Source organism: Halostella litorea (assembly GCF_004785955.1).
Lineage (GTDB): Archaea > Halobacteriota > Halobacteria > Halobacteriales > Natronoarchaeaceae > Halostella > Halostella litorea.
In genome coordinates this window covers 927,409-979,876 of sequence record NZ_ML214300.1, presented here as the reverse complement: position 1 = coordinate 979,876, position 52,468 = coordinate 927,409, and the positions used below count along the sequence as shown (strand labels likewise).

The window sequence follows — 52,468 nt, the reverse complement described above, 5'->3', positions numbered from 1 at the left end:
GTCTCGCCGCGGGCGTTGGTCACGCCGTTGACGAACGACGACTTCCCGACGTTGGGGTAGCCCGCGACGACGATGGTCGGCTCGTCGGGGTCGATATCCGGGAGTTTCCGGAGCTGCTCGCGGGCGTCGCCGAGGCGGGCGAGGTCGTCCTCGACCTCCTCGACCACGTCCGCCATGCGGGCGAACGCCTGCTTTCGGACCTTGCGGGCGGTGTCCGTGTCGCCCCGCAGCCGGCCTTGGTACTCCCCGCGGATCTCGGCGACCTTGCGGCTCGCCCAGGTCACCTCCGAGAGGCTCTGTCTGACCTCGTCCACGTCGACCAGCGCGTGGGCGAGTTCGTAGTAGAACGGGTCGACCTCGTCGAAGTCGGGCCACGCCGTCGTGACGTTCTGCAGGTTGTCCGAGAGGATGTTCGACGCCGTCTGGAGCATCGACTGCTGGGCCTCGAAGCCGCTCTTGGCCCGGCCCGCCCGCGCCGCCCGCGAGAACGCCTTGTCGATGAGCTCCTCCGACGTGGGCGTCGTCGGGAGGTCCTCGAAAATCATGTCCGTCCATAGACCGCCACCGGGTAAAAGCGCGCGGATCCGGCCCTCTCGCCTGCGGCTGTGGCGAGCCCGACGCTCGGCGGCCCCGAAGCTCCGGCGGCGACCCGACGGACCGCAGGAAGGCACTTACCCGTCGGCGGCCTACCTCCGGGCATGAACTGGCGCGCCGTCGGCATCGGCTTCGCGGTGGAACTCGTCCTGGGACTGTTCGCGTTCGCGCTCCCGGGCGTCGGCCACGCGGCCGCCGGGCTGGTCGGCGGGTTCGTCGCGGGCTACATCGCCGGCGGCGGCCTCCTGCGCGGCGCGTGGCACGGGCTGGTCGCCGGGGGCCTGGGCGGGATCCTGATCGCCGTCGCGCTCGGCGTCGGCGCGGGGACCGTCGGCACCGTCGCCCTCGGTCCGCTCGGGCCGCTGGTCGGCGGGACCGTCTTCCTCGTCGCGCTGTTCGTGGCGCTGCTGATGGCGATAGACAGCGCGATAGCGGGCGCGGTCGGCGGCCTGCTCGGCTAGGACGCTGTTCGAGCGGGGTGATCGCCGGACGAGGCCGTCAGCATCGGTGGACGCATCCGACGCAGTGACCGAGGCGATCACCCGACTCGTTGGATTGGAAACCCGGCCCGGAGAACCCGCCAACCCGAACGCCGGGGCGAGCCGATTCAGTCCTCGTAGGTGATCGAGTTGTCGCTTACCTTCACCCACTGGGAGTTCTCCGGGTCGGCCCGGTAGAGCCCCTCCGGCATGCCGTCGACATCCCCGTCGGCATAGATGACCTTGCCCGGCGTATCCGGGTTCCGGCTATCCGCGCCGTGAACCCGGGCGCTCGGGAAGATCACGCACTCCTCACCGAAACGGGGCTCCTGATCGAACCGCCCGAAATCGTGAACCCCGGCCCGGCTCCTGCGGCCGTCGTCCCAGACCATCAACGCGGGAAGGCTCTTGTACCGGTCGGCGTACTCGACGAGCGTGTCGACGGCGTCCTGCCCGCGGGGGTTGATCAGCAGGGGCGGCGTCCCGACCGAGTCCCGCACCCGGTACCCGATATCGGCGACGTCCTCGCTGCCACCGTCCTCGATCTTCGGGCCGACGAACGTCGTCCCGTTGAACTTCCCGCCGAAGTCGTACAGTACGACCTCGTCGGCCACGTCGTAACTCGCGGCGAACGCGTCGGTGTTCTGGACGACGCTCCAGGAGAAGTTCGCGCCGTCACGCCATCGGAACGCCGTCCGTTTTGCGTTCAGCACCTTGAGGTTCCGAATGTAGTTCCCCTCGAAGCTGTTGGTACCCGACCCGCCCGTTGCCGCGGCCGGCACGAAGTCCATCCCGATGTCGACGCCGGCGAAGTGGCCGGTGAAGACGTTCGATTCGCAGAACATCCCCCGGTTCTCGACTCGAACCCCCGTCGCGGTCTTGTCGCTGTTGGTGAAGTCGATCACCAGTTCGGGCTCGATTTCGGCGAAGTTGGTGTCGACCATCCGCAGCCATCCCGCGGGGTCGTCCCCGGTCGCCCGCCAGTGGCCGCCGCGCAGTTCGAAGAAGTCCCCGCGGTTGAGCTGTCCGTACTCGGCGGGTTCGTAGACGGTTTCGATGGCCCAGCCGTTGCCGGTGTACTCGACCATCGTCATCCCCCGGAACCGGAGGGTGACCCCACCTGCGCCGTTGAGGTTGACCGTCACCGTGTCGTGCCACTGCCAGGGGTTACCGTCCGTCCGCGGGGTTACGACGACTGTCCCGCCGGCCGGGATGGCGTCGATGGCGTTGCGGACCTTCGCCGAGAGGTCATCTCCCGGCATCGCGGCGGCGTAGACGGTTCCGTGGACGTCGCGGGGGGCCAGGGTCGCGCCCCCTGCCCCGTCGCCCGAATGATCGTGGGGACGGAGCGGTTGCTCGTCGGCTGTCTGGGAGTCCGTGGTCTCCGCGGCCTCGGTGTCGGTGAGTGCGTCCCGCGGGGTTTCGCTGGTCGTCCGGGTCGGTGTGCCGTCCGTCTCGTTACACCCTGCGAGGCCGGTGAGCGTCGCTACGACCCCGCCGAGGTAGGATCGCCGCTTGAGGCGGTCCCAATCCATGACTCCTGTTTGTGACGGTATGTATTAATAATTACCTGTCGTAATTATGTTTGGACCAAAGATCGGGATTGCTAACCGCTCAGGGGTGAATACTCTATTTTTCACACCTGATAAACGGAATTCTGAAACAAGTTTCAATGCATTCCCCCCCTACTGACCTGTATGGGAATTATCGATTTCATACTGGGAAACCACCCGGATTACAGCTATCCGTCGATCGAAGGGTCAATCAGGCCGTTTGTCATCGAAAACTGGACGACGCTCGAACGTGACGGCGATAAGATACACTCGCTGGAAGTGAACGGAGAGAAGAGCAAATTGATCTCGGTAGATTCGTCGTTTCCGGATGGACAACGGCCAGTTGAACTGTTTCCGGAAGCCGACGGAAACAAATTGAAGGTTGTGTTCAACTGCCCCGCCGAAGAGATCGAAATCCGAGGCGGAGTCTCAGAGGAATCTGTCATCGCGGCGGACAATGGGAACATCTCCGACAGGATGGTTGAATTCGGTGATGAGCAGGAACGAGCGGAAGTCGTGGTGCAGCAGGACTGTATCCTACGGGTGAACTCCGTCAGATTTCACCTGAAGTTTTGAGCGATCCTTTTTTCACACGTGTCTATCGCCCATCAAGTCCCACCGTCGGAGAACGACTGGTTGCCGACTGATCGACGCGCTACCGCCGCTCTTCCAGCGCCGCCCGCAGATCCGCCACGTCCATGTCCTTCATCGACAGCAACACGAGCAGGTGGTAGACGATGTCGGCGCTCTCGTGGGCGATCTCATCGTGGTCGTCGTCCTTGGCCGCGAGGACGAGTTCGGTGCTTTCCTCGCCCAGTTTCTCCAGCACCTCGTTTTCCCCCTTCTCGCTGGTAAACAGCGAGGCGGTGTAGGAGTCCTCGGGCAGGCGCTCCTTGCGGTCCTCGATGACGGCGAACAGTTCGTCTATCACGTCGTCCGCGTCGTCGGTGTCGGGTCGCGCGTCGCCGCTCATGCGAGTTCCGCCACCTCCCGGATGTCGTCGAGGTCGTCGAACTCCTCGCGGGGCTGGCGGCCGCTCTCGAACACCGACTCGTCGACGCTGACCGGCGCGTTCGTCCGGGCGGCGAGCGCCAGCGAGTCGCTGGGTCGCGCGTCGACGGTCGCCTCGCCGCGGGGCGTCTCGATCGCGAGGTCGGCGATGTAGGTGCCGTCCTCGACCGCGCTGACGGTGACCCGGTCGACGCGGCCGCCAAGCTCCTCGACCACGTCGAGCAGCAGGTCGTGGGTCAGCGGCCGGCCGATGTCCTCGGCGTCGAGGCCGCGCGCGATGCTCGCCGCCTCGTCGAACCCGATGAAGATCGGGAGCACGTCGGGCTCGTCCTCGACGGCGAGCACGGCGACGGGTACCGGCCCGTCGGGCGTCCCGGCGACGCGGACGGCGTCGATTGTCGCGTCCATATTCGACCCTCGGCCCGCAGGGAGAAAAGTTCCCTTACTGCGTCGCCGGCGTCTCCGCGAAGAAGGCGAGTTCGTGGATCCGGTCGTCCTCGGTCAGTTCCGGGTGGAAGGACGTGCCGACGACCGGGCCGTCACGTACCGCCACCGGGCGGCCGTCCCACTCGGCCAGCACCTCGGCCTCGCCGACGTCGGCGATGACCGGCGCGCGGATGAACACCGCGGGGAACGGCTCGTCGAGGCCGTCCACGGCAAGCGGGGCCTCAAAGCTGTCCTTCTGCCGGCCGAAGGCGTTGCGCTGGACGGTCACGTCGACGAGGTCCAGCGTCTCCACCCGGTCGTCGCCGGCGTCCGTCGCGGCGACGATCAGCCCCGCGCAGGTCGCCAGCACGGGCTTGCCGGCGGCGACGTGGTCGCGTATCTCGGCGGCGATCCCCTCGTCGTGGAGCAGGCGGGAGATGGTGGTCGACTCCCCGCCCGGCATGAGGAGCACGTCGCAGTCGGGGACGACCCCGGCGTCCCGGATCTCCACTACGTCGGCCTCGCGGCCGCGGCGCTCGGCGGCGCGGCAAACGGCGTCGGCGTGTTCGCTCACGTCGCCCTGGACGGCGACGACTCCGGCGGTAAGCGTCATCGACCCCCGCTACGTGCCCCGAGTAAAAAACCCGCTCGGCCGGCGGCCGTCACCCGATGATCGACAGCACCTGGACCACGACCCCGAAGAGGACGCCGAAGGCGACGACGGTCTTCGGGTCGATGGTGATGGCGTTCCGGTCTTCCGCGTCGAAGTAGCGGACGAGCCCCGCACTGGACATCAGCCCGCCGCTGTTCTCTCCGCTGCTCATACCCGGCTATCCGCATCGCCAGTGGGTAAACCTTTCGCACCGCTCCGGCCGTGTCGGCCCGGTACACGAGTGGGAAACCCTTATGCGCGACGCGGGGCTACTCACGGCGAGCGCAGCATGACTGTAACACTCAAGGACTTCTACGCCGACTGGTGTGGCCCCTGCAAGACGCAGGACCCCATCCTCGAGGAGCTAGAGGAGGACTGGGAGGGCCGGTTCGAGGTCGAGAAGATAAACGTCGACGAGAAACAGGACGTGGCAAACGAGTACCAGGTCCGCTCGCTCCCGACGCTCATCGTCGAGAACGACGACGGCATCGTCGAGCGGTTCGTCGGCGTCACCCAGCGCGACGACATCGAGTCCGCGCTGGAGAACGCCGGGGCCTGAGGCGGCCAACTCCGCGACGCCCCGACCGCCGCCCCGGGTGCGGGACGGCCCGTCCCCTCGGGTCGTCAGTTCGGCGACCGTTCTCGGTTATCAATAATTGTTGCGTATTTTATGTAGTCGGACGGCCAACGGTCGACTATGGCCGACACGACCTTCGAGACGGTCGATACGATGCTGGAGAGCGTCCAGTCGGACGTGGACGACCCCGAGCTTTGCTTCAAGCTCCGGACCGCTCGCCAGCTGCTCGTCTTCCTCGAGGAGCGCTACGCCGTCGGTCGGGAGGCCCTGGAGGACGCCGACTTCGACGACGAGACGCTCGACTCGCTCCGCCAACTGGGCTATCTGGAGTGACGGGTCGGCAGGCTCCCACACGTTTAACTCCGTCCGGGGCCGACCCGCGGCCATGGTCTCCCGTCATTGGCTCTACTTCGGCGGGTTCGTCGTCTCCGGGATCCTGCTGGTCGGCGTCGGGCTGCTGGGGGCGATAGACGCGCTGTCGGTGCTCTCCGGGGGCGCATACTACGGCGAGGAGTTCGTGCTGTTGGCGATGCTCGCGGCGGCGGCCGAGTGGGTCGCGGCCGGGGTCGTCCTCGGCCTGTTCGCCGCCGTGTTTCTCGCTGCCACCGTCGTCTCCGTCCTCCGGAACGCGTCGGTCCCCCGGAGCGACCGGCTGGTCGCCGTCGTCGAGTGGCTCGAACGCGAGTACCCCGTCCTCCGGCGGATCGACGCCTCCGACCGGGTCGCACCCACCGCCGAGGACCGCCGCCAGCGCCTCCGGGAACGGTACGTCGAGGGCGAACTGAGCGAACGCGAGTTCGAACGCGAACTGGAGCGGGTGCTTGACGAGGGGTCGGACGGCGGGTCGCGGTCGGGGAGCGACACGACCGTCGAGTTTGAGCGCCGCTCGAAGTGAGTGCCGGCCCGTGCGGGTCGCCCCGCTCCGGTCACTTGAATTCGACGCCCACGTCGTGCATCCCGTCGTTGTGCCGGGCGATGTTGATGAGCAGCGGCGTCACGCTCTCGACTTCGGCGGCGTTGGCGACGGGGCCGGCGTCCAGCGCCCGAATGCCCTCGATCCCCTCCGCGAGCATCGTGACCGTCTCCTTCGCGCCGTCGTCGTCGCCGACGACCAGCGTGTCGACGTCGAGTTCGACGTCCAGGTTGGCGAGGCGGTCCGCCGCGAGGTTGTGGAACGCGCCGACGACCCGGACGTCGTCGGGGGCGGCCTCGGCGGCGACGGCCGTCACGCTGCCCGCGCCCGGCCGGTGGTAGTGCATCCCGTCCCCGTCGCCTTTCATGCCGACGGCGGGCGAGACGAGGACCGCGTCGTCGTCCAGCCGGTCGGCGACGGCCTCGACGGTGTCGGAGACGTGGTACGGCGGGACGGCGGCGACGACCACGTCCGCGCGGTCGGCGGCCATCCCGTTCTCGAACCCCTTGATCTCGCAGTCGACGCCGCGGCTGTCGAGTTCGGTCTCGTACTCCTCGGCCTTGGTCCGGGCCTTCTCCGGGTCGCGCGAGCCGATCAGTACCTCGTGGGCGGTGTCGTACGCCCAGCGGAGCGCGAGTCCCTGCCCGATGTCGCCGGTGCCGCCGAGTAGTGCGATTCGCATACGCGCACGTCGGACGCTCGGGGATTAAGCGTTGGGAGTCCGGCCGGCGTCGCCGCCCCCGCCATCCTCCCGTTCGCTCTCCGCCCCCGCCGAGCGGGCCGCCAGCGCGACGCCGACCGCCTGCGCGAACAGGAACCCCGCGGCCACCGCGACCCGGGAGAGCGTCAGGCCGAGCGTGGCCGCGGCCACGAAGCCGACCAGGACGGCGGCGAGCCAGCCGCCGACCAGCCGCTCGAAGACGCGGCCGTCGAGCCCGAGGCGGTCGAGTCCGCCGTAGAACGCCAGCCACGCCGCGACCGGCGTCAGCGCCCAGACCGTCGCCGGGAGGACGAGGTCGGCGGGGAGGTCGAGCAGCCGGTCCAGCGCCGCCAGCGTCGGGAGGGATCCGTACGGGAGATACAGCACCAGTAGCCAGAAGAAGCCGGTCGCGCCGTCGCGGTCCGCGCCGAGGCGGTCGTACCCCCCGTCGTCGAGCCACGACGCGAGGGCCCAGACGGCGAGCGCGCCGCCCGTCGCGACGGCCGCCGTCGGGAGGCCGGCCTCCGCGGGGACGCCGACCAGCGCACCCGTCACGGCCAGCAGGTAGCACCCGCTGGCGAACGTCGCCAGCCAGGTCCAGTCGGGCATCAGACCGCCCGCCGGATGCGGTCGTAGCCGCCGTAGTACGCTAGCCACGTGGCGAAGAGGAACACGACGGCGAAGGCGACGCTGCGGGCGGTGAACGCGACCCCGTCGGGGGCCGCCCGTTCGACCATCCACAGGAGGGGCGTGCTGAGCAGTATCGTCCCCCAGAACAGCGTCAGGTCCCCCGGGCGGTCGCCGTCCTGGCCGATCGACCGCCCCAGGATCCGGGAGACGATCGGGTAGGCGACGACGAAGGCGATGGCGGCCACGAGGAGGAACGCCGCGGCGTTGCCGGCGACTGACACGCCGACGACGCTCGCGACCAGCAGCGAGAGGGCGACGGTCCAGGCGCGCCGTTCGAGCGTAGCGCGGTCCATACCCCGGGCTTGGGGGCCGGGGCCGGATAAAGCATCAGGGAGCGTCCTCGTCGTCGGGGTTCGTCGCGGCCCCCTCGACGCCGCCCCCGTCGTAGGCGTCCCGTTCGCCGACCGCCCGGAGCCGCTGCTCGACGTCGGTTTCGAGGGCGTCGAGGCGGTCCGCGTCGGCGTCGCCGCGCTCGCGCAGGCGGGCGATCCCCTCGCGGGCTTCCGTGAGCAGGCGGCGCGCCTCGGCCTCGTCGGCCTCGGCGGCGCGGGCGAGTTTCGACTCCACGCTGTCGACGTCGGTCACGGTCGCCGTCCCACGCGGAGCGCCAAAAGCGTCCGGGCGAGCGCATTTCCCGTCGGCCGTGGTGGGCCGGGTATGGGACGACTCGCATCCGGCTTCGCGGCGGGCGTCGTGGCGACCGTGTGGAAGACGACGGCGGCGATCGCCGGGCGGCGGCAGGGGCTGACCGCGCTGCCCGCGCCGTTCCCGCTGGCGCTGGTCCGGCGGCTGCTTGGCGGGCGCGCGCCGCGGACCGTCGAGTACCCGGCCGCCGCCGTCGCCCACCTCGGCTACGGCGGGACGATGGGCGCGCTCTTCGCCGCGCTGTCGCCGCGCGGCGACGGCGGAACGGCGCGCGCGACCGCCCGCGGCGCGGCGTGGGGCGCGCTCCTGTGGCTGGTCCAGCAACTGGTGTTCTTCCCGGTCGTCGGGTGGGGGCGATTCGGCCGCGACCTGTCGCGGGCGGCGGCCGCCGAGACGCTGTTCCACCACCTCGTGTACGGCGCGGTCCTCGGCGCGGTCACTCCAGCAGGTCGGGGAGGTCGTTGACGGAGTCGACCACCGCGGCCGCCCCGGCCGCCTCGTACTTCTCGCGGCCGGACGCGCCGGTAAGCCCGCCGGTCAGGACGCCGACGCCGCGGTACTGGCGGTCGGGGTCCGCCTCCGCGGCGTTGACCGCCGTCCGCACGTCGTCCAGCGTATCGCCGACGAAGACGACCCGCCCGGCGTCGAACCGCTCGGCCAGCGTCACGAGCGCCGCCGGGTCCGGCTTGCCGGCCGCCCAGTCGTCCATCGTGAACCGGGCTTCGGCGGGCACGTCGAGGCCGACCCGCTCCAGCGCGATGCTCGCCTCGGCGGCCGGGCGGCCGGTGAGCACGCCCACGTCGAAGCGCTCCGTGAGGGCGTCGAGGGTCGACCCGTCGGCGATGGTCGGCTCGTCGTGGATGAACCCCTCCGTCTCCAGTTCGGGCTCGCCGCCCTCGATGGCGCGGTACAGCTCCGCGCCGAGGTACAGCTGCTGGAACACGTCGCGGAGCCGCTCCGGGTCCCAGCGTTCGCGGACGCGCTCGGCGGCGTTCGCGCCCAGCGCGTCGACCACGACGGCCTCCGCGGCGTCGACGCCGCCGCCCTCCGCGGCGATGGCGTCGGTGTAGTCGGCGATGCTGTCGCCGTACCCCTCGCCCGCCGCGAGCACGTACAGCGCGGCGGCGTCGGTGAGTTCCCAGTCGTTGTTGAACCCGCCCGCGTCCTTGAACTGCTGGATCGCCTCCTTCGGGATCGTCCGGCCGTGGACGCGCTCTATCGACTCGACTATCGCCCGGCGGTAGGAGTCCGCCACGTCGACGAGCACCCCGTCGACGTCCAGCACGACTGCGTCGGCGTTCATGTCCGACGGCAGGCAGGGCGGGGATAAGGGCGTGTCGCTCGCGGCGGCCCCACGGACGCGCCGCGGCTACCGCCGACCGTGCGGCCCGTCGACGGCGCGGTACAGCGTTTCGCCGGGGAGCGTCTCGCGCTCGACGGGGACCGCGGGCCCGTCCCCGCCGAGCGTCGTGAAGAGGAGGTCGGCGTTGGCCCGCTCGGCGGCGTCCCGCAGGGGACGATGGAGTTCGGGCGGCGCGTTCAGCGCGTAGACGGCCCCGGCGTCGGCGTACACCGCCGGGTCCGGGTCGGTCACGTCGTCACGGACGAACCGGACGCCCTCGGGCACCGGCCGCTCGCGGACGTCGGTCGCGACGACGGCGACGCCGCGGGCCGAAAGCGCGGCAGCCACGTCGGTCCGGCGGCCGACCCCGACCTCGACGACGCGGTCGTAGCGGGCGAGGCGGTCGGCGAGGGCGTCGGTGGACGAACGGGTCACGGGCGGGATGTTTATTGGCGGCGCGAACTAATGGCTGTCCATGCTCGTTGACATCGTGCCGGTGGGGGACGTGCCTGCCAACATCAAGCGGCAGGCCTCCGACGGGCTCCGGAGCGTCTACGACTGCGAGGTGAACGTCCACGAGCCCCAGTCCATCCCCAACGGCGCGTACGACAGCAACCGCAACCAGTACGGCGCCGAGGAGTTCATCAAACTCGCCTCCCGCGTCGGCGACGGCGAGAAGAACATCGCCGTCACGACGAAGGACCTGTTCTACCGGCGGCGCAACTACGTGTTCGGGCTGGCCTACCTCGACGGCAACGGCAGCGTCGTCTCCACCTACCGGCTCCAGACCTCCAGCGACGGCGGCTTCTCGAACAAGGACGCCGGCGAGATATTCGGCGACCGCGTCCGCAAGGAGATCGTCCACGAGATCGGCCACACGCTCGGCCTGGAGCACTGCGACAACAACCGCTGCGTGATGAACTTCTCACCCACCGTCCGCGAGGTCGACGTCAAGGAACAGAGCCTCTGTGGCTCCTGCCAGCGGCAGGTGCTGTGAGGCCCGTCCCCTCCCCCTACGGCGCGTAGTAGTACTCGCCGTCGCGTTTCTGCTGGCGGTCGAGTTGGCTGCCCGGCTTGTTGATCCGCGGGCGGCCGACCCGCTCGTCGCGCCGGAACGTGATCTCCAGGTTCGCGAGGAAGTCGTTCATCCCCGAGCGCATGTCCTGGGGCGTGCCGGCGTGGCCGCGCTCGGCCGGTTCGCCGTCGAACACCATCAGCCGGTCCGACAGCAGGTCGATCATGTAGATGTCGTGGTCGATGACAAGCACCGTCGCGTCCTGGCTCTCGGCGTAGCGCCGGATCGCGCGGGTCGCCTGCACCCGCTGTTCCACGTCGAGGTGGGCGCTCGGCTCGTCAAGCAGGTAGACGTCGGCGTCCTCGGAGAGGCAGGCCGCGATGGCGACGCGCTGGCGCTCCCCGCCCGACAGGTCGGTCAGGTTCTGCTCCATGATCCGCTCCAGCTGGAGCGGTTGGGCGATCTCCGTGTTCCAGTACGAGGAGCCGAACTGGTCGGTGATCGAGGAGAGGAACGCGTCGACCCGCATCGGCTGGTCGATCTCGACGTACTGGGGCTTGTAGGAGATGTCCAGGGCGAAGTCGACCTCGCCCGTGTCCGGTTCCAGGTCGCCGGTGAGCAGCCTGGCGAACGTCGACTTCCCGATGCCGTTCGGCCCGACGATGCCAAGCACCTCGTTTTCGCGGATCTCGCCGCCCTCGACCGAGAGCGAGAACTCGCCCTCGCCGTAGGACTGCGAGAGGTCGGGGTACTCGACGAGCGTGTCGGCGGTCGAGGCCGTCCGGGGGGCGTGTTCCTCGAACTCGATGGCCTCCGGCCGGATGCGCATGTTCTCGTTGTCGAGGTAGCCCGCGAGGTACTCGTTGATGCCGTTGCGGACGGACTTGGGGGACGTGATGACGCCGTACGCCCCCGGTTCGCCGTACGCTACGTGGAGGTTGTCCGCGAGCAGGTCCAGTACGGCGAGGTCGTGCTCGACGACGAGCATCGACTTGTCGCCCTCCTGGGCCAGTTCCTGGATGAGGCGGGCGACGGTGACGCGCTGGCCGATGTCGAGGTACGGCGTGATCTCGTCGAGGAAGTAGAAGTCCGCTTCGCGGGCGAGGCAGGCCGCGATGGCGACGCGCTGGAGCTCGCCGCCCGAGAGGTCGTCGATGGCCTGGTCCATCACGGGGCCGATCGAGAGGCGCTCGACGAGGTAGTCCAGGTCGTCGCGCTCGTCGGTCCGTTCGAGCAGCTGGCGGGTGTTGCCGTCGAACTGCGAGGGGATCTGGTCGACGTACTGGGGCTTGCGCGCCACCGTCACGTCGCCCGACTTCACGTCGGCGATGTAGTCCTGCAGTTCGGTGCCGCGGTAGGCGTCGAGCGCGTCGTCCCAGTCGGGGTCGGCCGCGTGGTCCCCGAGGTTCGGGACGAGTTCGCCGGCGAGGATCCGGACGGCGGTCGTCTTCCCGATGCCGTTCGGGCCGAGGATGCCCGTGACCTGCCCCTCCTGTGGGACCGGCAGGCCGTACAGCGAGAAGGCGTTCTCGCCGTAGCGGTGGGCCGGGTCGTCCTGGAGCTCCTGGGGCAGGTTGATGATCTCGATGGCGTCGAACGGACACTTCTCGACGCAGATGCCACAGGACTCGCCGAGGCAGATCTCCTCGCTGATGCGGACCTGGTCGGGTTCGCCCTCCTCGGTCTCCGGGCCGCGGAGCGTGATGCACTCCTTCCCGGTTCGGTTGGGCGGGCAGTAGTTCTTGCACTCGTAGTTGCAGCGGTCGGGCTGACACCTGTCGAGGTCGACGACTGCGATGCTGTCCTGGGCCATCTTAGACGGTGATGCCGAAGCCCGTTTCGAGCATGATGCCCCACACCACGAACCACAGCGAGAAGGTCATGAAGGCGATGAAGAGGTAGTCCTTCGCGCCGGCGCCGTCCTCGCCGTACACGCCCAGGGCCCGGTAGATCGGGATCTGTACCAGCACGACCGCGAGGACGATGATCTGGGCGGGCTGGTAGGTGGCCGCCTCGGACGGCGACATGCCCGACGTCATCGCGGAGGAGATAAGCGCCGCCACTATCCCGCCGATGGACGCGAGCGACGTGACCGTGATCGATCGGAGATGGGAATCCATCCCCTCGGCCTGTTCGGTCGACATACGGGGTCCTCGGAGAGCCGCGGTGAAAAGCAGTTCGCTTGGCGATGCAGCGGCCCGTACGCCGCCGTCGGAGGGGGGCGACGCGGCGTTTGCAGCCCCGTCTCGACAATCTTTATGCTTCTGGGGACTTTCGAATCGTAACGATGGCAGCTACTGATGAGGAGCTCGAAGACCTTCCGCCGAGCGCTAAGCTCGTTTTCAAAGTACTCGAGTACGACGGGCCGCTGACGCAGAAACAGATCGTACAGGAATCGATGCTGTCGGCGCGGACGGTGCGCTACGCGCTCGAACGGCTCCAGGAGATTGGGATGGTCGACGAGGACGTCTACTTCGCCGACGCCCGACAGAGCCTCTATCAGCTCACCGAGGACGAGCCGACCGTCGAGGCCGACGGCGGCGAGGACGCCGAGCCGTGCTGCTGCGCCGAGTAATCGCTAGTTCGAACTGACGCTTATCGCCCGCCGCTCGTCTATCGCCCGCTCTAACTCCTCCGCTATCGCGCTGCCCCGAGTGACCTGTACGTCGCCGCCGCGGCCGACCGTCGCGGTGAAGAGGTACTCGCCGTCGGCCTGCACCTCGACCGTCTCGCCGGCGTGCCCGTCGACCGGGATGACGATGTGGCGCGATGTGACCTCGGGTTCGACTATCTCGCCGGGGCTGCCGCCGGCGGAGCCGCCGCCACCGCCTCCGCCCGTGCTCCGGCCGCCCGGCTTCTCGTCGTGGGTGCGCACGTCGATGTCGATGCCCAGCCGGTTCTCCACGTCGGTGATGCGGCCGCCGCCCTTGCCGATGACCGTGGAGATGTCGTCCTCCTCGACGTAGACGACCGCGGTGTCCTGGCTCTTCAGTTCCACGTCGACGTGGCCGCGGGCGATCGAGCGGATCTCGCGTTCGATCTCCTGGCGGGCGATACGGTCGACGCCGCTCTCGGAGCCCTCCTCCTCGCCCAGCGGGACGGTGACGACCTGCCGGTTGAACGTGTAGATCTCGTACTCGGGCTGGCCCGTCTCGAAGTCGCGGATCATGATCACCGGGCGGGTCAGGTCCTCCTCGGTGAGCCCCTCGGGTACCTTAACCTCCGTCGACACGTCGTACACCTTGGCGACCTCGCCGGCCTCGATGTAGACGACGGTGTCGACGATCTGGGGGATCATGCCCAGTTCGACCCGGCCGACGAGGCGCTGGAGCGCGTCGATGGCGCGGGTGGCGTGGACGACGCCGATCATCCCGACGCCGGCAAGCCGCATGTCGGCGAACACCTCGAAGTCGTCGGTCTTGCGCACCTCGTCGTAGATGGTGTAGTCCGGCCGCACCATCAGCAGCGAGTCGGCGGTGTTTGCCATCTCGCCGCCGAGTTCGGTGTACTGGGTGATCTCCGGGCCGACCTGCAGGTCGCGGGGCTTCTCCATCGTCTTGACCGCGAAGTCGTGGTCGGCGATGTACTCGGCGACGGCCTGCGCGAACGTCGACTTCCCCGCCCCCGGCGAGCCGGAGATGAGGACGCCGCGTTTCGACTCCAGCAGGCGCTCCTTCAGTTCGTCGGCGAACTCGTAGTCCTCGATGTCGGTCTTGACGATCGGCCGGACGGCGGTGATCTCGTAGCCGTCGGCGAACGGCGGCTCCGCGACGGCGATGCGGTAGTCCCGGAACTGGACGATCGTCATCCCGTCGTCCGAGAGTTCGACGAACCCCTCGTTGGCCTGCTTGGCGCTCTCGATGACCTCCTGGGCGTACTCCTTCATCTCCTCCTCGGAGGTGGGCTCGTCGCCGACCGGCTCGAACTGCATCTCGCCGATCTCGCCGCGTTTCGCCATCGGCACCGCGCCCGAGCGCAGGTGGAGGCTCATGGTCCGCTCGTCGACCATCCCCTCGATGGAGAGTTCGCCCACGTCGCGGGTCCGGGGCGTGATGTACTCCACCGACAGCCCCTTCGCCTCCGCCACCTCGCTCTGGACCACGTCGCTGGTGACGAACGTGGCGTCCAGGTCGGCGGCTATCTCGCGGATCAGCGCGTCGACCTCGCCCTCGCTGGCGTGGCCGCGCTCGACCGCGTCGGGGCGCTCGCCGACGTACTCCAGTTCTATCGTCCCCTCGTCGGCCAGCTCCGCGAGGCGCTGGAGTTCGGAGAGGCCGTCCCACCCGCTCTCGATCCCGTCGTTGGCCTGCGCTTCCAGCTCCGCGACGACGGCCTCGGGCACCTGCACCGTCGCGCCCTCGAACTCGCCGCTCTCGACCCGCTCGGACACGCGGCCGTCGATGACCACGCTCGTGTCCGGAACTACGTTCATGGGGACACGTACGCCCGCGACGGTTCATAAGGGCACGGACCCGTGCGGGGGCCGCCGACCCCCCAATTGAGTTCCCACAACATGAGAACGAACCCGAACACTTTCGTTGCGAACATGACTCCATTCAAACATGGACTCGTCGCAGGGATCCGACATGGACCCGTCACAGGAGTTCGGGATAGGTGGCCTGAACAGGTTCGTCGACGCCGACAAGCTCACGGACCAGATCGGCTTGGACGCCGAGGAGATCGCCTGGCGGAAGGAGTTCATCGGCTTCGACGAGGAGGACAAACGCCGGCTGGCGAGCCTCGAACCGCTCCTCCGCGAGAACCAACAGGAGATAGCGGACGCGTTCTACGACAACCTGACCCAGTACGAGCAGACGGTCGACGTCATCGGCCGGTCGCCGAAGAACGTCGAGCAGCTAAAGCGCACGCAGAAGGCGTATCTGGTGTCGCTGTCGACCGGCGACTACGACGACGAGTACTTCACCAACCGGGCGCTCATCGGCAAGCTCCACGAGATACTCGACATGCCGCTCAAACACTACGTGGGGCAGTACGGGCTGTACTACGACCTCATCCTCACCCGGGTCGACGAGCGCGTCCAGCAGCAGGTCGTGACGGCCATCGAGGAGTGGGTCGCCGAGCGGGAGGACGACGAGGCCGGCCTCGACCGCGTCGTCAGCGCGCTGCGGGGCCTCGGCGGTGAGGACGGCGACGACGAGGACGGCCTCGACGACTCGCTGGAGAGGACGGTCCGTGACGCCATCCACGACGGCATGCAGGACGTGCTCGCGCTGTTGCGGGTCCTCAACCTCGACCTGCAGGTGGCGAGCGACACGTACGTCGACTCCTACAGCCAGCGGCTCGAACGCGCCATCGCGAAACAGCGCGAGATCGCAAACGAGGTCGAGAACGACCTCCAGCCGCCGGTCGTCCAGCTGAAGCAGTCGTCGGCGTCGGTCGCCGAGAGCGCGTCGACGATCCACGACCACGCCGAGCGGCAGGCGTCCGGCGTGAACAGCGCCGCCGCGGACATCCAGGAGCTCTCCGCCAGCGCCCAGGAGGTCGCGTCCGTCGCGGACGACGTCCGGGAGACCAGCGAGCGCGCCGTCGGCGTCGCCGAGGACGGGGCCGACGCGGGCGAGCGGGCGCTCGAAGCGCTGGCGGCCGTCGAGGAGACCACGGAGGAACTGCTCGACGCCGCCGAGACGGTCGAGGACCGCGCCGACGACATCGCGGACGTCGTCGACCGGGTCGGCGACGTGGTCGACCGCACGTCGGTGCTGGCGACGAACGCGAAGGTCGAGGCCAACCGGGGGTCCCGGGACGGGCCGGCCGCGACCATCGCCGACGAACTGGAGTCGTTCGTCGACCGGACGCGTTCGGACCTGGAGGAGGTCCAGGACGCCGCCGACGCCGTCGCGGCGGAGGCGACCGACACCCGGGCGGCCGTCGAGGCGGCGAGCGAGCAGGTCCAGTCGGGCCGGGAGGAGGTCGCCGCCGCCGTCGACTCGCTGTCCGACCTGGAGGGGACCGTCGAGAACTCGGCGGCGGGCATGCAGGAGGTGGCCGCGGCGGCCGACCAGCAGGCCCGCAGCGTCACCGCGCTCTCCGAGACGGTCGAGGAACTGGCGGAGGCCGCCGACGCCGTCGCGACGGAGGCCCAGACCGTCGCCAGTGCCAGCGAGCAGCAGGCCGCGAGCGCGCGCCACGTCGCCGAGGCGGTCGAGAAGCTCTCGGTCGACCCGGTCGAGGAGGAAGAGCGGGTGTACGAGAAGGTCTGAGCCGCGCGGAGCCGCCGTTCGCGGCCGACCGCGGCGTCGGGGCCGCGGCCACAGCCTCTTTGTGACGCGGGCCGCAGGCCCGTCCATGACCGAAGTCGCGGACCTGACGCGCGACCTCGTCTCGGTCCCGAGCCACGGGGACGAGACGGCCGCGGGCGACCGCATCGAGGACTGGCTCCGGGCCGAGACCGACGCCACCGTGCGGCGCGACGACGCCGGCAACGTGTTCGCGCGGCGGGGGACGGGCGACCGGACGCTCGCGCTGGTCGGGCACCACGACGTGGTGCCGCCCGACGGGTCGCAGGTCGACGGCGACGGCGGCTACGCCGTGGACGCCCGCGACGGCCGGCTGTACGGCCGCGGGACGGCGGACATGAAGGGCGCGGTCGCGGCCGCGATGTGTGCGTTCCGCGACGCCGACCCCGCCTGCGAACTCGCCTTCGCCAGTTTCGTCGGCGAGGAGGCCGGCGGCGAGGGCGCGCGCCACGCCATCGACCGGGGGTTCGCCCCGGACTGGGCGGTGGTCGGCGAGGGCTCGACCGGCTACTCCGCGCCGGGCGTGACCGACGTGGCCGTCGCCCACAAGGGCCGCCGGGGGTCCACGCTCACGGCCCGCGGCGAGGCGGCCCACGCCAGCGAGGCCGAGGCGGGCGAGAACGCCGTCTACCGCGCCTGCGACGCCGTCGACGTGCTCCGGGAGATGGACGCGCCGACCGTCGAGGTGGCGGGCGAGACGGTGACCGGGAGCGTCGTCGTCACCGGGATCGACGGCGGGTCGGCGTGGAACGTCGTCCCGGAGCGCTGCGAGGTCACGGTCGACGAGCGGACCGTGCCCGGCGAGCGCGCGCCGCTCGCCCGCGCCGAGGCGGTCGACGGCGTCGAGTGGACCGTCGACCAGGACCTCCCGCCGATGCGCTGTGACGACGACGCCTTCGCCGACGCCGTCCTCGCGACCGCGGACGACGCACAGTCGGCGTCGTCCGAGCGCGTCGTCAAACCTCACGCCACCGACGCCGGGTGGCTCTCGGAGGCGGGCACGGACTGTGTCGTCTGTGGCCCCGCCGAACCGGGCGAGGCCCACACGGCCGACGAGAGCGTCTCGCTCGACGTACTGGAGCGGTGCTACCGGATATATCGCGACGTGGCGTCCCGCGTCTGATCCGGCTCAGACTTGGTGGATGTACGCGCTCTCCCCCTGATATCGCTCGGGGCTGTCGCCGATACCCCATCCCGATCCGGTGGTTTCGATGTAGTAGTATCGCCGTCCCTCGTACGTGTAGTACGACCCGGCGAGGTCATCGTCCCCGTATATCCCGGCGGCCATGTGCTCCGGTGGCTGAATGAGCACCATGTCGTAGTTGAACGGATCGGCCTGCAACACCGCCGCGAGCATGATCGCCGTGTCCTCGCAGTCCCCGCCCGCCTCGACGACGGTTTCGGAGATGAACTTAGTGTAATCGTCGTATCCGGTGCTCACGTCGTCGGGAACGTACGGCAGGTTCTGGACGAAGTCTATCACGAACTCGACTTGCATCCGTTTCTCGGTGAACCCGTTTTTCTCGGCGTCGGACGCCAGGATCTGCGCGAGTTCGTCGGCAAACCCCTCCTGTTGGGCGTGGGAAACGTACTCCGGACGTGACCGCCCTCGAGGTGCGGTCGCCCGTTCGACGTACGTCGATTTGTAAATATAGAAGCCACTCGACCACGCGTTCCCCTGCGTTTCCCCTTCGAACGAGAGCCGATAGGCACCCTCGATCGACGTCCGCTCGTACCCTTCCCCCGAGACGTCGCCGGCCGCTTTCGGGTGTGAATCACGACGGATCGTGACATCGTCCGACGCCACGACGAACGGGTCGGACTCGTGAAAGAACGCGAGGTCCGAGGCCGAGGCATCGTCGACGGAGACCCCGCCCGGCAGCAGGAAGGCGAGGTAGTGAACGCGCTCACCCGTCGGCGGATCGGCCGCTGGAAGGTCGACGTCGACCGAAACCTCCCGTGTCCCGGTCAATCGGAACGCGTCGCTGACTCCGTAGGTAACGGCGTCCTCCCGCGGGAACTGATACGCGGTCACCAGCAGTTTCACGCTCGACCCCTCCCGCAGGTCGATGCTCGGTCCGTCGGACACGACGCGTGCCGTGACGTCCTCGGCGCTGTACTCGACGATCCCGGACTCGGATTCGCGCATCCCTCGCGTGACCGTTATCGTGTTCGCGGCGGGCCGGGTCGTCGTCCGGCTGGGTGATGAAGTCGTTCGGGTGGGCGATGTCGTCGTCCGGCGGGGCGGCGCCGTCGTTTCCCGGGCCGTCGACGGTGACGTGGTGGTCGTCGCGGCCGCTTCGGTCGCCGCCTCGACGACGTCGCTTTTCGCTTGGACGTCGGGGTCGTTTGGCGCGTAGTCCTGGCTGTCGATGACGCCGTCGCCGTCGCTGTCCCGGACGCCGTCCGTTTGCGTGCCGTCCGGGGAGTCGTCGTTCAGACACCCCGCTGCGCCGGCCATCGTCGCTGCAGCCGCGAGGAACCGGCGTCTGTTGGAGGAAGGGTTGCTCATCGGCGTAGCTATCAAATCCGAATCACATAATGGTGCCGACCGTTCGAGCCCGCCCTTTCGTTTCGAAATCCTCGGATTGATAGTGAACGATGCGCTACCCTGTATCGATGGCAACGGAAGCCGCCGCTGACGACGTTTCGGACACGTACGAGCAGTTCCTCGCGAAGGTCAAACGGATCAACAACGTGGGCAACGCCAGCAGCGTCCTCCAGTGGGACCAGGAGGTGATGATGCCCGAGGGCGGCACGCCCGCCCGGTCCCAGCAGCTGTCGACCCTGTCGGCGCTGCACCACGAACTCCTCACCGACGACGAGATGGCGGAGTACCTCGACGAACTGGCCGACGCGGACCTTACGGACGAGCAGGCCGCCGTCGTCCGCGAGGTGCGCCGCGAGTACGAGCGCGCGGCCCGCGTGCCGACGGACCTGGTCGAGGAGATATCCGAGACCACCTCCGAGGCGCTGCCCAAGTGGGAGCAGGCCAAGGAGGAGGACGACTTCTCCGTGTTCGCGCCCGTCCTCGAGGACCTGATCGAGCTCAAACGGGAGTACGCCGAGCACATCGACCCCGACGCCGACCCGTACGCCGTGCTGTTCGCGGACTACGAGCCGTACCTCGACCTGGAGACGGCCGAGGAGACGCTGAAACGGCTGCGCGAGGAGCTCGTGCCGCTCATCGACGACATCCGGGAGTCCGACGCGGACCTCGCGTTCGACGCCTTCGACGGCGAGTTCGACGTTGACACGCAGGAGGAACTGGCCCGCGACGTGCTCGACACGCTGGGCTACGACTGGGACCGCGGCCGCCTCGACACCGCGCCCCACCCGTTCTCGACGGGCACGCAGTTCGACGCCCGCGTCACGACGCGGTTCGACGCCGAGGACCCCCTCGGCGCGCTCACCTCGACGGTCCACGAGTTCGGCCACGCGTCGTACACGCTCGGCCTGCCCGACGAGCACTACGGCACGCCGCTGGGCGAGTCCCGGGACCTCTCGGTCCACGAGTCCCAGTCGCGGCTCTGGGAGAACCACGTCGGCCGCTCGGCGGCGTTCTGGGAGCGGTTCCTCCCGACGATGAAAGAGCGATTCCCTCAGATAGACGACGTGACGCCCGCGGAGGCCTACGAGGCCGCAAACGAGGTGTACGAGGACAACCTCATCCGCGTCGAGGCGGACGAGCTCACCTACCACATGCACATCGTCGTCCGGTTCGAGATAGAGCGCGAACTCATCGAGGGCGACCTCGACGTCGAGGACGTGCCCGAGGCCTGGAACGACAAGTACGAGGAGTACCTCGGGGTCCGGCCCGACACCGACGCCGAGGGCTGCCTGCAGGACATCCACTGGAGCCACGGCAGCTTCGGCTACTTCCCCACCTACTCGCTGGGGAGCGTCCTCGCCGCCCAGCTGTACGCCCACGCCGAGGACGACATCGACGACCTGGCGGGGAAGGTCCGCGAGGGCGAGTTCGAGCCGCTCCACGACTGGCTCACCGAGAACGTCCACCGGCACGGCGCGCGGTACACGACTCCGGACCTCGTCGAGGAGGCGACCGGCGAGGCCTTTACCGCCGACTACTTCCTCGACTACGCCACCGAGAAGTACGGCGACCTGTACGACCTCGACTGACGGCTCCGTCGTGGCGTCCGGGCCGCCGGCGCGTCGCCCCGTCCGATTTTTCGCCGTGTCCCCCTCGGATCGCAGTACTGCGGAGCCCCCGCAGCGGACGGAGTTCGCCGCACACGCCCCGGAAAACGGCGCATAACAAAACCCGAACGAACTGTCGGCGGGGGTATGGGAGCGAACGAAGTCCGCACGGCCGTCAGAACGTGGTCCCGACGAGCGCGGCTGGTCCTGACGCTCGCGGCGTCGACCCTCGGCGTGTTGGTGGTCGGGATCGGGTTGATAAGCGCGGGTCGGAAGGCCCGGGCCGCCGGGAGCCCCGGCGAACTGATTCCCGGTCTCGGCGTGGAGTACGTGCTCCTGCCCGAGGCCGGCCTGGCGTTCGTCGGGACGGCGCTGGTCTACCTCGCGTGGGTCGAGTCGCCGCTTAGCTGGTAGGCCGCCCGTCCGCGGCCCGCCGGCTCGCGGAGGCGCAGGTTTACGGCGGTTCGGCCCGAACGACGGCGCATGAACGTCGTCACCCTCCTCCCGTCGGCCACGGAGGTCGTCTACGCCCTCGGCGTCGAGCCGGTGGGCGTCTCCCACGAGTGCGACTACCCGCCGGAGGCGGCCGCCAAGCCGTCGATGAACCGGTCGCGGGTGAACCCCGAGGCCAGCAGCGCCGAGATAAACGAGCAGGTCGTTGAGGCCGAGCGGACCGGCGGCGTCTACGAGATCGACGTCGCGGCGCTCGACGCCGCCGACCCGGACCTGGTCGTGACGCAGGGGATCTGCGACGTCTGTGCCGTCGACGAGATACTCGTCGAACGGGCGGTCGACGGGATAGACGCGAACCCGGAGATACTGGCGAGCGACCCGCACTGCCTGGCCGACCTGTACGACGACGTGCGGCGGATCGGCGCGGCGACGGGCCGCGAGGCCCGCGCCGCGGAACTGGTCGAGAGCCTGCAGTCGCGGGTCGCCGCCGTCGAGGAGCGGGCGGCGCTGGCGTCCGAGCGCCCCCGCGTCGCCGTGCTCGACTGGATGGAGCCGCCGATGGTGGCCGGCCACTGGGTGCCGGAACTGGTCGACATCGCCGGCGGCGAGTACGGCCTCGCGGACCCGGGCGAGCGCTCGCGGCCCCGCGAGTTCGCCGAGGTGGCCGAGTACGACCCCGAGGTGCTCGTCGCGGCCCCCTGCGGGTTCGACCTCGACCGCACGACCCGCAACGCCGGGGAACTGACCGACCGCGAGGCGTGGGGCGATATCGCGGCGGTCCGCGACGGGCGGGTCCACGCGATGGACGGCAACCACTACATGAACCGGCCGGGGCCGCGGCTGGTCGACACGCTGGAGCACCTCGCCGGCCTGCTCCACCCGGACCTGTTCGACCGGCCGCCCGCGGACGTGGCGTCGCCGCTTTCCGCCCCGGCGGCCCGGCGATGAGCGACGGGGACCGGCGGACGGACGGGACGGAGCCGGCGACCCGCCCGACGGTCGCGTTCTCGCGGGCGGCGTACGACCGGGTCGTCGAGCACGCCCGGACGGGCGCGCCGGCGGAGGTCTGTGGCGTCCTCGGCGGTCCCGCGGAGTCGGGCGGTGACGGCCCCCGCGCGGACGGGCGGCGGGTCGAGACGGCGCTGCCGGTCGCGAACGTCGCCGACGCCCCCCGGACGCGGTACGAACTGGCCCCCGAGGAACAGCTCCGGCGGATCGAGGCGATAGAGGGCGACGGCGGCGCTGTCGTCGGGTTCTACCACTCGCACCCGCGGGGACCGGCCGGGCCGAGCGAGACGGACCGCTCGCTGGCCACCTGGCCCGACGCCTCCTACGTCATCGTCTCGCTGGCCGGCGACGAGCCGGCGGTCGGGTCGTGGCGCTGGACGGGCGAGCGGTTCCGCCGGGAGACGGTCGCGGTCGACGGCGCGTGACGGCCGCCGACCGTCAGTCCGCGGAGATGGCGCAGGTCTCGGCGTACTCCACGTCGTGGACCGACTCGATCGCCGGGTCGTCGCCACACACCGGACAGTTCGGGTTCTTCCGGAGGGGGACCTCCTCGAACGACATGTCCATCGCGTCGTACATCAGCACGCGCTCGTCCAGCGTCTCGCCCGCGCCGAGGACCAGTTTGACCGTCTCGGTGGCCTGGATGCAGCCGACCGTGCCGGGGAGGACGCCGAGCACGCCGGTCGTGGCGCAGTCCGGGACCGTCCCCGCCGGCGGCGCTTCGGGGAACAGGCAGCGGTAGCACGGCGACTCCTCCCCGCCGGGGAACGTCGTAACCTGCCCCTCGAACCGGTAGATAGCGCCGTGGGAGAAGGGGACGCCCGCGAGCGTGCAGTGGTCGTTGACGAGGTAGCGCGTGGCGAAGTTGTCGCTGGCGTCGACGACGACGTCGTAGCCGTCGACCAGGTCCGCGACGTTGTCGGCCGAGACGCGGGTCTCGTGGGGCACCGCCTCGACGTCGGGGTTCAGGCGCTCGACGAAGTCGACGGCGCTGTCGACCTTCGGTCGGCCCACGTCGGCGTCGCCGTGGACGACCTGCCGCTGGAGGTTGCTCCGCTCGACGGCGTCGTCGTCGGCGATCCCGAGGCGGCCGACGCCCGCCGCCGCGAGGTACTGGATGACCGGCGAGCCAAGCCCCCCCGCGCCGACGACCAGCACGGACGCGTCCAGGAGCCGCTTTTGCCCTTCCGGCCCGACCTCGTCCATGATGACGTGCCGGGAGTAGCGGTCGAGCTGCGTCGCGTCCAGGTTCAGGTCGGTCATGTCCGGACGTTGCGGGGCGGCGGGCATAAACCGCCCGGCGCGCCGGGCGCGGCCACGGGGGTACGCCGGACGAAGACGTTTAGCCCGAGGGCCGCCAACCGTCGGGCAATGGTCGAGGAGATCACCCCGGCGGAACTGCAGGAGAAACTGGCCGCGGGCGAGGACGTGGAGGTCGTGGATATCCGCCAGAAGCGGGCGTACGAGCGGGGCCACATCCCGGGCGCGGAGAACGTGCCGTTCGCGGAGTTCACGACGGCCGTCGCCGAGCGCGAGTGGGGCGACGAGGTCGTCGTCGCCTGCCCGGTCGGGCAGAGTTCGGTGCAGGCCGGCCGGCTGCTGGAGTCACACGAGAGCGTCGACGAGGGAACCACCGTCGCGTCGCTTGCCGGCGGCTACCAGGAGTGGGACGGCGAACTGGAGGACGCCTGACGCGGCTCCCCCGCCGCTCGCCGTCGGCATCAAACCCGTTGTGAGTTGCCCGTTCCGGCGAGATCTGTCCGACCCTTACGATTTATATGCCTGGTGTGCCATACCATACCGTGTATGGCATCAGCACCCGACGACTCCGGCGACGACGTGTTCGACCAGTTCCTCTCGCAGCGGGGCCACGAGACCGAGCGAGTGGACTGGGAGACATCGTACAACAAGAAGCAGTGTCCGGAGTGCGGCGGAGTGCACGACGAGGCCGCGACCGAGTGCTCGGTCTGCGGGTGGGGCCCGGAGCCGTAATCCGGGGCAACCCCGACCCGCGACGTCTCGGACGGCGATACAATTATAACGAATTATTTCTTCAGGTAGCGATGGAGATAGAAATGCCGGAATGTCAGAACTGCGGGGCGTTCGTCACGGAAGCGTACGCACGAGTGTTCACGCCGCGCGGCGTCGACGACCCCCGCGTCTGCCCGGACTGCAAGGACAAGATACGCGACGGAAGCGAGGTACGCGAGGCCCGGTCCCCGCGCAACACCTGACGGCCTCTGAACGCCCCGCCGGGACGGCGCGAAACCCACGGGGCTTATATTCGTCGGGGGCATGAACTGTGACAATGACTCGGAGCGACACGGCCGTGACCCGACTGTTCGGCGGTCCGGGAAGCGGGAAAACGACCGCCCTCCTCGACCGTGTCGAGGGCATTCTCGAGGACGAGGACGTCGAGATGCGTGACGTGCTCGTCGTCTCCTACACGCGCGCCGCCGCCGCGGAGGTCCGCGAGCGGCTGGCCGAACGGCTCGACGCCAACCCCCGGTCGCTGAAGGGGAACGTCTGTACGATGCACGCGAAGGCGTACGAGCTGCTCGACCTCTCCCGGAGCGACGTCGTCGGCGAGGACGACAAACAGGAGTTCTGCGAGGAGTACGGCGTCGAGTTCGAGGACGAGTACGGCGGCGCCGGCCGCCGCACCGCCCGCTCGACGACGATCGGCAACAAGATCATCGCCACCAGCCAGTGGCTCCAGCGGACGAACCGCGACGTCGCCGACTGGTACGACGTCCCCTTCCAGTGGGACGACGAGACGGTTCGCCTGCCGCCAGATGTCGACGACCGCGCACAGGAGGGCAACAAGTACACGCCCACCTGGCCCAGCGACGACGACCGGATCGACGTCCCCGAGACGATCCGCGCCTGGCGCAACTACAAGGGCGAACACGACCTCACCGGCTTCGCCGACATGCTCGAACGCGTCCAGCAGCGGTCGCTCCAGCCCAGCGTCGACTACCTCGTCATCGACGAGTTCCAGGACATCACGCAGCTCCAGTACGAGGTGTACGAGGAGTGGAAGCCCCACCTGGAGCGGGTCCTCATCGCGGGCGACGACGACCAGGTCGTGTACGCCTGGCAGGGCGCGGACCCTCAGCTTCTGCTGGAGGAGGGCGGCGAGGACGTGATCCTCGACACCTCCTACCGGCTGCCCTCGAAGATCCTCCACACCGTCCAGCAGGAGGTCGGCCACATCGAGACGCGCCAGGAGAAGAACCTCTCGCCCCGGACCGAGGGCGGCACCGTCGAGGCCGTCGAGAGCCCGTCGATGCTCGACCTCGTGCGGAACGTCCGGCGGACGATAAACACGGACGACGGCTCGCTGATGCTCCTGTTTCGGGCGCGCTACCAGATGTTCCGGTTCATCGACGAGTTCATCACCGAGGGCGTCCCGTTCCAGTGTCTCACCGACCAGCGGATGTGGACCGACCGCCTCGACCAGTACGTCACCGCCGTCGAGCGGGTCGACGAGGGGAAGGACGTCACCGGGCTGCAGGCCCGCCGGCTCGCCGACATGCTCCAGGAGTCGGCCTTCGGCACGAACGACCGCGACGACCTGTTCGACCACATCGACGACCGCGAGGAGGCCGCCGACACGGACGACCTCGCGGAGATCACCATCGACTCCGAGGTCATCGGCGACCACGTGCCGTTCATGCCTGCCCCGACCGCCGCCTCGGACATGGTCCGGAAGGTCACCAGCTTCCAGAAAAAGAGCATGAAGGCGTACTTCGCCTCCGGCGAGTACGCGGACATGGACCGGGACCGCGTTCGCGTCGGCACGATCCACAGCGCGAAGGGCCGCGAGGCCGACCACGTGTTCGTCGGGACCGACCTCACCGAGAAGGTCGTCGAGCAGATGGCCGCGACCGTCGAGGACCCGACCGCGGTCCCCGGCTGCGAGGAGTTTACCAAGACGACCAGCCCCGTCCCGACGCTGACCGACAACGAGCGACGCGTGTTCTACGTCGGGATGAGCCGCGCCCGCGAGCGGCTCGTCCTGCTGGAGAACCTCGTCGACGGCGCGCCGACCCTGCCCGTCGACGTGTTGCTCCACAACGAGCCCACCGAGACGGACATCGAGCAGCTCATCGACGAGGCGAAGGAGCCCCTCGAGGCCCAGTAACGGGATGGCGGCGCTGGACACCGCCGCCGTCGAGGCGGAACTCGCCGAGCGCGACGCCGCCGCGTTCCTCCACGCCGGCCACGCCGCCGAGCCGACGCTCCGGTACTGCGTCGGCCCGCTCCCGGCCGGCGAGGCCGCGTACGCCTACGCCGACGGCGAGGTGACGGTGGTCGTCCCGCCCGCACTGGCCGACGCGGCGGCGCTCGACGGCGTCGACGCGACAGTCGACGTCGCCGACGGCCCGGTCGGCGAGCGAGCGGTCGCCACGCTCCGCGAGCGGGGCGTCTCGGGGACGGTGCTGACGCCCCGCCACGTGCCCCACGACGCGGCGCTGTACGCCGAGCGGGCGGGCTACGAGGTGGCGTCGACGGACGCGGTCGAGCGCGCCCGGGTCGTCAAGTCGCCGGCCGAGCGCGAGCGGGTCGCCGCCGCGGGGGTCGCCGCCGAGGCCGGTGTCGAGCGCGCCCGGGACCTGCTCGCCGCGGCGTCGGTCGGCGACGGCGACCTCCGCCACGAGGGCGAGCCGCTGACTCCGACCCGCCTGCGCGAGGCCGTCGACGACGCCGTCGTCGGGGCCGGCGCGTCGCCCGCGAGCGCCACCCGAATATCGGTCGGCGGCGGCCGCTCGCCCGCCGACCCAGTCCGCCCCGGCGAGACCGTCGTCGTCCGCGTCGCGCCGCGGGAGCCGGGCGGCTACCGCGCCGCGCTCGCCCGCACGTTCGTCGTCGACGGCGAGGGCGGCTGGGAGCGCCGCGCCCAACTGGCCGTCGAGCGGGCGCTCGACTCCGTGTACCGCGAACTTGAAGCCGGCATGCGGGCCTCGACGGTCCGCGACGAGGTGATGATCGAATGTGGCGCGTACGGCTTCGCCGACGACGCGCTCCCCGCGAGCGCGGGCCACGGCGTCGGCCTCGCGGCGCGGGAGTTGCCGGACCTGACGGCGGACGCGGCGCTGGCGGCGGGGACCGTGCTGGCGATAACGCCGTCGGTGTCGGACCCGGACGGCGGCGCGGTGGCGATGACGGACCTCGTCGCCGTCACCGAGGACGGGTACGAGCCGCTGGCGACGGCGGGGCGGACGGTGCAGTTATAGCGGGCAACGCGGGGTCAGAACGGGTACTCCCGCGGCTCGCGCTGGACCGACACCCACTTCTTCTCGGTGAGTTCGTCCATGATATCCGTGCTGTTGTAGCTGCCCACCCCGGACGCCTTCGTCCCGCTGAACGGGACGTGGGCCTCGTCGTTGACCGGCTGGTCGCCGACGTGGACCATCCCGGTGTCCAGCCGCTCGGCGATCCGCAGTCCCGTCCCGACGTCGCCCGCGTGGACAGAGCCGGAGAGGCCGTACTGCGTGTCGTCGTGGATCGCGACCGCCTCGTCGACGTCCGAGAAGGGGATCACCGGCGCGATGGGGCCGAAGTGCTCGTTGCAGGCGGCGGCCATGTCGTTTTCCACGCCCGAGAGCACCGTCGGCGCGACGAGCAGCGAGTCGTCCACCCCGTCCATGGCAATCGTCTCGCCGCCGGTCTCCAGCGTCGCGCCGGCGTCGACCGTCTCCTCGACGTAGCCCAGCATCTCGTCGCGCTGTGACTCGTCGATCACGGGCGCGACGACGGTGTCGGGGTCGTGGGCGCTCCCGACCGGGAGCGACTCGGCGCGCTCGGTCAGGCGCTCGACGTACTCGTCGTACACGTCCTCGTGGACGATGTGGCGGTTGATCGAGATGCACACCTGCCCCTGGTGGACGAACGAGCCGAAGACGGCGGCGTCGACGGCCGCCTCCACGTCGGCGTCCGCGGTGACGACGTGCCCGTTGTTCCCCCCGAGTTCCATCGACGCGACCGAGAGGTTCTCGCCCGCGGCCGCGGCGACGCCCCGGCCGACCGGCGTCGACCCCGTGAACGTCACCACGTCGCTCTCGGGGTGTTCGACGACCCGGTCGCCGACCTCCGAGCCGTGACCGGTGACGACGTTGAGCAGGCCCTCCGGCAGCCCCGCCTCCTCGTACAGCCGGGCCATGAGCAGCCCGCCCGCGACCGGCGTGTTCGACGCGGGCTTGAGCACGACGGCGTTCCCGGTGGCGATCGCTGGCGCGACCGCCCGGCCCGAGAGGTTGAGGGGGAAGTTCCACGGCGAGATCACAGTGACGACCCCCTCCGGCTCGCGCCGGACGAAGTTCTCCTTGCCAGGGACGTTCGAGGCGGCCTGCTCGCCTTTCATCCGGCGCGGGAGCGTCGCCGCCTCGGCGGCCTGGTCCGAGGCCAGCCGCACCGACGTCTCGCCCATGATCCGGGTGCCGCCGGCCTCGTGGGCCAGCAGGTCGACGATCGCGTCCTCGTACTCGCCGAGGACCCGCGCGAACTCCCGTGCGACCCGCTCGCGCTCGCTCGGCGGGGCGCGTTCCCACTCGTCCTGTGCGGTCGCGGCGGCCTCGTACGCGGCGTCGACGTCCGCCTCGACGCCGGCGGGCACCCGCGCGACCGTCTCGCGCGTCGAGGGGTCCGTCACGGCTATCTCGCCGTCGCCAGCCGAGTCGACCCACTCCCCGTCGATGTACAGGCTGTTCCAGTCGGCGTCGATAGCGATGTCGGGAGCCATCGCACGGCGTACGGCGCGGCGGGGCAAAAGCCGCGGGACCGGTCGGATCCGGTACCAGCGGCGGCTGACAGGTCGGGGACGCGGAACGCCGCCTCGCGTCCGCCGCGCAGGCGACGCGGCCTACTCGTCCTCGTCTTTCGCCACCGCGCCGACCGCGCGCTCGGCCGCCTCGCCGGAGATGTCGCCGGGCGTGGTCAGGTACTCCTCGGCGGCGACCATGAGGACGGCGACGGCGAGAAACGCCGCGCCGAGCGCCGTTCGGCCCGACAGCAGGAAGTCCGCGCCGAGGTAGACGACCGGGAGCGCGAAGACGAGCGTCGCGCCGAGCTGGAGCGTGCCGATGATGCCGCGACTCATTGGCCCCCCGTAGCCCGCGAACGCTCAAAAGTCCGTCCCTGCCGCCGTCCGCCGCCCGAGTCGGGAGTGTTTTGGCCCGGCGGCCCCGACCGTCGGGCATGTTCACGGGCATCGTCGAGGGGACCGGCGAGGTGCTTGCGGCGGAATCGACTGAGGACGGCCTGCGACTCCGTATCGGGACCGGCTTCGACGACCTGGAGCACGGCCAGAGCGTCAGCGTCAGCGGGACCTGCCTCACCGTCGAGGAGCACGGCGACGGCGCCGAGGGCGCGTGGTTCGAGACGTTCCTCGCCGCCGAGACGCGGGCGAAGACGTACCTCGGCGAACTGGCGCCGGGCGACCGCGTCAACCTGGAGCGCGCGCTCCGGGCCGACGACCGGCTCGACGGCCACTTCGTGCAGGGCCACGTCGACGCGACGACGGAGGTCGTCGACGTGCGCGAGGTCGGTGAGGACTGGGAGTTCGAGTTCGCGCTGCCGGCGGATCACGCCCGCTACGTCGTCGACAAGGGGTCGGTGTCGCTGGACGGGATCAGCCTGACGGTGGCCGAGCGTGGCGAGGGGACGTTCACCGTCGCGGTCGTCCCGACGACGTACGACCTGACGACGCTGTCGGACAAGGAGCCGGGCGACCCCGTCAACGTCGAGGTGGACGTGATCGCCAAGTACGCCGAGCAGCTAGTCGACGGGTACTAGTTCCGTCCCCGTCAGTCCCGGATCGACCCGTCGAACTCCGCCCGCTCCGGCGACGCGTCGGCGGCCTGCTCCTCGTCGGCGCCGAGCGCCTCGTAGGCGTCCCGGTAGCGGTCTATCTTCCGGTAGAGGTAGTAACCGGCCGCGCCGACGTAGAGGGCGACGTAGGCCACGAAGGAGAGGCCCATCGAGAGGTCGGTCGCGTCGGCGATCGCACCCGGCGCGACCCCGACCGTGACGTTGTACGTGGCGTGGACGAACGCCGCGATCAGCAGCCCCTTCACGACGATGGGGCCGGCGCTCTCGCGGTTGAACTTCGCGAGGCCGAGGTAGTAGCCGGCGATGCCGGAGTAGACGACGTGGCCCGGCCCGGCCAGCGCCCGGACGAACGTGATGCTGAACACGCCGCCGTCCTCCGCGAACCGGGCGATGTACAGCGCGTTCTCGATGGTGGCGAAGCCGAGGCCGGCGGCGGCCCCGTACACCGCGCCGTCGACGACGGAGTCGAAGCGGTCGCTGCGGTACGCGTGGAGCCGAACCGCCAGCAGCTTCACCGTCTCCTCGACCGGGCCGACGACGAGGTAGAAAAACAGCGCGGTGCCGAGGCCGAGCGACCCGAACTCGAACGCCTGCAGTGCGCTCCCGAAGTCGTTCAGGACCCCGGCGAAGCCGGCGAACAGCACGCCGAGGATGAACGTGGAGCCGAGCAGGCGGAGCGGTTCGTCGCTGGTCACGTCGATCCGCCTGACGTACGCCGCGAGCAGCAGCGCCGGCACGGCCGACAGCGCCACGAAGCCCCACACGGCCGGGTCGCGGACGTCGCCGAGCGCCCCGAGCGCGACCAGCGCGACCAGCAGGGCCACGCCGAGCAGTATCAGCACCCACCGGAGGAGGGGGCGGAGGCTGCCGTGGATCGCCACGGCGAGCCTGTCGACGGCCGTCCGTGGCTCCCAGCGCGTCACGTCGTAGAGGTCCCGCGAGCCGTCCGAGGCGCGCTCGACGGGGTCTCGTCCGGGTGGCATACCCGTCCGTACGACTGGGGCGCGTGTAACGCTTTGGCCCTTATACATATTCCATGCCATAAAATACCATTACGTGTTTTAGGGGGGTGCTTAACACCGAAGCACCCCGAGAGCCAACTCCATGTTCAGCAATAGCAGGGGGATCCACTACTCGTCGCCGCCGACACCGGACCGAGAGGACGAGGAAGAGACAGCGAACGAGGCCGAGACGGAGACGGAAACGGAGGACGAACAGGTGACCGTGGACCCGGAGCCCACGGCCGCCGCCGCGAACTGGACCGGCGACGTGCCGGCCGACGACTGATTCGGAGCCGAGACGCCGTTCCGGACTGTTCAAATCCCCGGCCCGCGAAGCGTACGGCATGCACTTCGACCAGCGCACGCAGCGGGCGCTCCGCGAGGCCGGCCTCGACGACGACGCCCTCGCGGCCGCCTCGGAGGCCGTCGTCGAGTCGACCCGCGAGGCCGCCGCCGACCTGGAGGCGTTTTTCGACGGACGCGAGACGGTGTACTCCGACATGGAGATGGCCCACTCCGCGAGCGACTACCCCGAGCACGCCGTCGACTACCTCGACCTGACGACCCACGCCGACGAGTTGCGGGGCTGGCTCCGGTTCGACTCCTGGGGCGTCTACGTCGAGGACGGCCGCGTGCTCGACGACGGGCTCGTCGAACTGACGCTCGGGCCGACGGTCCACGACCGGGTCCGGTTCGCGGACTCGCGCGAGCGCCTGGAATGACGAGCGTTCGCGTCCGCGGCATCTACGCCACCGCCCTCACCGAGCGCCTCCGCGACGGCTTCGACGTGGTCCAGGCGTCGCCGCCGATCCGCCGCCGGTTCGACGCGGCGTTCGCGGCCGCCCCGGCGGACGCCCGGGTCGACACGACAGACGACAGGCAGGGCGTGTCGGTCTCGGGCGCGCCCGACGCGGCCGCGGCCGTCGCCGACGACCTCGGTGCGGTCGGCCGCGACGCGTTCGTCTGGCCGGACGCGGCCGCGCTCGGGGCCACCTTCGACGGCCGCGTCACCGAGACGCTCGGCAGCGGCGCGGTCGTCTCGCTCGACGGCGACCGCGAGGGATTCCTCCCCTTCCGGAAAGTCGACGGCTACGTCGACGACGGCGATGAACTCCGCGTGCAGGTCCGCGAACCCGCCCCGCCGTGGAGCGACGACCGGCCGCTGCTGGGCACCGACGTGGAACTGCCGGGCGGCCTCGTCACGCTCTCGCGGGCGCGGGACGGCGTCTCGGCCGCCGCGTCCGGCGAGCGTGCGACCGAACTCGTCCGCACGACGGAACTGCTGCCGGCCGACCCGCCGGACGGCTGGGGCGTCCGCTGGGAGCGGGCGGCCGCGGACGCCGACATGGACGCGCTGGGCGAGGCGCTCGACGCGGCCGCCGACCGCGCCGCCGCGCTCGGAGAGGAGATAGCGGACGCGCCCGACGGCGACGCGCCGTCGGCCGTCGCCGCGCCGTACGCGACGCGGTGGGTGTGGTTCGGCCGCGAGTGCCGGTTCGAACTGGACGCGGCGCGCCGCGCCGTCGAGACGACGATGCCGGGCCACCACCGGACGAAGGCGGCCCACCGCGCCGCGAGTTCGGCCGTCGACTTCGTGGAGAGCGTCGTCGACGCCGCGGCGCTGGCGGACCGCGAGTTCCCGTTCGGCGCCGTCGCCGAGCAGTACGGGCCGGGGGAGGGCGACGACCTGGCCATCGTCCACGGGAAGCCCGACGGCCGCTGCTACACGCTGGGTGAGGGCGAGGTGACCGACTTCGACCCGGACGGGAAGCTGACGGTCAGACGGACGATCCGCGGCAGCGGCACGTACGACGCGCTCGGCACGGAGCGGGAGCGCGGCGACGCCGCCATCACGAAGATAACTGAGGGGCGCTGGTGGTACCCCACGGTCTACCGCGGCGAGGACGGCGAGCGGAAGGGGACCTACGTCAACGTCTGCACGCCGGTCGAGGTGTTCCCCGACGGGATCCGGTACGTCGACCTCCACGTCGACGTGATCAAGCGGCCGGACGGCGAGGTGTCGGTCGTCGACGAGGACGAACTCGCGGCGGCCGTCGAGGCCGGGCACGTCTCCGAGGCGCTGGCCGAGAAGGCGAGAAGCGTGGCGTCGGCGGTCGAGCGCGCGCTCTGACGGCGGGGGTGTGGCCGCCGTCCGGCCCTACAGGTGGTCCTTGCCGGGGTTCGACGACCCCCAGTCGCCCCGTCCCCCTTCGGTGCGGTCGATCCCCATGACGCTCTCGGCCTGGTCGACGCCGAAGCTCTCGCCGGACTCGGGGACCCGCACCGTCACCTCCTCGACCTCGGGCCACTTGAGCAGGTCCGCCTCGATGTTGCCCGAGGTGACCTCGCTGACGGAACAGCCCGCACAGCCGCCGCCGAGTTCGACGACGACCTCGCCCGTCTCCGGGTCGGCCTTCCGGACGGAACTCGTCCCGCCGTGCATCTTGATGATCGGCATCTGCTGGACGAGCCACGTCTCGATCCGCTCCGCGAGGGGTTCCTCGGAGTCGGGGTCTTCAGGTGAGCCGATGGTCATCGCTCGCCGGTACGCGCTCCAGGTACGGGAAGGTTTGGATCTCCGCGGCCGGTTCGCAGGAACGATCGTGACGTTCAGCGGATGACGCGGCCGGTCTGCGGGTCGCCGGGCTCAGTCCCGGCGGAGGCGACGCAGGCCGAGGCCGAGGCCGGCCAGCGCCGCGCCGACGCCGAAGCCGGGCATCCCACCGCCGTCGCTGTCCTCCTCCGTGTCGTCGCTGCCGCCGCTCCCGCTGTTCCCGTCGTCCGCCGTGGTCCCGCCGTCAGCGGTCGTGGTCGACCCGTCCATGCCCGTCGTGGTCGTCGTCCCGTCCATCGAAGTCGTGGTGGTCGTCGGCTCGGACCCGGAGCCGTCCTCGACGAGCGACGGCGCGTTCGCCTGCTCGCCGGCCTCGTCGGGGAACGTAAACACCGCCGCGGCGTCGGTGTTCTCCAGCCCCGTGCCGAGGCTGGTCGCCGCGAAGAACTCGCCCTCGACGGCCGCCTGGGCCGTCCAGAAGCTCGTCTCGTCGGGCTGGCGCCACCACGCCAGTTGCTCGGGGCTTGCCGGATCGCTCACGTCGAACAGCTTGACGCCGCCGTTGTACCACGACGTGTACAGCCGGTCGCCGACCCAGTCGAAGTTGTGGGAGGTCGTCCACGTCCCGCCCTGGTAGGCGTTGCTGTCGGACTCCTCGGGCTCGATCGTCGCCAGCCGCTCGGGCGAGTCGGGGTCGGAGATGTCCCAGAAGTCGATGCCGCTGGGGCCGCCCGAACCGTTGCCGTTGATGTCCCACGACTCCCCGCCGACGGCGACGACGGTGCCGTCGGCGTTGGGCTGGACGTAGTGGTCGTTGCCCTCCGGCTCGTAGCCGGCGAGCTGGGACCCCGACCCCTGGAGCTCCGACAGCTCGTAGTCGCTGAAGTGAGTGACGTATTCGGGGCTCGTCGGGTCGCTCACGTCGAGCACCCACGTCCCCGTGTCCCAGTACGCGAGGTACGCGCGGTCGTCCTGGACGTAGATGTCGTGGAGCGAGCGCCGGCCCACGGGCACCTCGGCGTACCCCTCGTCGTACTCCAGTTGCGACCAGCGGCCGACCTCCTCCTGGGACTCGATGTCGACGACAACCATCGGGTTCCCCTCGCCGTCGTTGCCCGTCAGGTAGGCGTGCGACCCGTCGAGATAGGAGTTGTGAATGGGGAACTCCGTCCGGTAGAACGACTCGACGGTGGCGTCGGCGGGGGAGCTGACGTCGACGGTGAAGAAGCCGGAGACGTTGCCGCTGTTCGCCGGGCCGACGACGATCATCGAGTCGCCGTCCTGTTTCACGTCGTATATCTGCTGGAGCGGGCCGCTTTCGCCCTCGGGCTGTAGCCCGCGCTGCTCGGTGAGCAGTTCCGGTGACGCCGGGTCCGAGAGGTCGAAGGTCGCGAACCCGTCGGTGAGCGCGACGTAGGCGGTCGTCCCGTCCTCGCCCATCACCAGTTCCTTCGCGTTCGGGATGTCGTACCGTCCGATCGGTTCGTAGCCGTCCTCCTGGCTCGTGTCGGCGGCGGTCGCCGCGGGCACGGCCGCCGCGATACCCGCGGCACCGGTCGCTTTCAGCACGCTTCTCCGGAGGAGGCGTCGGTTTCGGGGGGACTCCATACCCCCACGTAGCACCGACCTGTAATAAAACTGTCCGGCGGTGGATCGTTTTCGACCGGCGGCGCGCCCGTCGGGTCGTATAGCTTCCCCGTCCGAGCGCTAGCCGCGAGCGCTTAATTCCGCATTCGCGACCGATCGCCCGTCCCCCGGGTCATCGCGCTCGCGAGCGCCCCCTGGACCACCACGTCGTCGCCGAGGGTCGTCAGCGACACTTCCGGGAGGTTGGTAAACACCATGTCGTCGAGGCGCTCGCGGATGGGGTCGAGGACGAGTTCCTCGTTGTTGAGCGCGACGGCCCCGCCCACGTAGATGACGAGGGGGGCGTACGCGTGGATGATGTTGGCGACGCCCATCGCGTTCCAGTGGGCGACCTGGTCGATGACGTGGTCGGCGAACGTGTCCTCGCCGGCGTGGGCGAACACGTCCGCGGCCGAGAAGTCGGGGTCGTCGACCGGCAGCGCCGTGTCGACGGGGTCCTCCTCGTGGAGGAGCCGCGCGTACCGGGGGATGTTGTTGCCCGAGCAGTACGCCTCCCAGTGGCCGTCCTTGCCGCAGCCGCAGGTGAGGTGGCCCTGTGGGTCGACGACCATGTGGCCGACCTCGCCGGCGTTGCCGTCCCACCCCGAGAGGACGTTCCCGTCGACGGTGACGCCCGCGCCGATGCCGCTGGAGATGGTGAGATACACCATGTCGTCGGGGTTGCGGTCGCTGTGGAACCGCTCGCCGATGACGCCGGCGATGGTGTCGTTGTGGAGGTACACCTCCTCGTCGTCTATCAACTGTGCGACCGGCCCGGTCAGCGGGATCGTGTCGATCGTGTCCGGGAGGTTCGCCGGGTTCTCGACCGTCCCCTCGGCCAGGTCGAGCGGCCCGATGGAGCCGATCCCCGCCGCACGGATGCTCTCCGGGTCGACGTCGGCCTCCTCGCAGGCCGTCCGTAGCGCCGAGAGGACGGCCTCGGTGACCGCGATCCCCGTCGGCCCCTGCGGGGTGTTCTGCCGGTGCGCGCCGAGGATCCGTCCCTCGTCGTCGGCGACGACCGCCCGGACGTTCGTCGCGCCGAGGTCGACGCCCGCGTAGTTACCCATTCTGGTTGAGAGGGGAACGCGCCGCCACTTAATTAGCCCGTTCGCGGTCGGCGGGCTACCCGAACGAGAACTGGACGCCGTCGTCGTCGCCGTCGCCGCCGCCGGACGGGAGCTGCGGGACGAGCCACGAGAGGAAGGCGTCCTGGCTGCGGGACTGGAGCCACACCGTCCCCGGCCCCTCGAACTCGCAGACGAACCCTTCACCGCTGAACAGCGTCGACTTCAGCCCGCCGACCTTCCGCACGTCGAACGAGAGGCCGTCCTCGAACGCGACGATGTGGCCGGTGTCGACGACGTACGTCTCGCCGACGTCGAGCGAGACGGGCTCGACCGCGCCGTAACTCGACAGGAACGCGTCGCCCGTGCCCGTCAGTTCGAGGAGGAACAGCCCCTCGCCGCCGAAGAACGTCCGGGCCCCGCCGAACTTCGTGTCCAACTCCATCCCCCTGTCGGCGGCGAGGTACGACCCCGACTGCACGTACAGCGTCTCCGAGGTCAGTTCCCGGTGGACGACGTCGCCGGGCAGCGGCGGGGCGAGCGTGACGTGTCCCCGCTCGGTCGCCTCGAACGTGTTCCGGAAGAACGACTCGCCGCCGAACATCGAACGCTTGACCGACTGCAGGAAGCCGCCGCTGTCCCCCCTGTCGGTCGTGATGTCGATCCCGTCGGAGTGTGACACCATCGCGCCCGCCTCCGCGGTGATCGACTCGCCCCGCTCAAGCGACACGTCGAGGAGGGCAAAGGAGGGCCGGTGTCGAACCTCGTGGTCCATACGCGAACGTCCGCGTCAACGGACTTAAACGTCCGGACGGGGCGGCAGCGCCCCCGACAGCTAACGGGCGTGGTACCGTTACGCACGGTATGGGAGACGACGTCCCCACCACCGACGATGTCAGCGAGGCGGAGGCGGCGGCCGCCCACGAGGTCGAACTCGCCCTGGAGTGGCTCCAGCGCGCCAGGGGCCGTTTCGTCGAGTTCCACCACGCGACCGGCCACGCGCTCGACCACTTGGACGACGCCGAGGCGGCGCTCCGGGACTGCGGGTACGACGACCTGGCCGACGAGGTCCGCGACGAGCACCTCCCGCGGGGCGTGTTCGAGGACCGCTGGACGTACGACCTGCTGGAGGAGTACGAGGGGGCGTTCCTCGCGCCCTACGAGGACTTCGAGGAACGTGCCCGCGAGCGGCTCGCCGGCGGCGTCCGCCACGTCCGAGAACGCCGGCAGGAGGCCGAGTGGAAGGAGCGGGCCGACCGGTAGGCGGTCGGCCCATCCGTCGCGGTTAGCACTGCGGACCCGGCGACGGCCGAACCACCGGGACGGGCCGCGTCACTCGTCCCGGACGAACGTCACGGGGCAGGGGCAGGACAGCATCACTTCCTGGGCGACGCTCCCGAACACGGCCTTGCCGGTCGGGGAGCGGCGGCGGCCGCCGACGACGACGCGGTCGGCCCCGACCTCCTTCGCCAGGTTCACGATCGTCTCGCCGTGCTCGCCGACGGCGCCGCGGGTCTCGTAGTCGACGCCGGCGTCGTCCAGCAGCGACGCGATCTCCCGGATCGTCGCGTGCCGGGTCGCGACCTCGTCCGGCGAGGTGTCGTCGGTCGGCCCGAAGTCGAGCCTGTCGAGCACCGTGTCGTACTCGTCGTCCGTGAACACGTGGGCGAGGACGACGGTCGCGCCCGTCGGCCCGGCCACTTCCGCGACCGCGTCGGCCAGCCGCTCGGCGCGGTCCTCGTCTTTCGCCCCGACCGCGAGGAGAATCGTGTCGATTGCCATGTTCGGCGGATACACAGGGACCCGACAAAAGCGTACGGGGCTTGCCGGCCGGCGGGAATCGGCGGAACGCGGCGGCGTGTCGGCCCGTCCGAGCCCCCTATCGAGGTCCGTCCCGACCGGAGGCCGGCGTCGGCCGCGCCGCCCTAGTGGTCCTGTATCGCGTCGATCACCATCGCGGCGGCCACGATCGGCTCCTTCGGCACGTCGCTCGCGTCGTCGATAGCGATCTCGTAGCGGTCGCGCAGCGAGAACTGCCCGTCGATGGTGCCGACGTGGTCGCCGTTCGCGTCGGCTATCTCGTACCTGTGGGGGATGATCTCGCCGAACGGCAGGAGGTTCCGGGCGAGCGTCGTCAGCGCGCCGCGGGAGGAGATCGTCGCCAGGGGTTCCTCGGTGTCGGCGTCGCGGATCGTCCAGACGTCCCGGAAGATCGAGTAGTCGTTGTCGAGGATCACCAGGTTCGTCCCCGTCCGAGCGTCCGAGAGGACGTAGTTGCCGGCGACGTCGATGATGCCGCCCGCCTTCACGGTGAATACCTCGTCCCCGTCGGCGTCGACGAACGGGAACTCCTCTTTCATCTTGAACATCTTCTGCTTGCCCCGGAGGACGACGTTCCCCGCCGAATCGGTCGCCTTGTACTTGTTCCGGACCAGCGACTGGTCGACGGTGTAGCGGTCGTCTGTGAGTTCGACCCCGCTGATGTCGTAGGCGTCGCGCATGGTCGGACCCTCTCGGCGGCGACGCTTAAACGCCCCCGGCGTGTTTCCGGGCGCGAAACACCGGTCGGTCCGGATCGGGATTCGGCCGGACCGGATCGGGGACTGACGTGTCGGCGTCGCCGGAGCGTGGCCCCGGAACCGACAGGGTTTCACGCCCCGGGTCCCTGGCAACGCGTAGATGAGCAAGGACTACATCGAGGTCCGAGGGGCCGAGGAGAACAACCTCAAAGACCTCGACATCGAGATCCCCCGCGAGCAGTTCAACGTCGTGACGGGGCTGTCGGGGTCGGGCAAGTCCTCACTCGCGTTCGAGACGGTGTACGCCGAGGGGCAGCGCCGCTACATCGAGTCGCTGTCGGCGTACGCCCGCAACTTCCTCGGGCAGATGGACAAGCCGCAGGTCGAGACCGTCGAGGGGCTCTCGCCGGCTATCTCCATCGACCAGAAGAACGCCGCGAACAACCCCCGGTCGACGGTGGGGACGGTCACCGAACTCCACGACTACCTCCGCCTGCTGTACGCCCGCGTCGGGACGCCCCACTGTCCCGAGTGCGGCCGCGAGGTCGGCGAGCAGTCCGCCCAGCAGATGGTGACGCGCCTGCTCGAACTCCCCGAGGGGACGCGCGCAAAGCTCGCCGCGCCGGTCGTCCGCGACCAGAAGGGCGCGTTCGAGGACCGGTTCGACGAACTCGTGAGCGAGGGGTACAGCCGCGTCGAGGTCGACGGCGAGCGCTACGACCTCACGATGGACCGGCCCGAACTGGACGAGAACTACGACCACACGATAGACGTGATCGTCGACCGCGTGACGGTCGCGCCGGACGCGCGCTCGCGGATCGCCGACAGCGTCGAGACTGCCCTGGAGGAGGCCGACGGCGTCCTCAAGGTCATCCTGCCGGACCCGCCGGAGGACGCCGAACTCGGCGGGACGAAGGCCCGCTCGACCGGCGACCTCGCGGGCGAGACGGACGACCGCCTCGTCGTCGAGTTCTCCGAGGATCTGGCCTGCACCCACTGCGGGATCGACCTCCCGGAGATCGAGACCCGCTCGTTCTCGTTCAACAGCCCCCACGGCGCGTGTCCGGAGTGCGAGGGGATCGGCGAGACGAAAGAGGTCTCCGAGGATCTTGTCCTCCAGGACCCCTCGAAGCCGCTGAAGAACGCCTTCGAGGCCTGGAGCTACAACCGCTCGTACTACCGCACCCGCCTCGACGCGGTCGCCGAGCACTTCGGCGTCAGCGTCGAGACGCCGTTCGAGGAGCTTGCCCCCGACGTGCAGGACGCCTTCCTCTACGGCACCACGGAGGACGTGGTGTTCAAGCGCCAGACGAGCAACGGCGTCCGCCGCAAGACCAAGCCGTTCGAGGGCGTCATCCCCAACCTGGAGCGCCGCCACGTCGAGACGGACAGCGACAGCACGCGGGACCACATCGAGGACTACATGACCGTCACCGAGTGCCCGGCCTGCGACGGCACGCGCCTCAAGCCGGCCTCCCGCGCCGTCCTCGTCGACGACTCGTCGATCACCGAGGTCAACCGCATGAGCATCGGCGACGCCCTCGACCACTTCGAGGAGATGGAGGCGGGCCTGTCCGACCGCGACCGCAAGATCGCCGAGGAGATACTGAAGGAGATCCGCGCCCGCCTCGGGTTCATGACCGAGGTCGGCCTGGAGTACCTGACGCTGGACCGCGAGGCGGCGACGCTGTCGGGCGGCGAGAGCCAGCGCATCCGCCTCGCCACCCAGATCGGCTCCGGCCTCGTCGGCGTGCTCTACGTGCTCGACGAGCCCTCCATCGGCCTCCACCAGCGCGACAACGACCGCCTGCTGAACACGTTGGAGGAACTGCGCGACCTCGGCAACACGCTGATCGTCGTCGAGCACGACGAGGAGACGATGCGCCGCGCCGACAACGTCGTCGACATGGGCCCCGGTCCCGGCAAGCGCGGCGGCGAGGTCGTCGTGCAGGGCACCACCGACGAGGTGATCGACTGCGAGGACTCGATCACCGGCGACTACCTCGCGGGGCGCAAGCAGATCCCCGTCCCCGAGAAGCGCCGCGAACCGGACGGCGCGCTCACCGTCCGCGGCGCGCGCCAGCACAACCTCGCCGACCTCGACGTCGAGATCCCGGTGGGCTGTTTCACGGCCATCACGGGCGTCTCCGGCTCCGGCAAGTCGACGCTGATGCACGAGATCCTCTACAAGGGCCTGGCCCGCGAGATGAACGACAACCACTCGGTCGACCCCGGCGACCACGACGGGATCGACGGCGTCGACGAGATCGAGACCGTTCGGCTCATCGACCAGAGCCCCATCGGGCGCACGCCGCGGTCGAACCCCGCGACGTACACGGACGTGTTCGACTACATCCGCGAACTGTTCGCCGAGACGAAACTCTCCAAGCAACGGGGCTACGAGAAGGGCCGCTTCTCGTTCAACGTGAAAGGCGGCCGCTGCGAGGAGTGTGGCGGGCAGGGCACCGTCAAGATCGAGATGAACTTCCTCTCGGACGTGTACGTCCCCTGCGAGGAGTGCGACGGCGCGCGCTACAACGACGAGACGCTGGACGTCACGTACAAGGGCAAGACGATCGCCGACGTGCTGGAGATGAGCGTCGAGGAGGCCTACGACTTCTTCGAGGCCGACACCCGCCTCTCCCGGCGGCTCCAGTTGCTGAAGGACGTCGGGCTTGACTACATGAAGCTCGGTCAGCCCTCGACGACGCTGTCGGGCGGCGAGGCCCAGCGCATCAAGCTCGCCGAGGAACTCGGGAAAAAGCAGACCGGCGACACGCTGTACCTGCTGGACGAGCCGACGACCGGCCTGCACTCCGCCGACGAGCGCAAGCTCATCGAGGTGCTCCAGCGCCTCGTCGACAACGGGAACACCGTCGTCGTCGTCGAACACGAGCTCGACCTCGTGAAAAACGCCGACAACATCGTCGACCTCGGCCCCGAGGGCGGCGAGAACGGCGGCGAGATCGTCGCCACCGGCACGCCCGAGGCCGTCGCGCGAAACGACGGCTCCCACACCGGGCGCTACCTCCGGGACCTCCTCCCCGACGTGGACCTCGACGGCCCGCGCGGCCAGCGCAAGGAGCCGGTGAAGGCGCCGAGCGACGACTGAGCAGCGCCTTCGCGTTCCCCTCTCGCTTCTTTCAGGAATCCGTTTCAGCATAGCCCTTTGTCGGTCCGTCTCCTACGCCCGCCCATGACGACCGTGTACGCCGCGATGCGGGACGCCCTCGTGGTCGCCGAACGGGAGGGCGCGGAGTGGATCGACGCCCGTCGACTGGACGGGTACGACCTGGAGTGCGTCGACGCGTCGCAGGCGGTCCCCGACAGGGCGTTCGTCGGCACGTTCGGCGACGGGCTCCACCGGACGACCGACGGCGGCGAGTCGTTCGAGCGCGTCGGCGCGGACGCCATCGATCAGGACGCCGTCCTCTCGGTGGCCGTCTCGCCACACGACCCCGACGTCGTGTACGCCGGAACCGAGCCGTCGCGGCTCTACCGCTCGACGGACGGCGGCGACTCGTGGACGCGCGTCGGCGGCCTGACCGACCTGCCGTCGGCCGGCGAGTGGTCGTTCCCGCCGCGGCCGGACACGCACCACGTCCGGTGGGTCGAGCCGGACCCCCACGACGCCGACCGGCTGTACGTCGGCATCGAGGCCGGCGCGCTGGTGCTCACCGAGGACGGCGGCGAGACGTGGCAGGAACGTCCACCGGGGTCGCGCCGCGACAACCACACGCTTGCGACGCATCCCGACGCGCCGGACCGCGCCTGGAGCGCCGCGGGCGACGGCTACGCCGAGACGCGCGACGGCGGCGAGACCTGGGACCACCCGCAGGACGGCCTCGACCACCGCTACTGCTGGAGCCTCGCGCTGGACCCGGCCGACCCCGAGACGGTGCTCCTGTCGGCCGCCAGCGGCGCGTCGGCGGCCCACACCGCGTCGCGGGCGGAGTCGTACCTCTACCGCAAGCGCGGCGGCTCGTGGGAGCGGCTCGACGGGTTCCCCGCGGGCGAGGGCGTCGTCCGCGCGGTGCTGGCGTCGGGCACGGCGGCCGGCGAGTGCTTCGCGGCGACGAACCGCGGGCTCTACCGCACGCCGGACGCGGGCGACGGCTGGGAGCGCGTCCCCGTGCCGTGGGAGCGGTTCGACGGGGACACCTGCCGCGGCCTGGTCGTCGTCGACTGACCCGCTCGGCGACCGGGAAGGATTTACCGCCGCCCGTCGACCGTACTGACATGTACGACTTCGTCGTCGTCGGCGCCGGCCCCGCCGGGTCGCGGTTCGCCCGCCGGGCCGCCGAGGCGGGCCACGACGTGCTGGCGCTGGAGCAGGGGACGGTCGGCGAGCCGCTGGCCTGTTCCGGGCACGTCAGCACCGACGTCTGGGACTTCACCGCCCCGGACGCGCGCGACGACCTCCTCCAGAACGAGATCGTGGGCGCGCGCTTCCACGTCGGCGGCCCCGGCAGCGACGCGCACCGCTTCTACAAGCAGGAGGCCGTGTCGAACGTCATCGACCGCGTGGGGCTGGACCGCCACCTCGCGGGGCTGGCGCGGGACGCGGGCGCTGACCTGCGCGAGGAACACACCGTCACCGCCGTCGACGAGTACCACGACCGCGTGGAGGTGACGGCGCGCGGGCCGGACGGCACGGAGACGTTCGCGGCGCGGATGGTCGCCGGCTGCGACGGCCCGCGGTCGCGCGTCCGGGACGAACTCCACCTGTCGGAGCCGGACGAACTGCTCCACGGCGTGCTGGGGTTCGACGCCGCGGCCGACGACGGCGAGTTCGTCGACGTCCACCTCACCGCGCCGCGCTTTTTCGCGTGGCGCATCCCGCGGGGGAACGCCGGCGTGGAGTACGGGCTTGCGGCCCCGCCGGGCGACGACGTGGGCGCGCGGTTCGACGCGCTGGTCGAGGCGTACGGCGTCGACCCGCACCGCCGCTGTTCGGGTGCGATCCCGGTCGGCCCGCCGGATCGCGTGACGAGCACGCGGGGGTTCCTGCTCGGCGACGCGGCGGCCCAGACCAAGCCCTTCACCGGCGGCGGGATCCTCTATGGGATGACCTGCGCGGACCACGCCGTCCGGACGGTCGACCCGACCGAGCCGTCGACGCTGCAGGCCTACGAGCGGGCCTGGCGGGACGAGCTATCGCGGGAGATACGGCTGGGCCACTGGCTCCGCCGGGCGTACTCGCTCCCGGAGCCGGTCCAGCACGCGGGGCTGCGGGCGCTCTCGGGGGAGATCGGCGTCCACATGGACCGGCCCACGTCGGTGTTCTCGCGGGAGCACCTCCGGACGCTGCTCTCGTAGGGGCGAACAGGCGGTCCGTTCGGGCGCGGAGCGGCCGACCGCACACCCGCCTCACCGCTCCGCGGCGACGGGTCAGAGCACGGCGGCGCTGGCCGCGGCTTCCGGGGTAAACGTTTGGACAGCCGGCACCCCGGGGTTACGGCCTCCCGAACTCGATCCGCGTGACCGTGCCCCGGGGCTCGTTCCCCTCGAAGGAGATGGTGCCGTCGGAGCGGCTGAGCGCCCAACGGATGAGCCAGAGCCCAAGGCGGTCGGTGTGTTCGAGCGGCGTCTCGAGGTCCGTGGACAGCACGTCGAGTTCGCTGTCGGGGATCCCCGGCCCGTTGTCGGCGACCTCGACGGCGACCGTGTCGGCCCCCACCGTCACCTCCACGGTGACGCGGGGGACGTCGCTGTCGTTGTGGACGATCGCGTTCTCGACGACCTCGCTCAGCGCGGTGATGACCGAGTCGTGGGCACGCACGGTCGCCTCGTCGGGGACGTCGGTCGCGATCTCGGCGTTCGGATAGCGGTCCCGCAACGCCGCGACCGTGGTCCGGACGAGCGGCGACAGGTCGAGTTCGCGGGTCCCGCCCCCGTCCTCGTCGATGATCGACTGGACCGACCGGGCAGTCTCGCTGAGCGAGAGCAGGTCCTCGCCGGTGCTCTGGATCGTCCTGGCGTGGTCGCGGACCTCCTCGGGCGGGGTGTTCTCGTCCATCATCTCGGCCCGCCCGCAGATCACCGTCATCTTGTTCCGGAGGTTGTGTCGCAGCACCCGGTCGAGGACGGAGAGTTGCTGCTCGCGCCGCCGGCGGTTCGAGATGTCCCGGACCACGCCGACGGTCCCGTGGAACGACTCGCCGGGGAGCGGGGCAACGGTCACCTCGCAGTGCCGCCGTTTCCCCGTCCGGGTGGCGACTTCGACCTCGACCGTCCGCTCGGTGACGGACTCGTCGGGGTCCAGCCGGCAGGCGGGGACGTCGGCCGGGTCGAGGAACGCGTCGAGCGTCGCCCCGAGGAGCGTCCCCCGCGACCGGCCGGTGAGAGAGGTCAGCGCGTCGTTGACCTCGACTATCGTGTCGTCGCCGTCGAGGACGTAGATGGCGTCGGCGGCCGTCTGGACGACGGTCTCGTAGCGCTCCAGCGCCCGCTCGCGTTCCTTTCGCTCCGTCACGTCACGCTGGAGGCCGATGTAGTGGGTCACGTCGCCGTCCGCGTCCCGTATCGGCGCGACGTCGAGCGCGTTCCAGAACCGGGTGCCGTCCGCCCGGTAGTTGCGGATCTCGACGGAGACCGGCTCCGCGGCCGCTATCGCCTCGCGGATGCGGTCGACGGTGTCCGGGTCGGTGTCCGGCCCCTGGAGGAACCGGCAGTTGCGCCCGAGGACGTCCGCCATGTCGTACCCCGTGATCCGGGTGAACGCCTCGTTCGCGTAGATGACCGGCAGGTCGTCCTGCTCGGCGTCCGCGATGGTGACGCCCTGAATCGTCTCGTCGAGCGCGCGCTCGTACAGCCGGAGGCGCGTCTCGCGCTCGCGTCGGGCGGTCAGGTCCCGGAGGATGACCTGCGTCGCCGGCCGGCCCTCGTGGACGATCCGGACCGCGGCGAGTTCGCCCAGCCGCCGCTCGCCGGCAACGGGGTGGATCTCGACCTCCTCGAAGGACGCCCGCGTGGCGGCGGCGGCCAGCGACGCGGCGTCCCCAGCCCCGCCGACGTCGACGTATCGGTCGAACGGCCGGTCGACGAGTTCCTTGACGGTCCCCGCGCCGAGGAGGTCGGTGGCGGCGGCGTTCGCGTACTCGATCCGCCCGTCGACGACGATCAAAAGCGCCTCCGGGAGACACTCGACGAGCCGGCGGTACCGTTCGCGGCTGGACCGCAGCTGGACCGAGAGGTCACGCGTCCGCAGGAGCGTCTCGATGCGGCGGCGGAGGAACCGCTTCCGCGTCGGGATCGCGATCTGGTCGTCGACCGGGTGGTCAGAGACGTCGGTGGGGTCACGCGTCACGAGGACGGCCGGCAGCGAGACGGGCGCGGCGTCCGCCTTGCGCGCCCGGAGCACGTCCACGTTGGCGGCGAGCCCCCGGTCGTCGACGAGACAGAGGTCCCACTCGCCCGCCGTCACCGTCTCCGAGACCGTGACCTCCCAGCCGGTCCCCCGGAGCCACTCGACCAGCAGTTCCCGGTTCCGGGCGTCGCCGAGGACGGCCAGCAGCTTCGCCGGGTCGTCGCTACGAGCCATCGTCGTCCGTCCACTCCGGCGTCCCCGTGAGGATGCCCCGGAGCCCGGTGAGCGGTTCGCCGATCGCAAGCCCGTCCCCGGTGATCCTGAACCGGCGGAGCGTCGGCTCGAAGTCGCTCACCCGCTTTTTCAGGACGCCGACCGCCTTCCGGATCTCCCCCTGGTACTCGATGTACCGGAGGAAGACGATGTTGTCCGCGAGGTAGCTGATCCGCCGGGACGTGGGCTGGAACTCGCCGGTGACCGAGTCGATGTCGTCGACGAGGACGACGGTGACGCCCATGTTCCGGAGGTAGCGACAGAGCGCGTGGAGCTCCCGCAACAGCCCGGTCTCGTCGCCGAGGATCGACATCCGGTAGCCGGAGATGCCGTCGATCACGACGACCTCTACGTCGCGCTCCTCGACCGCCGTCCGGACGTTGGCGGCGAACACGTCCGGCGAGAGCGCCAGGGGTTCCACCTCCTCCGTCTCCAGCGTGCCGTCGGCCTCCCGGTCCTCGACGGGCAGGCCGATCGACCGCGAGCGGTGGCGGAACGTCTCGGCCGCCTCCTCGAAGAGGTAGAGCGCCGCCCGCTCGCCGCGGGCCGCCGCCTCCGCGGCGAAGTGGGCCGCGGTCGTCGTCTTGCCGACGCCCGGCGAGCCGCTGATGACCGAGACGGTGCCGCGTTCGAGGCCGCCTGACAGCATCGCGTCGAGTTCGGGAACGCCCGAGGAGATCGGGTCCGGCTTGAACGTCCGGTCGTGGTCGCCGGGGGCAAGCTTGGGGTAGACCCGCATCCCCTCGCCCGATATCTCGAGCGTGTGCTCGCCGCCCCGGTAGCCGCTGCCCCGGAACTTCGTCACCTCTACCGTGCGTCCCTTCGAGCCGCGGTTGAGCTCGATCGTCCCGTCGGTGAGGAACTGGAGCGTCTCGTCGGAGTGTGCCGTGGTCGGCTGGGTCGCAAAGAGGACGGTCGCGTCCCGCTCGGCGAGGAACCGCCGGAGCGACGCCATCTCCTTGCGGAACCGGGACTCGTCGGCGGCGAACTGCCGGAGGTGGGTCGCGGGGTCCAGAAACACCCGGTCCGGGTCGGTCGCCTCTATCGCCTCGCCGATGCGGTCGCTCACCGCCTCGCCCTCGACCTCGTCCGGGTCGAAGAGGTCGTACGACCGGTTGTCCCGGAAGTAGTCCGACTCGGGGCTCAGGTCGCAAAACGCCACGTCGGAGAGGTCGATCCCGAGCGACGCGGCGTTCTCGCGGACGTTGGCCGTCGACTCCTCCAGGTTGATGTACAGCGCGGCGTCGTCCGGCGCGGCCGTCAGGAAGTGCATCCCGAGGATCGACTTCCCCGTGCCGGGCTCCCCGCGGACCGTGTACGCCCGACCCGGGACGAGGCCGCCGTTCAGGACCGCGTCGAGGTCGGCGATCCCGGTCCCGACGCGGCCCGTCACGTCAGAATCCATACGGATCTATTTGCCGCAGGTTTAATATAGTTTATTGCCCGAAGCTGTCAGCCGCGTAATTGAAACGATCCCAACTCTTCCCACCGTTTCGGTTTCGAACCGAAACCGGCGGCGGGGCTCCGGGCTCAGTACGCCGGCAGCCGCGCCGACCGGTCGCTCCCCTCGACGAACGGCAGGTCGACCCGCTCGGCGGGCAGTTCCTCGCCGTCGACGCGGACGGCGAGGCCGTCCCCCGGCGCGTCGAAGTCGACCAGAGCCAGCGCCAGCGGCGCGTCGAGCATCGGGCTCTCGGCGGCGCGGGTCACCTCCCCGACGGCCTCGTCGCCGGCGAACACGGCCGCGCCGGCCTCCGGGAGGGCGTCGGGTCGGAGCCCGACGAGGCGCTGGCTCGGCCGCCCGCGGTTCTCGACGCGGGAGACGACCTCCTGGCCGACGTAACAGCCCTTCTCGAAGTCCAGCGCGTTGCGGAGGCCGACGACGTTCGGGATCCGCCCCTCCAGTTCCGTCTCGAACAGGGGCGTCCCCGCTTCGAGCGTGAGCGCCTCCCACGTCCGCCGGCCGAACGGCGCGGCGTTGAGGCCGTGGTTCACCAGCGTGTCGAAGACCTCGCCGGCGTCGCCCGCGGCGCAGATCACCTCGTACCCCTCCTCGCCGGCGAGCGCGTCCGTCCGGACGACGGTGACGCCCGCGTCGCCCATCGACCCGCGGACGAACGTGAGCCGCTCGTCGGGCGACGCCGCGCCGTTGAGGACGCTGGCGACCTTCTCGGTCGCCTTCGGGCCGTGGACGCCGAAGGTGCCGAAATCGTCGGTCGCGACGGCTATCTCGACGTCCTCGATGAACACCTTCTCCGACCACTCCTCGGCCAGCGGGCGGGCGCGGCCGGGCGGCGTGAAAAGCAGGAGCCTGTCCCCGGCGTTGTAGACGTACATGTCCGTCTCGATGCCGCCCTGCGGGTCCAGCAGGAGGGCGTAGACCCCCTCGCCGTCGGCGTCGGGGACGCGGTTCGAGACGGCGTTGTCGACGTAGTCGACGCGGTCGTCGCCCGTGACGACGACGACGCCGTACGCCATCTCGGTGACCCCGACGACCTTCCGGGCCGCGCGGTGTTCCCGCTCGCGGCGGCCGTACTCCAGGGCGACGCGGCGGCCGCCCCGCTCGCCGAAGGTCGCGTCGTGGTCCGCGTGGACCGACTCGATGACCGTCATACGTCCCCGTGGGGGAGGCTGGCGGAAAAGCCTCCCTATCCCCCCCGCTGTGGCCCGCCGGCTCCCGCGGCCGGGCGGTCCGCTCAGAACGGGAGGCGGTCGCGCACCCGGTCGATGAAGCTCTCCTCCTCGGCGACGTGCTCCCCGGGCTCCGGCACGACGCGGTCGTCGGGCATGATCACCGTCCGGTCCCCGTTCTCGTCGACGGTTATCAGCTCTTCCTCCTTCAGGGTCGCCAGCGCCCCCTCCAGGTCGTCGATGTCCGCCTCGACGTGCGACCGGAGCTCGAACACCGTCATCCCGTCGTCGCTCCGGTCGACGAGGGCGTCGAGTACCGAGACCTCGACCGCGTCCCGGTCGCGGTACTCCCGCTTTGCTCTCATGGGTGCTACTTTGTGAGGGTGGGATTTACTATTATCCCCTGATCCGCCCAAGCAGTAGCCTTTTCATCCCTACGTTGGATATGCAGGCACGATGGGTCTCAGGTGTTCGCTGCTCGGGCACGACTTCGGCGAGACCGAGGTCGAGCGCGAGCGCGAGGAACAGGGGAGCGAGGTGGTAGAGACCGTCCGGGAGGTCCGGACGTGCGGCCGGTGTGGCGAGACGAAACTCGTCAGCGAGAACACGAACGTGACCACGCTGGACCGGTCGGGGTCGACCCCCGACCCGGCCGGCGAGGGGTCCCAGGGGGAGGCGGCCGACGCGGCCACCGCGGCCGACCCGACGCCGGCGGCCGACACGGCCACGGCGGACGCCCCGGACGGCGCGCCAGCCGACGCGTCGGCGAGCGCCGACGCCGAGCCGCCGGCGGACGGCGACGACGCCGAGATCCTGGACGAAAGCGCGGCCGAACCGGACGACGCCGGCGGGACCGATACCGCGGCGGACGCGGTGACGGAGGCCGAGGACGCGCCGGGCGAGCCCGCCGACGCGGCCGACCCCGCGGACGACGACGGCGTGATCCTCGACGAGACCGACGAGGAGCCGGCGCCCGACCGCGAGTACGGCCAGTGGCCCGACTCCGACGACACGGGGGAGCCGGAGCCGGCCGACTCGCCGACGAAGTGGCCGGAGCAACGCGGCGAGGACCAGGGGTACGACGCCGAACTGAGCGACGGGGACGCCGACGTGGAGTTCGGCGGCGGCGGGCTGACGCCCGAGGTCGACGCGGACGCGGCCGACGTCGCCGGCGAGGAGACGGTCGGCGGTTCGGAGCCGGCCGACACCGGCATCACCAGCGCCGGCACGGCCCCCTCGCCCGACGCGCCCGCCGACACCACCGAGGTCGACACCGAGTTCTTCTGCCCCGAGTGCGAGCAGGTCACGCCGGCCGACCGGTCGTCGCTCCGGGCCGGCGACATCTGCCCGGAGTGCAAGCACGGCTACATCACCGAGCGCGAGCGCTAACGCGAAAAGGGTAAACCTCCCCCCCTGTATCACTTCACGCATGAAGGAGTACAAGATGCGTCGCGGCGAGTATCTCGAGGAACGGGTGCCGGACATGGAGGCCACCGTCGAGGACTACTTCGGCGAGATCACCGGCACTGAGGACTACGAGGGCAACGACCTCTACGTCGTCGGCGACCCCGACAACCCCGTCTTCGACCGCATCATCGTCGGCGCGGCCGAGTACGGCAGCAAGAAGGACAAGCTCGCCGTCCACTTCGAGGAGCGCGACGCCGAGGACGTCATCGCGGAGGGCAACGCCGACGCCGCGGCCGACGCGGTCGACGCGAAAAACGACTTCCTGCTCGAAGCGACCGGTCGCGACGCCAAGTCGCGCCGCGAGTCGATGAAGCGCGCGGTCGAGGATGACCCCGACCACGACGTCGACGCCTGATACTGCCGGCAACTTCTACCGCCGAACTTCGCTTCCGGTCGAACCGAGCCGTCTACGCCGACCAGCCGCCGGTTCGCCCTACCGGACGCCCAGCTTCTCCCGGCTGATCCGGACGCCGGTCGGCGTGACGATGATGCCGTCGTCGCCCTTCTGGACGATGTCGCCGCCGACCTCCTCGGCGACCTGTCGGAGTTCGTCGGTGATGTGTTCGGCGGTCGGGTCCTCGGTCCGGAGCCGCGTGATGTCGGCGATGACCAGGTCGCCGTCGTAGACGGCGTCTTTGATGTCCATCACGTCCTCCTTCCCCGATATCTCGGCGATGTGGACCGACATCGCCGCCTCGCTGGACGCGGCGTCGAAGTCGGCGGGGTCGAGTTCGACGTAGTCCCCGGTCGAGCGGCTGTCGCTGCCCCCGAGGATCTTGCTCATCAGTCCCATAGGGGTAGGTCACCGGCGGAGCGAGTATAGTTCTTGCGTCAGACAGTTCCGGGAGGCGGAGCTTTTTGCGTCACAGCCCCGACTCCCCCGACGTGACGTTCAGCATCTGCGTTCGGGAGGAGTACACGGACGAGGACGGCGACGAGCAGACGCGCTTTGGCGTCGCCGTCACGACGCGGCTGCCGAGCGTGGGGACGATGTGTCCGTTCGCCAGCGAGAACGGCGCGGTCGCCACGCAGAGCCTCGTCAACATCGACCTCGGCCGGAAGGGGATCGAGTACATGGACGACGGCCTGGCCGTCGATGACGCGCTGCAGTCGCTGCTGAACGCCGACGACGGCGCGCCCCAGCGCCAGCTCCACGGCGTCGGCGCGGAGGGCACGTTCGCGTTCTCCGGCGAGGAGTGCAGCGGCTGGTTCGGCCACGTCGAGGGCGACGGCTACACCGTCGCGGGCAACCTGCTCACCGGCGAGGCCGTGGTCGACGAGACGGCGGCGGCCTACGAGACGGGTGCTCCGGCCGACGGCGGCCCCGCCGACGCGCCCCTCGCCGAGCGCCTCATCGACGCGCTGGCCGCGGGCCACGCCGAGGGCGGCGACAAGCGCGAGGAGCTCCACATCCAGAGCGCGGCGCTGATCGTGGAGACCACCGAGGACCCGCCGGTCGACCCGTACTTCAACGACCTGCGGGTCGACGCGACGGAGACGCCGGTCGCGGACCTCCGGGCGACCTACGAGCGCGCGGTCGAGGGGTACGAGATGGCGATGGACCGCTACGAGGACGCGTACGACGAGGACAGCACGGACGAGGCGGAGTGAGGCGACCGGTCTCAGGCGGTGAACTCGTAGAGGTCGTCGCCGACGTGGTGGATCGACCCGACGACCTTGCCGCTGTCGCCGACCATGTCCGACCCGTCGGTCTT

62 protein-coding genes (2 of these 62 running past the window's edge) are annotated in these 52,468 nt (G+C 70.3%); 30 read left to right on the top strand and 32 right to left on the bottom strand.

All coding sequences use genetic code 11. The features are described from left to right. Nucleotides 1-545: the 5' portion of an NOG1 family protein gene (locus EYW40_RS05105; protein ID WP_135820514.1), read on the bottom strand. It extends 415 nt beyond the left edge of the window; the window shows 545 of its 960 coding nt (coding positions 1-545); the start codon lies at nucleotides 543-545; its stop codon lies off the left edge, out of view. A 153-nt stretch (nucleotides 546-698) separates the two neighbouring features. Here EYW40_RS05105 and EYW40_RS05100 point away from each other — a divergent pair, with 153 nt between their 5' ends. Then, a complete protein-coding gene (locus EYW40_RS05100) occupies nucleotides 699-1,055 on the top strand; it encodes a DUF5518 domain-containing protein (protein WP_135820513.1) in 357 nt (118 codons plus the stop codon). A gap of 146 nt (nucleotides 1,056-1,201) precedes the next feature. On the opposite strand, the gene EYW40_RS05095 is transcribed toward EYW40_RS05100, so the two are convergent. Continuing rightward, complete coding sequence (locus EYW40_RS05095) at nucleotides 1,202-2,608, bottom strand: hypothetical protein (protein WP_135820512.1); 1,407 nt, start codon at nucleotides 2,606-2,608, stop codon at nucleotides 1,202-1,204. A gap of 162 nt (nucleotides 2,609-2,770) precedes the next feature. Here EYW40_RS05095 and EYW40_RS05090 point away from each other — a divergent pair, with 162 nt between their 5' ends. Continuing rightward, the gene (locus tag EYW40_RS05090; RefSeq protein WP_135820511.1) at nucleotides 2,771-3,202 is read left to right on the top strand and encodes a hypothetical protein; all 432 of its coding nucleotides are present in this window, start codon (nucleotides 2,771-2,773) and stop codon (nucleotides 3,200-3,202) included. 79 nt (nucleotides 3,203-3,281) lie between these two features. Here EYW40_RS05090 and hisE read toward each other — a convergent pair whose 3' ends face one another. The 4 genes from hisE to EYW40_RS05070 are packed head-to-tail and all read right to left on the bottom strand — an operon-like array spanning nucleotide 3,282 to nucleotide 4,887. Beyond that, complete coding sequence (gene hisE, locus EYW40_RS05085) at nucleotides 3,282-3,599, bottom strand: phosphoribosyl-ATP diphosphatase (protein ID WP_135820510.1); 318 nt, start codon at nucleotides 3,597-3,599, stop codon at nucleotides 3,282-3,284. Beyond that, complete coding sequence (locus EYW40_RS05080) at nucleotides 3,596-4,045, bottom strand: bifunctional nuclease family protein (protein WP_135820509.1); 450 nt, start codon at nucleotides 4,043-4,045, stop codon at nucleotides 3,596-3,598. Before EYW40_RS05080 ends, hisE begins: the two co-directional genes overlap by 4 nt. Nucleotides 4,046-4,079: 34 nt before the next feature. After that, the gene (gene pdxT / locus EYW40_RS05075; RefSeq protein ID WP_135820508.1) at nucleotides 4,080-4,676 is read right to left on the bottom strand and encodes a pyridoxal 5'-phosphate synthase glutaminase subunit PdxT; all 597 of its coding nucleotides are present in this window, start codon (nucleotides 4,674-4,676) and stop codon (nucleotides 4,080-4,082) included. 49 nt (nucleotides 4,677-4,725) lie between these two features. After that, nucleotides 4,726-4,887: a preprotein translocase subunit Sec61beta gene (locus EYW40_RS05070; protein ID WP_135820507.1), complete on the bottom strand. Its 162-nt coding sequence runs from the start codon at nucleotides 4,885-4,887 to the stop codon at nucleotides 4,726-4,728. Nucleotides 4,888-5,004: 117 nt separating this feature from the next. On the opposite strand from EYW40_RS05070, the gene EYW40_RS05065 reads away from it, so the two are divergent. From EYW40_RS05065 to EYW40_RS05055, 3 genes are all read left to right on the top strand, one after another. After that, on the top strand, nucleotides 5,005-5,274 hold the full coding sequence (locus tag EYW40_RS05065; protein WP_135820506.1) for a thioredoxin family protein: 270 nt from the start codon (nucleotides 5,005-5,007) through the stop codon (nucleotides 5,272-5,274). 138 nt (nucleotides 5,275-5,412) lie between these two features. Then, the gene (locus tag EYW40_RS05060) at nucleotides 5,413-5,625 is read left to right on the top strand and encodes a hypothetical protein (protein ID WP_135820505.1); all 213 of its coding nucleotides are present in this window, start codon (nucleotides 5,413-5,415) and stop codon (nucleotides 5,623-5,625) included. A gap of 52 nt (nucleotides 5,626-5,677) precedes the next feature. Further along, nucleotides 5,678-6,187, top strand: a complete 510-nt coding sequence (locus EYW40_RS05055) for an SHOCT domain-containing protein (protein WP_135820504.1) — start codon at nucleotides 5,678-5,680, stop codon at nucleotides 6,185-6,187. Between the two features lie 31 nt (nucleotides 6,188-6,218). On the opposite strand, the gene npdG is transcribed toward EYW40_RS05055, so the two are convergent. The 4 genes from npdG to EYW40_RS05035 are packed head-to-tail and all read right to left on the bottom strand — an operon-like array spanning nucleotide 6,219 to nucleotide 8,180. Continuing rightward, on the bottom strand, nucleotides 6,219-6,887 hold the full coding sequence (gene npdG / locus EYW40_RS05050) for an NADPH-dependent F420 reductase (RefSeq protein ID WP_135820503.1): 669 nt from the start codon (nucleotides 6,885-6,887) through the stop codon (nucleotides 6,219-6,221). A gap of 24 nt (nucleotides 6,888-6,911) precedes the next feature. Continuing rightward, on the bottom strand, nucleotides 6,912-7,514 hold the full coding sequence (locus EYW40_RS05045; RefSeq protein ID WP_135820502.1) for a hypothetical protein: 603 nt from the start codon (nucleotides 7,512-7,514) through the stop codon (nucleotides 6,912-6,914). Continuing rightward, nucleotides 7,514-7,888: a hypothetical protein gene (locus tag EYW40_RS05040; RefSeq protein WP_135820501.1), complete on the bottom strand. Its 375-nt coding sequence runs from the start codon at nucleotides 7,886-7,888 to the stop codon at nucleotides 7,514-7,516. Before EYW40_RS05040 ends, EYW40_RS05045 begins: the two co-directional genes overlap by 1 nt. Before the next feature lie 34 nt (nucleotides 7,889-7,922). After that, on the bottom strand, nucleotides 7,923-8,180 hold the full coding sequence (locus EYW40_RS05035) for a hypothetical protein (protein ID WP_135820500.1): 258 nt from the start codon (nucleotides 8,178-8,180) through the stop codon (nucleotides 7,923-7,925). Nucleotides 8,181-8,252: 72 nt separating this feature from the next. Here EYW40_RS05035 and EYW40_RS05030 point away from each other — a divergent pair, with 72 nt between their 5' ends. Beyond that, the gene (locus tag EYW40_RS05030) at nucleotides 8,253-8,705 is read left to right on the top strand and encodes a hypothetical protein (protein ID WP_135820499.1); all 453 of its coding nucleotides are present in this window, start codon (nucleotides 8,253-8,255) and stop codon (nucleotides 8,703-8,705) included. On the opposite strand, the gene EYW40_RS05025 is transcribed toward EYW40_RS05030, so the two are convergent. After that, complete coding sequence (locus EYW40_RS05025; RefSeq protein ID WP_135820498.1) at nucleotides 8,677-9,543, bottom strand: TIGR01548 family HAD-type hydrolase; 867 nt, start codon at nucleotides 9,541-9,543, stop codon at nucleotides 8,677-8,679. The two genes, EYW40_RS05030 and EYW40_RS05025, sit on opposite strands and share 29 nt — an antisense overlap. Nucleotides 9,544-9,609: 66 nt before the next feature. Further along, nucleotides 9,610-10,017: a UPF0146 family protein gene (locus tag EYW40_RS05020; protein WP_135820497.1), complete on the bottom strand. Its 408-nt coding sequence runs from the start codon at nucleotides 10,015-10,017 to the stop codon at nucleotides 9,610-9,612. Nucleotides 10,018-10,057: 40 nt separating this feature from the next. Between EYW40_RS05020 and EYW40_RS05015 the strand changes: the two genes are divergently transcribed. Beyond that, entirely contained in the window at nucleotides 10,058-10,579 is a 522-nt protein-coding gene (locus EYW40_RS05015; protein ID WP_135820496.1) for an archaemetzincin family Zn-dependent metalloprotease, read from the top strand. Between the two features lie 16 nt (nucleotides 10,580-10,595). Here the strand turns inward: EYW40_RS05015 and EYW40_RS05010 are convergent, their stop codons facing one another. Both EYW40_RS05010 and EYW40_RS05005 read right to left on the bottom strand, forming a co-directional pair. Next, on the bottom strand, nucleotides 10,596-12,410 hold the full coding sequence (locus EYW40_RS05010; protein ID WP_135820495.1) for a ribosome biogenesis/translation initiation ATPase RLI: 1,815 nt from the start codon (nucleotides 12,408-12,410) through the stop codon (nucleotides 10,596-10,598). A 1-nt stretch (nucleotide 12,411) separates the two neighbouring features. Then, complete coding sequence (locus EYW40_RS05005) at nucleotides 12,412-12,741, bottom strand: EMC6-like membrane protein (protein ID WP_135820494.1); 330 nt, start codon at nucleotides 12,739-12,741, stop codon at nucleotides 12,412-12,414. A gap of 143 nt (nucleotides 12,742-12,884) precedes the next feature. Here EYW40_RS05005 and EYW40_RS05000 point away from each other — a divergent pair, with 143 nt between their 5' ends. Then, nucleotides 12,885-13,172: a MarR family transcriptional regulator gene (locus EYW40_RS05000; protein ID WP_135820493.1), complete on the top strand. Its 288-nt coding sequence runs from the start codon at nucleotides 12,885-12,887 to the stop codon at nucleotides 13,170-13,172. 3 nt (nucleotides 13,173-13,175) lie between these two features. Here the strand turns inward: EYW40_RS05000 and EYW40_RS04995 are convergent, their stop codons facing one another. Then, nucleotides 13,176-15,029: a PINc/VapC family ATPase gene (locus tag EYW40_RS04995; RefSeq protein ID WP_135820492.1), complete on the bottom strand. Its 1,854-nt coding sequence runs from the start codon at nucleotides 15,027-15,029 to the stop codon at nucleotides 13,176-13,178. Between the two features lie 154 nt (nucleotides 15,030-15,183). Between EYW40_RS04995 and EYW40_RS04990 the strand changes: the two genes are divergently transcribed. Continuing rightward, nucleotides 15,184-16,818 (top strand): protoglobin domain-containing protein, encoded by a 1,635-nt coding sequence (locus tag EYW40_RS04990; RefSeq protein ID WP_135820634.1) that lies wholly within the window; start codon nucleotides 15,184-15,186, stop codon nucleotides 16,816-16,818. 85 nt (nucleotides 16,819-16,903) lie between these two features. Further along, nucleotides 16,904-17,977 carry a M20 family metallopeptidase gene (locus tag EYW40_RS04985; protein WP_135820491.1) on the top strand — a complete coding sequence of 358 codons (1,074 nt, stop codon included), beginning with the start codon at nucleotides 16,904-16,906 and terminating at the stop codon, nucleotides 17,975-17,977. Between the two features lie 6 nt (nucleotides 17,978-17,983). On the opposite strand, the gene EYW40_RS19855 is transcribed toward EYW40_RS04985, so the two are convergent. Beyond that, nucleotides 17,984-19,366 (bottom strand): twin-arginine translocation signal domain-containing protein, encoded by a 1,383-nt coding sequence (locus EYW40_RS19855; protein WP_135820490.1) that lies wholly within the window; start codon nucleotides 19,364-19,366, stop codon nucleotides 17,984-17,986. 107 nt (nucleotides 19,367-19,473) lie between these two features. On the opposite strand from EYW40_RS19855, the gene EYW40_RS04975 reads away from it, so the two are divergent. From EYW40_RS04975 to EYW40_RS04960, 4 genes are all read left to right on the top strand, one after another. Beyond that, the gene (locus tag EYW40_RS04975) at nucleotides 19,474-20,994 is read left to right on the top strand and encodes a carboxypeptidase M32 (RefSeq protein ID WP_135820489.1); all 1,521 of its coding nucleotides are present in this window, start codon (nucleotides 19,474-19,476) and stop codon (nucleotides 20,992-20,994) included. 165 nt (nucleotides 20,995-21,159) lie between these two features. Next, nucleotides 21,160-21,426 carry a hypothetical protein gene (locus EYW40_RS04970; RefSeq protein ID WP_135820488.1) on the top strand — a complete coding sequence of 89 codons (267 nt, stop codon included), beginning with the start codon at nucleotides 21,160-21,162 and terminating at the stop codon, nucleotides 21,424-21,426. Between the two features lie 69 nt (nucleotides 21,427-21,495). Beyond that, a complete protein-coding gene (locus EYW40_RS04965) occupies nucleotides 21,496-22,413 on the top strand; it encodes a cobalamin-binding protein (RefSeq protein WP_135820487.1) in 918 nt (305 codons plus the stop codon). After that, nucleotides 22,410-22,898, top strand: a complete 489-nt coding sequence (locus EYW40_RS04960; RefSeq protein ID WP_135820486.1) for a desampylase — start codon at nucleotides 22,410-22,412, stop codon at nucleotides 22,896-22,898. Before EYW40_RS04965 ends, EYW40_RS04960 begins: the two co-directional genes overlap by 4 nt. 13 nt (nucleotides 22,899-22,911) lie before the next feature. On the opposite strand, the gene ubaA is transcribed toward EYW40_RS04960, so the two are convergent. Continuing rightward, on the bottom strand, nucleotides 22,912-23,736 hold the full coding sequence (gene ubaA / locus EYW40_RS04955) for an SAMP-activating enzyme E1 (protein ID WP_135820485.1): 825 nt from the start codon (nucleotides 23,734-23,736) through the stop codon (nucleotides 22,912-22,914). A gap of 108 nt (nucleotides 23,737-23,844) precedes the next feature. Between ubaA and EYW40_RS04950 the strand changes: the two genes are divergently transcribed. From EYW40_RS04950 to EYW40_RS04935, 5 genes are all read left to right on the top strand, one after another. Continuing rightward, nucleotides 23,845-24,165 (top strand): rhodanese-like domain-containing protein, encoded by a 321-nt coding sequence (locus EYW40_RS04950; protein ID WP_135820484.1) that lies wholly within the window; start codon nucleotides 23,845-23,847, stop codon nucleotides 24,163-24,165. 114 nt (nucleotides 24,166-24,279) lie between these two features. Then, on the top strand, nucleotides 24,280-24,465 hold the full coding sequence (locus EYW40_RS04945; RefSeq protein ID WP_135820483.1) for an HVO_0416 family zinc finger protein: 186 nt from the start codon (nucleotides 24,280-24,282) through the stop codon (nucleotides 24,463-24,465). A gap of 83 nt (nucleotides 24,466-24,548) precedes the next feature. Then, on the top strand, nucleotides 24,549-24,707 hold the full coding sequence (locus tag EYW40_RS19850; RefSeq protein ID WP_449271847.1) for a DUF7563 family protein: 159 nt from the start codon (nucleotides 24,549-24,551) through the stop codon (nucleotides 24,705-24,707). Nucleotides 24,708-24,781: 74 nt separating this feature from the next. Continuing rightward, nucleotides 24,782-26,620, top strand: a complete 1,839-nt coding sequence (locus EYW40_RS04940; protein WP_135820482.1) for a UvrD-helicase domain-containing protein — start codon at nucleotides 24,782-24,784, stop codon at nucleotides 26,618-26,620. Between the two features lie 4 nt (nucleotides 26,621-26,624). Then, nucleotides 26,625-27,713, top strand: a complete 1,089-nt coding sequence (locus EYW40_RS04935; protein ID WP_135820481.1) for a M24 family metallopeptidase — start codon at nucleotides 26,625-26,627, stop codon at nucleotides 27,711-27,713. 14 nt (nucleotides 27,714-27,727) lie between these two features. On the opposite strand, the gene EYW40_RS04930 is transcribed toward EYW40_RS04935, so the two are convergent. Both EYW40_RS04930 and EYW40_RS04925 read right to left on the bottom strand, forming a co-directional pair. Beyond that, nucleotides 27,728-29,218 carry an aldehyde dehydrogenase family protein gene (locus EYW40_RS04930; RefSeq protein WP_135820480.1) on the bottom strand — a complete coding sequence of 497 codons (1,491 nt, stop codon included), beginning with the start codon at nucleotides 29,216-29,218 and terminating at the stop codon, nucleotides 27,728-27,730. 120 nt (nucleotides 29,219-29,338) lie between these two features. Next, nucleotides 29,339-29,575: a DUF7533 family protein gene (locus tag EYW40_RS04925; protein ID WP_135820479.1), complete on the bottom strand. Its 237-nt coding sequence runs from the start codon at nucleotides 29,573-29,575 to the stop codon at nucleotides 29,339-29,341. A 98-nt stretch (nucleotides 29,576-29,673) separates the two neighbouring features. Here EYW40_RS04925 and EYW40_RS04920 point away from each other — a divergent pair, with 98 nt between their 5' ends. Next, entirely contained in the window at nucleotides 29,674-30,270 is a 597-nt protein-coding gene (locus EYW40_RS04920) for a riboflavin synthase (protein WP_135820478.1), read from the top strand. Between the two features lie 11 nt (nucleotides 30,271-30,281). Here EYW40_RS04920 and EYW40_RS04915 read toward each other — a convergent pair whose 3' ends face one another. Further along, entirely contained in the window at nucleotides 30,282-31,289 is a 1,008-nt protein-coding gene (locus tag EYW40_RS04915; RefSeq protein ID WP_135820477.1) for a PrsW family intramembrane metalloprotease, read from the bottom strand. 121 nt (nucleotides 31,290-31,410) lie between these two features. Here EYW40_RS04915 and EYW40_RS04910 point away from each other — a divergent pair, with 121 nt between their 5' ends. From EYW40_RS04910 to EYW40_RS04900, 3 genes are read left to right on the top strand one after another with little or no spacing between them, the layout of a single operon-like run. Continuing rightward, nucleotides 31,411-31,593, top strand: coding sequence for a hypothetical protein (locus EYW40_RS04910; protein WP_135820476.1), 183 nt, complete (start codon nucleotides 31,411-31,413; stop codon nucleotides 31,591-31,593). A 58-nt stretch (nucleotides 31,594-31,651) separates the two neighbouring features. After that, nucleotides 31,652-32,029 (top strand): DUF7532 family protein, encoded by a 378-nt coding sequence (locus EYW40_RS04905; RefSeq protein ID WP_135820475.1) that lies wholly within the window; start codon nucleotides 31,652-31,654, stop codon nucleotides 32,027-32,029. Beyond that, nucleotides 32,026-33,438 (top strand): ribonuclease FAU-1 family protein, encoded by a 1,413-nt coding sequence (locus EYW40_RS04900; protein ID WP_135820474.1) that lies wholly within the window; start codon nucleotides 32,026-32,028, stop codon nucleotides 33,436-33,438. The genes EYW40_RS04905 and EYW40_RS04900 overlap by 4 nt, the downstream gene beginning before the upstream one ends. A gap of 27 nt (nucleotides 33,439-33,465) precedes the next feature. Here EYW40_RS04900 and EYW40_RS04895 read toward each other — a convergent pair whose 3' ends face one another. The 4 genes from EYW40_RS04895 to EYW40_RS04880 form a co-directional block, all read right to left on the bottom strand. Next, nucleotides 33,466-33,843: a NifU family protein gene (locus tag EYW40_RS04895; protein ID WP_135820473.1), complete on the bottom strand. Its 378-nt coding sequence runs from the start codon at nucleotides 33,841-33,843 to the stop codon at nucleotides 33,466-33,468. Between the two features lie 111 nt (nucleotides 33,844-33,954). After that, entirely contained in the window at nucleotides 33,955-35,469 is a 1,515-nt protein-coding gene (locus EYW40_RS04890) for an LVIVD repeat-containing protein (RefSeq protein ID WP_135820472.1), read from the bottom strand. A 113-nt stretch (nucleotides 35,470-35,582) separates the two neighbouring features. Then, a complete protein-coding gene (locus EYW40_RS04885; protein ID WP_135820471.1) occupies nucleotides 35,583-36,557 on the bottom strand; it encodes an ROK family protein in 975 nt (324 codons plus the stop codon). 55 nt (nucleotides 36,558-36,612) lie between these two features. After that, on the bottom strand, nucleotides 36,613-37,329 hold the full coding sequence (locus tag EYW40_RS04880; protein WP_135820470.1) for a TIGR00266 family protein: 717 nt from the start codon (nucleotides 37,327-37,329) through the stop codon (nucleotides 36,613-36,615). An 89-nt stretch (nucleotides 37,330-37,418) separates the two neighbouring features. Here EYW40_RS04880 and EYW40_RS04875 point away from each other — a divergent pair, with 89 nt between their 5' ends. Continuing rightward, nucleotides 37,419-37,817 carry a hypothetical protein gene (locus tag EYW40_RS04875; protein WP_135820469.1) on the top strand — a complete coding sequence of 133 codons (399 nt, stop codon included), beginning with the start codon at nucleotides 37,419-37,421 and terminating at the stop codon, nucleotides 37,815-37,817. A gap of 69 nt (nucleotides 37,818-37,886) precedes the next feature. Here EYW40_RS04875 and EYW40_RS04870 read toward each other — a convergent pair whose 3' ends face one another. Both EYW40_RS04870 and EYW40_RS04865 read right to left on the bottom strand, forming a co-directional pair. Then, a complete protein-coding gene (locus tag EYW40_RS04870) occupies nucleotides 37,887-38,336 on the bottom strand; it encodes a universal stress protein (protein ID WP_135820468.1) in 450 nt (149 codons plus the stop codon). Between the two features lie 143 nt (nucleotides 38,337-38,479). Next, nucleotides 38,480-39,055 (bottom strand): LURP-one-related/scramblase family protein, encoded by a 576-nt coding sequence (locus EYW40_RS04865; RefSeq protein WP_135820467.1) that lies wholly within the window; start codon nucleotides 39,053-39,055, stop codon nucleotides 38,480-38,482. A 178-nt stretch (nucleotides 39,056-39,233) separates the two neighbouring features. On the opposite strand from EYW40_RS04865, the gene uvrA reads away from it, so the two are divergent. The 3 genes from uvrA to EYW40_RS04850 all read left to right on the top strand — a co-directional run bounded on the left by uvrA (nucleotide 39,234) and on the right by EYW40_RS04850 (nucleotide 44,392). Next, the gene (uvrA, locus tag EYW40_RS04860) at nucleotides 39,234-42,185 is read left to right on the top strand and encodes an excinuclease ABC subunit UvrA (RefSeq protein ID WP_135820466.1); all 2,952 of its coding nucleotides are present in this window, start codon (nucleotides 39,234-39,236) and stop codon (nucleotides 42,183-42,185) included. An 84-nt stretch (nucleotides 42,186-42,269) separates the two neighbouring features. After that, entirely contained in the window at nucleotides 42,270-43,262 is a 993-nt protein-coding gene (locus tag EYW40_RS04855) for a WD40/YVTN/BNR-like repeat-containing protein (protein ID WP_135820465.1), read from the top strand. 50 nt (nucleotides 43,263-43,312) lie between these two features. Beyond that, nucleotides 43,313-44,392 (top strand): geranylgeranyl reductase family protein, encoded by a 1,080-nt coding sequence (locus tag EYW40_RS04850; protein ID WP_135820464.1) that lies wholly within the window; start codon nucleotides 43,313-43,315, stop codon nucleotides 44,390-44,392. Between the two features lie 136 nt (nucleotides 44,393-44,528). Here the strand turns inward: EYW40_RS04850 and EYW40_RS04845 are convergent, their stop codons facing one another. The 4 genes from EYW40_RS04845 to EYW40_RS04830 all read right to left on the bottom strand — a co-directional run bounded on the left by EYW40_RS04845 (nucleotide 44,529) and on the right by EYW40_RS04830 (nucleotide 49,651). Continuing rightward, nucleotides 44,529-46,616, bottom strand: a complete 2,088-nt coding sequence (locus tag EYW40_RS04845) for a PAS domain S-box protein (RefSeq protein ID WP_135820463.1) — start codon at nucleotides 46,614-46,616, stop codon at nucleotides 44,529-44,531. Further along, on the bottom strand, nucleotides 46,606-48,060 hold the full coding sequence (locus EYW40_RS04840) for a DUF7125 family protein (protein WP_135820462.1): 1,455 nt from the start codon (nucleotides 48,058-48,060) through the stop codon (nucleotides 46,606-46,608). The genes EYW40_RS04845 and EYW40_RS04840 overlap by 11 nt, the downstream gene beginning before the upstream one ends. 125 nt (nucleotides 48,061-48,185) lie before the next feature. Continuing rightward, the gene (ygfZ, locus tag EYW40_RS04835; protein WP_135820461.1) at nucleotides 48,186-49,268 is read right to left on the bottom strand and encodes a CAF17-like 4Fe-4S cluster assembly/insertion protein YgfZ; all 1,083 of its coding nucleotides are present in this window, start codon (nucleotides 49,266-49,268) and stop codon (nucleotides 48,186-48,188) included. Between the two features lie 83 nt (nucleotides 49,269-49,351). Further along, on the bottom strand, nucleotides 49,352-49,651 hold the full coding sequence (locus EYW40_RS04830) for a DUF6432 family protein (RefSeq protein ID WP_135820460.1): 300 nt from the start codon (nucleotides 49,649-49,651) through the stop codon (nucleotides 49,352-49,354). A 91-nt stretch (nucleotides 49,652-49,742) separates the two neighbouring features. Between EYW40_RS04830 and EYW40_RS04825 the strand changes: the two genes are divergently transcribed. Together EYW40_RS04825 and EYW40_RS04820 are read left to right on the top strand one after the other, a co-directional pair. Beyond that, nucleotides 49,743-50,675, top strand: coding sequence for a DUF7093 family protein (locus tag EYW40_RS04825; RefSeq protein WP_135820459.1), 933 nt, complete (start codon nucleotides 49,743-49,745; stop codon nucleotides 50,673-50,675). A 40-nt stretch (nucleotides 50,676-50,715) separates the two neighbouring features. Beyond that, nucleotides 50,716-51,108, top strand: coding sequence for a DUF5611 family protein (locus EYW40_RS04820; RefSeq protein WP_135820458.1), 393 nt, complete (start codon nucleotides 50,716-50,718; stop codon nucleotides 51,106-51,108). A gap of 78 nt (nucleotides 51,109-51,186) precedes the next feature. Here EYW40_RS04820 and EYW40_RS04815 read toward each other — a convergent pair whose 3' ends face one another. Continuing rightward, nucleotides 51,187-51,546, bottom strand: coding sequence for a cell division protein SepF (locus EYW40_RS04815; protein ID WP_135820457.1), 360 nt, complete (start codon nucleotides 51,544-51,546; stop codon nucleotides 51,187-51,189). A gap of 92 nt (nucleotides 51,547-51,638) precedes the next feature. Here EYW40_RS04815 and EYW40_RS04810 point away from each other — a divergent pair, with 92 nt between their 5' ends. After that, nucleotides 51,639-52,364, top strand: a complete 726-nt coding sequence (locus EYW40_RS04810) for a DUF1028 domain-containing protein (RefSeq protein WP_135820456.1) — start codon at nucleotides 51,639-51,641, stop codon at nucleotides 52,362-52,364. 11 nt (nucleotides 52,365-52,375) lie between these two features. Here the strand turns inward: EYW40_RS04810 and EYW40_RS04805 are convergent, their stop codons facing one another. After that, a protein-coding gene (locus EYW40_RS04805) for an RNA-binding protein (protein WP_135820455.1) crosses the window boundary here: on the bottom strand, nucleotides 52,376-52,468 show its end. The gene runs 387 nt beyond the window's last position; 93 of the gene's 480 nt are visible here — the last part of the coding sequence; its start codon lies off the right edge, out of view; it ends in the stop codon at nucleotides 52,376-52,378.

Coding starts and splice junctions, on each gene's coding strand:
- EYW40_RS05080 (WP_135820509.1), bottom strand. CDS start 4,045: ATGGACGCGACAATCGACGCCGTCCGCGTCGCCGGGACGCCCGACGGG.
- EYW40_RS04935 (WP_135820481.1), top strand. CDS start 26,625: ATGGCGGCGCTGGACACCGCCGCCGTCGAGGCGGAACTCGCCGAGCGC.
- EYW40_RS04815 (WP_135820457.1), bottom strand. CDS start 51,546: ATGGGACTGATGAGCAAGATCCTCGGGGGCAGCGACAGCCGCTCGACC.
- EYW40_RS04945 (WP_135820483.1), top strand. CDS start 24,280: ATGGCATCAGCACCCGACGACTCCGGCGACGACGTGTTCGACCAGTTC.
- EYW40_RS05045 (WP_135820502.1), bottom strand. CDS start 7,514: ATGCCCGACTGGACCTGGCTGGCGACGTTCGCCAGCGGGTGCTACCTG.
- hisE (WP_135820510.1), bottom strand. CDS start 3,599: ATGAGCGGCGACGCGCGACCCGACACCGACGACGCGGACGACGTGATA.
- EYW40_RS19850 (WP_449271847.1), top strand. CDS start 24,549: ATGCCGGAATGTCAGAACTGCGGGGCGTTCGTCACGGAAGCGTACGCA.
- EYW40_RS05000 (WP_135820493.1), top strand. CDS start 12,885: ATGGCAGCTACTGATGAGGAGCTCGAAGACCTTCCGCCGAGCGCTAAG.
- EYW40_RS05015 (WP_135820496.1), top strand. CDS start 10,058: ATGCTCGTTGACATCGTGCCGGTGGGGGACGTGCCTGCCAACATCAAG.
- EYW40_RS04990 (WP_135820634.1), top strand. CDS start 15,184: ATGGACCCGTCACAGGAGTTCGGGATAGGTGGCCTGAACAGGTTCGTC.
- EYW40_RS05055 (WP_135820504.1), top strand. CDS start 5,678: ATGGTCTCCCGTCATTGGCTCTACTTCGGCGGGTTCGTCGTCTCCGGG.
- EYW40_RS04875 (WP_135820469.1), top strand. CDS start 37,419: ATGGGAGACGACGTCCCCACCACCGACGATGTCAGCGAGGCGGAGGCG.
- EYW40_RS19855 (WP_135820490.1), bottom strand. CDS start 19,366: ATGAGCAACCCTTCCTCCAACAGACGCCGGTTCCTCGCGGCTGCAGCG.
- EYW40_RS04900 (WP_135820474.1), top strand. CDS start 32,026: ATGACGAGCGTTCGCGTCCGCGGCATCTACGCCACCGCCCTCACCGAG.
- EYW40_RS04995 (WP_135820492.1), bottom strand. CDS start 15,029: ATGAACGTAGTTCCGGACACGAGCGTGGTCATCGACGGCCGCGTGTCC.
- EYW40_RS04830 (WP_135820460.1), bottom strand. CDS start 49,651: ATGAGAGCAAAGCGGGAGTACCGCGACCGGGACGCGGTCGAGGTCTCG.
- EYW40_RS04925 (WP_135820479.1), bottom strand. CDS start 29,575: ATGAGTCGCGGCATCATCGGCACGCTCCAGCTCGGCGCGACGCTCGTC.
- EYW40_RS04845 (WP_135820463.1), bottom strand. CDS start 46,616: ATGGCTCGTAGCGACGACCCGGCGAAGCTGCTGGCCGTCCTCGGCGAC.
- EYW40_RS05005 (WP_135820494.1), bottom strand. CDS start 12,741: ATGTCGACCGAACAGGCCGAGGGGATGGATTCCCATCTCCGATCGATC.
- EYW40_RS04915 (WP_135820477.1), bottom strand. CDS start 31,289: ATGCCACCCGGACGAGACCCCGTCGAGCGCGCCTCGGACGGCTCGCGG.
- EYW40_RS04975 (WP_135820489.1), top strand. CDS start 19,474: ATGGCAACGGAAGCCGCCGCTGACGACGTTTCGGACACGTACGAGCAG.
- EYW40_RS04905 (WP_135820475.1), top strand. CDS start 31,652: ATGCACTTCGACCAGCGCACGCAGCGGGCGCTCCGCGAGGCCGGCCTC.
- EYW40_RS04865 (WP_135820467.1), bottom strand. CDS start 39,055: ATGCGCGACGCCTACGACATCAGCGGGGTCGAACTCACAGACGACCGC.
- pdxT (WP_135820508.1), bottom strand. CDS start 4,676: ATGACGCTTACCGCCGGAGTCGTCGCCGTCCAGGGCGACGTGAGCGAA.
- EYW40_RS04970 (WP_135820488.1), top strand. CDS start 21,160: ATGGGAGCGAACGAAGTCCGCACGGCCGTCAGAACGTGGTCCCGACGA.
- EYW40_RS04885 (WP_135820471.1), bottom strand. CDS start 36,557: ATGGGTAACTACGCGGGCGTCGACCTCGGCGCGACGAACGTCCGGGCG.
- EYW40_RS05070 (WP_135820507.1), bottom strand. CDS start 4,887: ATGAGCAGCGGAGAGAACAGCGGCGGGCTGATGTCCAGTGCGGGGCTC.
- EYW40_RS05060 (WP_135820505.1), top strand. CDS start 5,413: ATGGCCGACACGACCTTCGAGACGGTCGATACGATGCTGGAGAGCGTC.
- EYW40_RS04880 (WP_135820470.1), bottom strand. CDS start 37,329: ATGGACCACGAGGTTCGACACCGGCCCTCCTTTGCCCTCCTCGACGTG.
- EYW40_RS05100 (WP_135820513.1), top strand. CDS start 699: ATGAACTGGCGCGCCGTCGGCATCGGCTTCGCGGTGGAACTCGTCCTG.
- EYW40_RS05030 (WP_135820499.1), top strand. CDS start 8,253: ATGGGACGACTCGCATCCGGCTTCGCGGCGGGCGTCGTGGCGACCGTG.
- EYW40_RS04940 (WP_135820482.1), top strand. CDS start 24,782: ATGACTCGGAGCGACACGGCCGTGACCCGACTGTTCGGCGGTCCGGGA.
- EYW40_RS04820 (WP_135820458.1), top strand. CDS start 50,716: ATGAAGGAGTACAAGATGCGTCGCGGCGAGTATCTCGAGGAACGGGTG.
- EYW40_RS05095 (WP_135820512.1), bottom strand. CDS start 2,608: ATGGATTGGGACCGCCTCAAGCGGCGATCCTACCTCGGCGGGGTCGTA.
- EYW40_RS04960 (WP_135820486.1), top strand. CDS start 22,410: ATGAGCGACGGGGACCGGCGGACGGACGGGACGGAGCCGGCGACCCGC.
- EYW40_RS05090 (WP_135820511.1), top strand. CDS start 2,771: ATGGGAATTATCGATTTCATACTGGGAAACCACCCGGATTACAGCTAT.
- EYW40_RS04950 (WP_135820484.1), top strand. CDS start 23,845: ATGGTCGAGGAGATCACCCCGGCGGAACTGCAGGAGAAACTGGCCGCG.
- EYW40_RS05010 (WP_135820495.1), bottom strand. CDS start 12,410: ATGGCCCAGGACAGCATCGCAGTCGTCGACCTCGACAGGTGTCAGCCC.
- EYW40_RS05025 (WP_135820498.1), bottom strand. CDS start 9,543: ATGAACGCCGACGCAGTCGTGCTGGACGTCGACGGGGTGCTCGTCGAC.
- EYW40_RS04985 (WP_135820491.1), top strand. CDS start 16,904: ATGACCGAAGTCGCGGACCTGACGCGCGACCTCGTCTCGGTCCCGAGC.
- EYW40_RS04840 (WP_135820462.1), bottom strand. CDS start 48,060: ATGGATTCTGACGTGACGGGCCGCGTCGGGACCGGGATCGCCGACCTC.
- EYW40_RS04920 (WP_135820478.1), top strand. CDS start 29,674: ATGTTCACGGGCATCGTCGAGGGGACCGGCGAGGTGCTTGCGGCGGAA.
- EYW40_RS04850 (WP_135820464.1), top strand. CDS start 43,313: ATGTACGACTTCGTCGTCGTCGGCGCCGGCCCCGCCGGGTCGCGGTTC.
- EYW40_RS05040 (WP_135820501.1), bottom strand. CDS start 7,888: ATGGACCGCGCTACGCTCGAACGGCGCGCCTGGACCGTCGCCCTCTCG.
- EYW40_RS04825 (WP_135820459.1), top strand. CDS start 49,743: ATGGGTCTCAGGTGTTCGCTGCTCGGGCACGACTTCGGCGAGACCGAG.
- uvrA (WP_135820466.1), top strand. CDS start 39,234: ATGAGCAAGGACTACATCGAGGTCCGAGGGGCCGAGGAGAACAACCTC.
- ygfZ (WP_135820461.1), bottom strand. CDS start 49,268: ATGACGGTCATCGAGTCGGTCCACGCGGACCACGACGCGACCTTCGGC.
- ubaA (WP_135820485.1), bottom strand. CDS start 23,736: ATGACCGACCTGAACCTGGACGCGACGCAGCTCGACCGCTACTCCCGG.
- EYW40_RS04870 (WP_135820468.1), bottom strand. CDS start 38,336: ATGGCAATCGACACGATTCTCCTCGCGGTCGGGGCGAAAGACGAGGAC.
- EYW40_RS04895 (WP_135820473.1), bottom strand. CDS start 33,843: ATGACCATCGGCTCACCTGAAGACCCCGACTCCGAGGAACCCCTCGCG.
- npdG (WP_135820503.1), bottom strand. CDS start 6,887: ATGCGAATCGCACTACTCGGCGGCACCGGCGACATCGGGCAGGGACTC.
- EYW40_RS04890 (WP_135820472.1), bottom strand. CDS start 35,469: ATGGAGTCCCCCCGAAACCGACGCCTCCTCCGGAGAAGCGTGCTGAAA.
- EYW40_RS04965 (WP_135820487.1), top strand. CDS start 21,496: ATGAACGTCGTCACCCTCCTCCCGTCGGCCACGGAGGTCGTCTACGCC.
- EYW40_RS04930 (WP_135820480.1), bottom strand. CDS start 29,218: ATGGCTCCCGACATCGCTATCGACGCCGACTGGAACAGCCTGTACATC.
- EYW40_RS05065 (WP_135820506.1), top strand. CDS start 5,005: ATGACTGTAACACTCAAGGACTTCTACGCCGACTGGTGTGGCCCCTGC.
- EYW40_RS04855 (WP_135820465.1), top strand. CDS start 42,270: ATGACGACCGTGTACGCCGCGATGCGGGACGCCCTCGTGGTCGCCGAA.
- EYW40_RS04910 (WP_135820476.1), top strand. CDS start 31,411: ATGTTCAGCAATAGCAGGGGGATCCACTACTCGTCGCCGCCGACACCG.